This is a genomic window from Spiroplasma sp. ChiS (genome assembly GCF_002968355.1).
In the GTDB taxonomy this organism is placed as follows: Bacteria; Bacillota_I; Bacilli_A; order Mycoplasmatales; family Mycoplasmataceae; genus Spiroplasma; species Spiroplasma citri.
This window is the reverse complement of the sequence record NZ_PUUH01000291.1, coordinates 1-43,315: the sequence shown is the minus strand read 5'-3', so window position 1 is coordinate 43,315 and position 43,315 is coordinate 1. Positions and strand designations below refer to the sequence as shown.

Genomic DNA, 43,315 nt, shown 5'->3' with positions numbered 1-43,315 from the left:
ATTAAACAATAAATAAACTATAGATAAACAATATATAAACATTAAATAAACAATAGATAAACATTAAATATAACAATGTTTATTAAACAATAAATAAACAATAGATAAACATTAAATATAACAATGTTTATTACAAATTTTAAGGAGTGTGATTAATTATGTTAGGAATTTGAATATTTTTTAATAAACTTTATTATTATCTTTAATATTGGGATAATTTTAAGGTTGATAAATCTATATTGTTTATTATTCATAATAGACTCAATATTATGAATAATAAACAATATAGATTTATCAACCTTAAAATTATCCCAATATTAAAGATAATAATAAAGTTTATTAAAAAATAAATTTGTAAACAGTGTATAGTGTAAAAATAAACAATAAAATTATTTAATTAAATCACATATAAAAACTATTGTGCCACAGTTAAAATACATTATTCTTTAAGTGCTTCATTTTCTTCTTGTAGTTTGTCAAATTTAATTGATTCTGTTATATTCATTTTTTTTTCCTCAATAACAGTTAATTTGTCTAATTGTTCTTTTGTGATTTTAATATCTGTTAAATTAGGCCAACGTAAATCAGCACAAGATAAATCAGCATCTTTTAATTTAGCACAAGATAAATCAGTATCTTCTAAATCTAATGGTTCATTTTCTAAATAATCATTTATTTTTTGTTCTTCAACAATAATATCTGTTAAATCTTTAATTAAATCTTGTAATGTTTTCATTTTATAATTCCTCCAAATTCTTTTTAAGTGTTCGTATTTTACTATTAAGTGCTTCATTTTCTTCTTTAAATATAAATACTAAAATCCTTTAACCATAACACGGAAAAAGTTTAAGATTTTAATAATACAAAATATAGCAAATGGAATTAATATAATTCACGCTTCACCTAAGAAAACCATTATCTCAGGTAAAATATTTGTTATACCTTCTTTAACTTTTCATAATGCACTAGTCAAACCAGTTCAAATACCAGTCATACCCTCAGTCATAGTTTTAGGTGTAGGTGCTGTTAAAAAATTAAACGCTGTTGTTAAATACATACCTAACATTATTTATTACTCTCCTTTCTTTCAATTTCTTTTTTTCTTTTTTTCTTTCCTCGAATTTGTTTAATTTTTTGATAAATTGATAAACCAAAATAAAGAAAAATTGTTAATACAATAACAACACTAAATATTGTCGTTAATCAAGTTGGCATATTACATCTCCTCTCTAAAAATATTGCGGCACGCTTCGCGTGTTCGCTACGCTCAAAATAAACTATATTGAATAAATTACCGCTAATAAATTACGCGGATAATTTATTCATTTTCTTTTACATTATTAATTACTATCTTATTTACAGTATTAATAACAATATCTTTTCCATATTTAGTTACTAGGGACCGCAAAATAAAATAATGTTTCTTTTCAATAAAAAATCAACTCCTTTCAAAGTTGATTTGTTGCACTTCGATTACACAATGCCTATCCAAATACTAATTTACCACTTGCATCTAATGTTGGACGAAAACCAACTGTTAAAAAATTTGTTAGTGGATTAGTAATATTAATCCCTAAATAATTAACATGATTAGCATTACCAACAACTAGCATTGGAATTACACTGCTTACAAAAACTGGAGAATAAATTGCTGCAGTCATTGCCCCTAAGACACCACTGCCTCCTCAAACTTCACAAGTTCGTCATCCAACAATAATTATAAAAGCATTTTTTCAAATTTCTAGAATTAAATTTAATGCCTTAAATCAAGATACGGCAGCTGCTGGAGCATGACTAGTGTTTATTGTTCCACCATATGCAGATTGCATAATCCCAGCAATCCCGGATAAAATCCCCGCCCCAATGAAACCAATAATCATTGGGAAAAAGATTTTTGAGAATTTAGTAAAAAAAATGTACTCTATTTTGTTTTCCTTTCATTTCGCCTTTTACAGCTTGGGCTGCTTGTGCAGCACTAACAAATTCATCCGTACCACCATTTTCATTATACGCAGTTTTATCAACATTAACTAATTTTCCAAAAGCTTGTGTGACATTTGCAACAAAGCCTGGTCCCAACACAATTTGTAATTCTGTTGGTGATGGTCTTAAAACACCCATTACATTTGGTGTTGCTTTTAATTTTTCCAAATCTATCTCTGCTGTTGGTTTTAAATTAAGACGCAGTCTCGTTAAACAATTGATATATGATACAACATTATCCGCTTTGACAATTTCAACAATATCTTTTGCTGTCTGTTTCGGATCTTTTGCCATTTCATTTTCCTCACTTTCAATAAACATATATCTATTTTTTGCTACCTATGTATATGATAAAAGAAAGTGCAATAATTACAAGGTAAAATATTTAATCTGTAATTTCATCTCAAAATTTGGAAATTTTAAAATTTTGGTACTAATGTTTTTTCTAACATAACGCGATAATACTCTAAATTAGTTGCTAACAAAGAAAAATAAATTATATCTAACTCAAATAATAATGCAAAGCGACTAGTTGTTAAAATTAAACGTTCAATTGATTCATTACTACTAATTTTAATTTCATAATCTGCTAGATTAGATAAAGTATTATTTGATTGTCGACAAACAATTGCAATAGGAGTATGATTTTGATGACAAATTTTTGCTAATTTAATTAAATCTAATGTTTCACCTGAATACGAAACAAAAAAGACTAAATCACCTTCATTTAATTGTTGTGATAAAAAATACCCCGTTATGAAAATCATTAATTGCAAGAATATTAAACCCAATTCGTAATAATTTTTTTTGAAAATCCTTCGCAACATTATAAGTTCCTCCAATTGCAAAAGCAACAATCCGACGTGCTGCTTTAAAATGTTTAATTAATAACATTATCAATAATACCCTTCTGATTTAATGTTAACCGAAATGTATCATGTAAACTACGAATAATATTATTATATGTATTGAACATTAAACTATTATTAGTTTCACCAACCATAATACTTTCTTCACCAGCAAGGTTATGGTTAAAATATTTAATAATATGAATTAATTCTTTATATCCGTCTAAATTTAAATATTTAGTAAAACGATTAATAGTAGCAATTGATGTATAAGTACATTCAGCCATTTCCTTAATAGTAATTTCAGGAACAATCATTAAATTTTGTAAAATATATTTTGCAATAAAAGAAAAGCGGTGATCAGTATATATACTAATCTCTTTAATTTTACGAATAATTTCATTTTCAGTCATATTACATCAACTCCTTATTTTTTTCTTATTATGTTGCTCCATAACAAGTCACATAATCATTATCACAAAAAAGTCCAGACCAGCAATTGATAATAAAACAATTGCAGGAATTAACAATTTTAAAAAATAACATAATAAACCAATTAAAGCTAATAAAGTCATTCCTAATAAACTACCATTAATTATTCACTTTTGTTTTGTTATAAAATTAAACATTTCAAACCCTCGTTAAAAAGAAAACATCTTATTTAAAATAAGTTCTTTCTATTAACTATACGCTATTTTTACTGTTTTTAAAACCTATTAATGGATTAAAATAAAACTATGGTTTAAAACCATAGTTTTTTTAAATAATGTTAACTTTCCATCATAACAATTTCCTGAATATTTAATTGATTAATTTTTTTCATTGAAATAAAGTATGAGATAACATATAAAATAATAATTCCTCCCAAGATAATTGGTAATGTAATTAGTCCCGTTTCAATTGGAACATAGAAATTAAAGAACATTAAAATTCTTTGAGTAATTGTTCATGCCAAACCTCAAGTGATAAAATATCCAAGTAATCAACCAACAACGGCAAAGGCAATAAAAATTCCTAAAGTTAAATTATTAATTTCTCAGCGACTATAACCTTGTACTTTCATTGTTGCAATAATTTTAATAAATTTTTTAATAAAGAGGTCAATTGCAAAATATATTGTAATAACTGAAACCATAATGATAATAACAATAAAAATTAAAGCAACTGATAAAGCAACGATAATAACCCGACTCATAATTTTGGCTTTAATCCCAACATAATCAGCTGTTAAAACAGATGAACTATAAGAAGTCGTAAAATTATTTAATGATAAATCACCATTTGTTGATGATAACGCATAACGATTAATTTGATCAGATGGTTGGAATTCTGTTGTATATTTTCCATTGTATCATTGCATTATATTTAAGTTACCATCAATGTTATTTGTTGGAAATGAACTAATTTGATTAGCATTATTGATACTAATAAAAAGGCGTGGTGTATCATAAGTTGCAACACTTTTAGCAATTTTAACTTTAACTGGTTTTTGGGTTAAAGATGGCGCAACTTTAATAAAGTTGTTATCAACAGCAGCTTGATATCATGTTGTTGGAATTCTATCAACAAAATCACCACTATATGCTCCACCAAAACTAAAATCATATGGTTTAATAACTCAGTATTCTTTATCATCAATTTGTTCTTTTCGAATAATTTTATTTTTTCCAACTGTTGATTCTTTTAATAAAGTCCGTTGGACACCATTACTCAATGTAATTGTTTTTTTACTTCAAATTGCTTCCATCGCCGAATTCCTTGGAATTCATAATTCAACATTATTTAAATTATGATATTCACTCTTTCGATCAGCAGTAACATAATATTTCGTTTGTGAACTTGTATTATAAGTAAAATAACTTTTATCTAATGAATACAAACTTTGATAATTATTTAGATCTCATCCAGCAGAATTACCATTTAAATTATATTTTCAGTTTTGATATTTTAAATCTGTATTATTGTTAGTAAATTCTGTTCATTCATTCTGACCAGTATTGTATTGTAATGTTGTTACTTTAGGTGTTAATTCAATTTCTTGCCCAACATTAAGATTTAATTGATGTAATGCGGTAACATTAGCAATTGCGTTAATTACTTTGCTATCATTATTTGCTAAAATAGTACGCTCAGTGGATGATAATTTTAGCATTTTTGTATTTGGATTAATTCCATAAACAGGAAATTGATTATCATTATACTTCCCATCAAAACTAGTAAAAACATCATCAGTTACTGGATTATAACTCATTGTTTCAAATCCCAATGCAAAATGATTTGCTCGATCAGGATTTTTATTTCAATCTTCTTTAACTGCAGCTGGGATAATACCATTTGTTGCTTTACTAAAACATGTTCTTCATAATGAAGGATAATCTTCCTGGTCAGTAAATGGTGGATATGGAATTGCTCCAATTCCCAATGCTTTTGGTAATACGGTACATAAAATTTCTGATACTAAAGCTCGAACACTATCACCAGTCGGAGAATTTTTTACTAAGTTATTTAAATAATTAAAAATTCCCAATGATAAATTAGTTCCTGATAAAGTAACAAAATTATAAGATAACATATCTTTTAAGATGCCAGCTACAGTTGCTTCTTGTTTTACCGCTTTTAATGGTTTAATTGTTGCTCCCCCATCAATACTATAGTAATTTGCTAATGGCGTCATACCACCAATTGGATATAAATCTTGTTCAATCGGATCAGCTGTCTTAGGTACATTATCAATTCCATTTCATGCATAAGTTTTATAATAAGAAAATGGATTATTACTTATGACATTACTATATTTAACTTCACTACCATATTTAATGTTTTTATAATAATTTGTATTAAAATTTTTTGCATAGACTGGCGCTAATAATGAGACAGTCAAAGTAAATGTAACTAAGCCAAAAATTCCTAAATAAGTAAATGCTTGTTTTAATGACGTTGATAAAACAACCATCCGGAAACGTCCAACAAAGGTTTTAAAATGAAAACTACGGACAGTGTGGGCTAAACTATTATCAACTTTTAACTCACGCATTGGATGAATTAAACTTAAAACTTCTGTTTTATTAATCGAAAAATAACAAGTAATAAAAGTAATAAATGATAAGAAAATAACGAAGAATCCAATTAAGAAAAGCAAAATCATTCAGTTTCAAGTAAAACTTCAATTTATTATAAAAAACATATTAAATAATTTCACTACAAATAATTGGACGGTAATTCCAACTAATCAACCGGTTGGTACAGCAATTAAAATACTAACCATTAAAATACTTCAATATGAGAGAACAATTTCACGTAGATAATAACCAGCAGCTTTTAACATTCCAATTTGTGGTGACTCACGTTTAATCATTTCTTTAATAATAATATATGAAACAGCAAATAGTGTTATGGCAAAAATAATAATGAAGAATAAACCAATATAAATATAAACATTAATTGTTTTTGCTAGTAAATCATAGCGCCGTGTTAATGAACTTGTTGCTTCTTTTGACTCAAAAACACCAATTGAAGGATCATTTCCATGGGCCTTTGAACTTTTGGTTAACATTTGAGTATAAAAATCTAATTGATTGGGATTATTTGCATAATATTTTTTAAAAATTGCTAAATTTGCGACTGGGTTATTTGTTAAACTTTTTAAAAATACTCGTGAATTATCCTTTAAACTAATTAAACCTTTATTATTATCTTCTGCTAATAAAGACATTCCATAAGACGATAGATAAATAAGAACATCCGTTTTAAAATCAGAAATAAAATCAGTTTCATAAATAGTTGGATAAATATTTAAGGTATCACCACCAGTTGCTCCAATTGTAAATGTTCGTTCACCAATTTGGATGTTATCATGCAAATTTTTATGATGTGCTTTTAGATAATTAGGGCTAACAAAAGCATAATAATTACTAATTGTTGATTCATTCAATGATGGTCCTGCCCACTCATTAACCTTATCAAAAAGATTTAATTGTTTTTCTTTTAATAAATCATGCCATCCAATTACTTTATATTTTAAATTATTAGTAATATCCCAAGTTGTAACTTCTTGTCGCATTGCAACATCAAAATTGCTAACAACTCCTAACATTGTGTAATAAGTTTGAACAAAATTAAGAAAAGAACTTCGTTCACTATAATTACCAAAAAAAGGAACTTTATTGAATAAATTACCAATAACCATTCGTGCTTCATTAATTCCAGTTTGATTTTGTTTATCAATATATTGCCATAGTGATTGTGCTAAATATTGAATTCGTGTTTCCTTGTTTCCACTTGCATCAGTTACATTAAAACGAGTAGCAACCCCAAAACTACCTCGAAGTCCTTCTTCAAATAAAGTATTTTGTGAAATATTTGTTACCACTGTTTTATTGTCTTGTTTCCCCAATGTTAAACTAATATCCGGAATATTAAATTTAGTAAAATCATTATCAACTGTTTTTAAATTTCAATCTCAGCGTTCAATTGCTTGCTGGTTGGCATCTGCTTTACCATTAATAAAATTAGCAATTTTTGCTTTAATTTCTTCAATCGTTGCATTAGTCTGTTTTTTAAAAAAACTAGTATTAATATAGTCAGTAACAATTCCTAAAAAGTTTTTATATATTTGCGTTGTATAAAATAGTTTAAAATATTGGTCAGCTAAAGCATTATAATCCATTGCTCGTAATTTTGCTATTAATGAGTTTTGATAATTTGGAGCAGTTGTTCGTAATGTTAAATTTAATGTTAAATTAGTAATTGTACCATTATTTAATTCAAAATTAATATCAGATGGTGATAATGCAGTAAAAACATCTGTTGCTGCTGCACCAATTGTAATTTTTGGATATGTCAATTTATTATCATTGTTTTCTACTAAAACATATTCTGTATCAAAAGCAAAACTCGGAGTAATTGTTTGCATATTTGAATTTTCAAAATCCATCGCTGAATAATGAAATGAATAATCATAATCAAAGCTACCATAACCCATTTGTCGATTTGCTGATTGTAAACTAGTGACCGTTGTAAATAGACAAGAAGTAATAATTGAACAAATGAAAATCAAAAGGAGCAATGAAATAAATTGCCCTTTTGCTCTAATTATTCCTAAAATTCCTTGCTTCATTAACAATGTTTTTTTCATGTTTAGCCCTTATATTCTCATTTTAATCATTTTCAATTGCATCATAATAACGTTTTCATTGCCCGCTACTATCTTTTGCAAATCATTGAATATTAGAAATTACTCAATATTGATGACTATCATCACCAGGATTAATGTTCATTCAAGTTACTTTATATTTATAGTGCACTTTTTGATAATTATTTCCTAGACCATCATATTTCATAAATCAATCCAAATCCCGATTACCTAATGCATTTAAATAAACTGCATTTAAATCTTGATAAGTCTTAATTTCTGATTTTGGAATATATCAGTTTTGATGTAAATCTAAATTAGCAGCAACATCAGCATCACCTGTACCTTTATATTCAATGTCATAAGATAATTTATTTTCTTCTAATTGACCATTGCTAATATTTCAATTTGCTCCTAATAATAAATTATTTGAATATTCATATAAAGCATTATTAATTGCTAATAAATCTTTCCGTGTTTCTGAATCTGGATCAAAATATAATTTGTTTAATAATGCTCTTACTGGTTGCGTACTATCATTAAATCATGTGAATGCTAAATCCATAAATGAATCTTTTGCTGGTGTAGATGGATCATCACTACCTGTTAATAATTGTGTAATTTTTGTTTGATTTTGTTCTTGGTCAGTTGCTTCTGATCATGGTAACTTACTAACTTCTGTTAATGCATTGGCACTTTGCAAAATTCCTTTTGATAAGGTAACAACAAAACGATTAATATCATTAACACTTAAAGTTCCTAAACCACCTTCTGATTTTGATAACATCATTTTTGACATTGACTGTAATACTACTTTAAACCCAGGAGTAACTACATTAGCAGCAAGTTTTAAAAAACTACTAATTGAATTATTTGCTTCTTCTTGGCGTTCAACATCTGCTTTAGTATATAAATCATCAAGATATTCACCAAAATCAGTAAATAATTCAGCTAACGATTTTGTTGAAGCATCTTTTTTAAACAATAAGTCAACTAATCGTAAGTTTGGTGTTTTACCATTTCACATTGCATCACGATTTTTATATTGACCTTCTGGTTTATTTAAGTCCAATCCCGGTTGCATTGGTCTTACTGCCAATAAATCACTAAAGACTTGTGATTGCGCATCAAAAAAAACATCAATTTTCTGCTTAATTGCTTGTCTTTCGGTACTATCTTTCCGTAAAAGTTGCAACGCCTTTGTCACTCCAAATTTTGCAAAAGTATAATTTGAATTTTTTTTCGTTGGATCATTTGGTAATTTAGAAGAAGCAAAAATCTGATAATAAATAGCTCCTAAAATACTTCCCATAAAAGTTCCATCACTATCTCCTGATAATGCTAAAAATTTATTCAACTGATTAATATATGCTTTTGATTGTGAACGGTCTGTAAACATATCAGCCATTGAAATTAACTGTAAAATTATCGCTAATTTATCTTGTTCTTCTGATTTTTGTGCTGTTTTAAATGGTCCTCCCGCCGCAAATTTTTGATTATTAATAATGAAGTTTTGATTTGTGTCAGTATCAAATTTAATATCTTTTGTCGCCATTGGATTATAATCCATATTAAAATTATAAAAATATGTTGTTCGTGGCATCTCAAATATTGCTTTATTACATGCATCAACAATGTTTTGATTAATTCTTTTATCATCACACTTAGTTGGCAAAATTTCCTTTACAATTGAATAATTTGACAATGGTCCTCCATCATATCAATAGTTTAACATATTACTATTTTTTGCTAAATTAGGAATTGATGGTAAAGGATCTTTATAAGAATAGTCAGAAATTTTTTTCTTAGTTTGTTTTTCCGTATTATATAATTCATTATCCAATAAATTCATATAATCATAATTTGATGATAAAGTTGTTAATGGCATCCCATTGTTTTTATTTAAATATTTGCCACGATAATAATCAATATCAACAATATTACCATCTTTATCTTTATATGAATCAGGTAGGCTCATTAACATTTGTAACATTGAAGGTGTATATGTATTTAAGTTTTCATGTCGATTTGCAATTGTTGCTTTTGTAAATAAAGTTGTTTGTAAAATTTTTGATTTTAATGGACCATTAGGTAAATTTTCAACTGATGAATCTTTATATTTATCTTCCGCTGATTTTGCTTTAGTTTTACAACTAGCAGTAAGAGCTGGTGTTGCTGCTAAAGTTGCCGCTGCTAAAATATTAAGTAACTTTCGCATTATTATTCCCTCTTTTCTTTTTAATTAATAAATAATTTTAAATTATTGAGTTAGTGAAATAAATTAATTCTTATTTTATTCTTGAAGAATCCTTCTTCAACCATTAATTTCATTTCTTAAGAATTTATTTGGTAAATTTTCTAAAGCATTTTTTTCACTAATATTAAAAAAACGAATATTATTTAACAATAATAAAAGTGCAACAAGATCAATTGAATTATCATCATTAATTTGTCATAAATTTTTCATTGTTTTTTTAACAGTTTTTATTAAAAAAAATAAATCTAATAAACATAAAACTTTAATTATTTTTAAAATAATTTTAAAAAACAATGAACGATCTAAAATTTTTAAATCGGCAGACCCATTTTCAAAATTATTAATTAAAATTAAAAAAGTTAAAATTCGGAAAGCAAAATCATGTAAAAATGTTGTTTTTAAATCAAATAAATAAATAAATGTGATAATAAAAATAATTGAAATATTTTTTATTAACCATAATACTAAAATATGATTATTATTAACATAATAAATTCAGTTTCATAATTGTTTTGTTATTAAAAATGAAAACAACAATGAAAACAAAACTGACATAACTAATTTTAAAATATAGTTTAAAAATTGTTTGTTTATTAAAATAATAATTGTAATAAAAAATTGTAAAACTAAAACAGTACTAAGATAAATACTAGTATCTGTTTTACTTGCATAAATTTGTAAAAGAATAATTTGTAAAATTAAAAGCACAATAAACTCACTAACAGCAAAAGTCGCCATAAAGAAATATCTTGTTGCTAAAAATTTTGTTTCATTCTTTCTAGTGTGAATAGCAAAAAAATATTTTACAATCTTTAAAACAAGATAGCATAAAACAAAATTAGTAAGAAAAATTATTGCAATACGTTCTAATAACGGATTAAAGAAAAATGAAGTTGAATTTACGATCTTAAAATTTGATCATTCGTGTAATAAATTCATTTTTCTCTCCTCACAAATTTCAATATAATCCGATATTGCTTATTAATTATATTAAAGCAAAAAGATAGAAAAAACAAGATACTAACTCTTGTTTTTAAAAAAATAAGTTGCTGTTATTTAAACAAAAAGACTATTATTATAAAAATTTAAAATATCTTGATAAATCTCTTTTTTAATTGGTTCATTCAAAATCTCATGACGAGCATTTGGATATAATTTAACTTTAACTTTTTTTCCTGCCTTTTTATATAAATCAACAGTTTTCATAACCATCTTCCCATATTTTCCAACCGGATCATCAGCACCCGCAATAAATCGTAATGGCAAGTTATCTGGTGTATTTTTAATATTTTTCTTATTTGTAATAAACAACAATCCTGTAAACATATCTTTAAAAGCACTTGTTGAAAAACTTGTCCTGTTAACGGGTCATTTGCAAAAGCTTCTTGAACTGTTTTATCTGTTGATAATCACTCAGTTCCTAAATTACCTTCTTTTTTATAGCGAGAATTTAATGGTGCATAAGAAAATTTATAAATAAAATTATCCTTTGATTTTGGTCCTTTCATTTTTTGCCCAATTTTAGCCATTTTAACTGAAAATTTTAATAATCGTTTTGAGTAATGAGCTGTTTCACAAATAACTAATGCTGCAATATTTGTGCCATATTTTATTGCATAATGACGTACCATAAAAGACCCCATTGAATGACCAAACATTACAATTGGTTGGTTCGGATAACTTTTTTTAATATAAGTTGTTACTTCATATAAGTTATCAATAATTTTTTCTCAACCTTCTTCTTCAACAAAAAATCCAAGATCCTCTGAAGACAGCGCTGTTTTCCCATGTCCGCGATGATCGTCTGCAATTACAACATAATTGTTTGCTACTAAAAATTTGGCAAAATCATCATAATGAAAAGCATGTTCTACACTACCATGAACTAGTTGAACTATTCCCTTAATATTTTTATCATCATCAGGTTTTCATTCATACATATGTAATTCAATGCCATCCCGTAAGGTATGTTTTTATTCTCTAAATTTCATTTTCATCATCCCATCAATTTAATGTAAAAGCAATTTTTTACCCTTACAATATTATCCTTCCTAATTAATGTATAGATAAATTATACAATAAATTTCCATAAACATTAGAATAACTCAATTCTCATCCTAAAAATATAAGTTAAATTTATTATTTGCAAATAAAAAAGTGTTAAAATTGAACATCTATAATAAAGTAAACTCTTAAAAAGAGTGTAATATTTTATTAGGAGATGTTCTTTTATTATGGGAAAATGATACACAAAAGAAGAAAAAAAAATTATTAGATATTATCATAAAAATGGGTATATGAATACAATAAAAAATTTACTATTGCAAAAAAACTTTAAGCAGATGAATTAAAATCACAAATGAAGATAATTTAATTCCTGGAAAGGGTCCTCAGTCAAAGGAAATTCACAGACTAGGGCGACATAAAACTATTGATTTTAATAGTATGAGTAAAGAGGAACTAATTAAATATATAGAAATGATACAAGATATAAAAAAGTATTTAACCAAATCCAAGAAAATGAAATTTTGAGCGGTTTGGTCCTTGAAGAAAAAATACACGATTAAATATTTAACTCATATTTTAAATATTTCTAAATCAGGATATTTATAAGTGATTTAACAATGGTATGCAAAAATTTAATAAGTGAGATTCAAAATTAGCTAAATTAATTAAAATATCATTTTTGAAATTTAATAAAATTTATGGTTATAAAATGTTAACTTTAATAATTAATAAAATCTATAATTTTTCTTTAAAAGCTCATATAGTATATAGATAGTAATCCATATGATAATGCCCATACTGAATCATGATTTGGTACAATGAAAAGTGAATTTTTAAATCAAATTTCAAGAAAAAAGAGAACTACAAAATGAATTATAAGTAATTTACCTAAGTATATTTATTTTTATAATAATTTTAGACCACAATCAAAATTAAAAGGTCTAAGTCCTGTTGAATACAAGAACCTAAACCTTTAGTCATTTTTTATTAGTCTACTTTTCTTGACTAATTCAATAAACACTTTTTTATTTGCCCTGGTTACCAGCACGATGAAGGTCACGGAATGGACCATCAATCGCAATTAACTCATCGTACTTACCATTTTGAATAATTCCTTGCCCTTTTCCTAAGACAAAAATTTGATCAACATTTTTAATTGTACTTAATCTGTGCGCAATTGAAATCGTTGTTTTACCAACCATAATTTTTTCTAATTCAGCTTGAATTTCTTTTTCCACAATATTATCTAAAGCACTTGTTGCTTCATCTAAAATTAAAACTTGTGGATTTTTTAAAATCATTCGGGCAATAACTAGCCGTTGTTTTTGACCACCTGATAGCATAAACCCTCGTTCTCCTAAAATAGTATTATAACCATCTTTTCAACCCATTACTAAATCATGTAAGTTCGCTTTTTTACAAGCTTCAACTACTTCTTCATCTGTTGCATTAAACATTCCATATTTTACATTATAAATAACATCCCCAAATAAAATTTTTGGTTCTTGCTCAACATAACCAACATGTGTTAAATAACTTGCTAAGTTTAATTTTTTTAAATTAGTGTTATTAACAATAACTTCCCCACTAGTTGGATCATAGAAACGTAATAATAATTTTGAAATTGTTGATTTACCACTTCCAGTTTCTCCAACAAAGGCATAACTTTTTCCTTTTTCAAAAGTCACTGTTGTTTTAGGAAAAATAATAACACCTGGTTTTTCAGGATATTCAAAAACAATATCTTTTAAAATAATATCTCCTTTAACTTCTTTTACCTCTGGAGCATTACGGTTTGGTTCAATTGTTGTATCAACACGAATTAATTGAATAATTCGTTTTGTTGAAGTTGTTGCACGTGCTAATCCTGGAACTAATCCAGTTAATGTTCAAATTGGAAATGCCAAAGTATTAACACCTGTAATAAAGGCTGGTAAAATTTTCATAATACGATTAGTATGTTCTGCGCCTTTATTACCATATAAAATGATACTTGCTAAGACAACAATCACTGTTAAACTTAATGCACATAAAATAATAATTGTTGTCATTCATGCTTGAATACGATTTAAACGACGATTAACACGGTAATATTCTTTGTGAATTTGTTCAAAACGAACACGTTCATATTCTTCTGTTCCGGTTGCTTTAATTAGGGCGATTGATGCAATTCGATCGGTCACATCTCCATTAACATCTGTAATTTTTGCACGAACATTTTCTGTTTCTAATGCTTGTGAACGGAAAGTTACTGCAACAGCAACCATAAATAATGATGTTGAGCCTAAACAAATCAATGCTAATTTTCAATCAATATTTAATAATGAAACTGCACTACCAATAAATATAATTGGAATACTAATTAAGTTAGCTGGGGTTAACTGTGATTCATCCCCAATAACTTGTGTATCATTAATTAATTTAGTCATTGTTTCTCCAATTTTTTTATCAGAATAATAACCTATGTTTAAATTAACTAAGTTATTTAATACCGCATTACGGACATCGATTTCAATATTCCGCCCTAGCATGCCACCTACTCGTTCACGAATATTTGTTGTAATTACGGCAATTAATAAGTCCACACCAATGATAATTAATCATATATATCATCGTAATCCTGTTGTTACTGAAGTTGGATCATCACCAAATTCATATAAAATTTCACTCATTAATTGGTTAATTAAAAAAGTCATTATGACAATTGAAGTCGAACTTAATACTAACGCTCATAAAATTGTAAACGAACGTAATAAATAACGACGGTAATAAATTGCAACTAACTTAAAAAAACCAATTCGAGGTGCCTTGATTCTTTTCATCATTTCTAATGGCGTTTCTTGCTTACGAGCTTGATTTTTTTCATGTAATTCATTGTAATCTAAATTCTTTTCAATTTTATTAATATCAATTAATTCTTTAATTTTCCCCATAACCTCACCTCATTTCTTAAAAAATGCGAGCCTAATTATTTGCTCTCTTATTAATGTATTATATCAAAAAAAAAAAAAATAAAACTTTTTTAAAATTTTAAAAAAGTTTTTTATACATATATTCCATATCGATCAACTAATTGTCTTGTCCGTTGCTCTAGTAACAAAAATAAAGTCGCATTTACAATATACTTAGCAGTAAAAATTCCAAAGAAAATTCCGATAAAAATTAAAGTATGTTGTCATGACTCAAAAATAGATGCCATACCACTATTATCGTGGTCATGATCATGCCCAGCATGCGCAACAGTAATTTGGTTAGATCAATCAATTTGATTACTTGTTATATTCTCTGTCGGAACTAACACATTCAAACTATCGTGTAGAACATGCGCATGGTCAACATCAGGATGCGTATGACCCATATTTACTAAAATTTTTGCAACAATTAAAAATGAAATTGCTTCAATTAAAGCACATATTGGTACTATAATAACAAATGCCAAGATTTTTTTTCCTCATTTAATATTAGCAATTTTATGATGATGATCATGTGCTTTTTTAACATGATGATATTCATGAATAGTATGGTCTTCGACATTTTCTGGAACCGTAATTTTATGACAAGCATTAAATAAAATATAATAAACAAATCAAGTTACAAACACAACTAAGATATTAAAAATCATAAAGAATGCCATTTCAAGTCAAGTATGATGCCCATCAATTAAATTATGAATTCAGGGTAATGCAATTCCTTCTAATAAAGCAAATCCTAATCCAACAATTGCAATTGAATAAATAATTACTAAAGTATCAAAAAATCGTAAACCAAACGTTGCCCCTCAAGGAGTCGAAACACTAAAAACCTCTAGTAAACTTAATCCAACAGCCATAGCTAAAAAAATCGCAGAAGCAGCAATTTTAAACGTAATTGATCTTTGATTATATAATTCCTTATGAAAAACTGATTTTTTAATCCGAGTTCAAATCTTATCATTTTGTACTGTTAAAACATCGGTAGTATTTTTTTTCATTATCTTTTTCCTTTCTTATTTATAAAAATAAATTATAACTATCTAAACAAAAATAAAAATAGATTAATATCTATTTTTATTAGTAAAGTTACAACATCATAACCCACGTTCTGTTTTTATTTTTTAAAATAAAATACTAGTTATTTATCTATCAATTATTAAATTGATCCCCTTGTTTTTTCTACTTCAAAACAAGAAGTTCCCTTACCAAAATTTAGGTTTCTCGCTTGTGGGGTTTACCCGTTCCATTTTTTAAATTTCTTTAAAAACTCGTTTCTGTGGCACTTTTATAGAAAAAAATCCATATTATTTAATAATAACGTAGGATTTTTTTCAGCCGTCATAAGTAACCTTATGCCTAATTTTATGAATTAAATTAGCACAAACACTACAATCATCACAGATTGTGCGAGCGTGGAGTTTCCTCTATTAACAAAAAGTTAATAGCAACTAGTTCTGTTATAACTCATATCTATTATACTATATCTTAGAGATTAATTAAATAAATCTAATCGTTATTTATTTTTCCTTCTAAGTTATGAATCCGTTTTATTAAATCCGCTTTTGAAAATCCTTCTTCTTCTAAACGAGCTTTTTGGGCTTTTGTTTCATCAAGTTGAGCTCTTAAAACATCATTTTTATCTTGCAAATCATTTAATTGTTGACGCAAATACTTAATTTCTTTATTAAAGTCATTAGTAATTCCTTCAAAAACGCGATAATCTGTCGCAACCATATCTAAGAATGTATCAACTTCATTTGGATCATAACCTTGATAATCAACTTGGAATTCCTTATTAATAATATCCGTTGCTCGTAATTTAATTGTTTTCATTTTTTACACCTCATTTACAAGGAACAAAGTTCCTTTTTTGATAATTAATTATTAAAGGAGGAAACAAAATGTATCTACCCAATAATCGTGGCATGTTTTTAGAATTTTTACTTAATTATACTATTCAAAAATATTTTGATAATAATACTAGTCTTTTTTTAAACGGCCAGTAAATATTATTCCACTTGAAAAATACCAGCATTTAATCACAAAAAGTTATTTTAAAACAAAAACTGGATGTGATTATTATGGACTTTATCAAGGTCATTATATTGAATTTGAAGCAAAAGAAATCAATCAACAAAAATTTAATTTAAACAATATTAAGACACATCAATTACAACAATTAGCATTAGTTCATAATCATCATGACATTAGTTTTATTATTATTTACTTTCATCCCTATAATCGTTATTTTATTTTATCATATCAAAAATTAACAGAATGAATAAAATTAATGCCAACAAAACAAATACCACTTTCATATTTTATTGAAAATGGCCATAAGCTTTTTTTAGTTTTTCCTAATTTCCTTGATTTTGAACCAATTCTTAATCAATTAATCAATTATATTTAGTTAATGATTTTGGTTTATTTTTAAGATAATTATCAATAAACTTCAGCAATTCTTTAAAAGTTAGTTTTGCATTTTGATGATTATTAATAATTAAGGTTAATTGAAAATCAGAAATTTTATTTTCTAAATAAGTATTTAAAGTTGCTTTTTCGTGTTCATTTAAAGGTTGATGTAAAATTTGATTCACTTGTTCAAATAAAATCTTTTTTTCAACATTTAATTCTAAGTTTTCAATTGCAATAATAATCTTATTAAAAATTGGTGATAAATCCATTTCTAAAACATCTTTTTTCATTTTAATATCAATAAAGCCAGCTTGCTTCAAGTGATCTAACATCTTTTTTGCTTGGGCTTCACTAAAGTTAGAATGATTTGCAATTTCTAATGGCGTGATAAACCTTCTATCAGAAGAAGAACAGTTCATAATCAACATAATTAATACTAACTGTTCTTCTGACAAATTTATTAATTTATAATGACTTAACAAAAAAGACCACTTATTAATACTTCCTTTGTTAAATAAACTATTTAACATAACAATTAAATCTTTCGTAATTGTTAATTATTGTTTAAATCAGTTTTTAATTGTTTACCTGCTTTAAATTTAGCTGATTTAGAAGCTGGAATTTTAATTGTTTCTCCTGTTGACGGATTTCTTCCATCTCTTGCTGCTCTTTCGGTTACAGCAAATTTCCCAAATCCTGCAATTGAGACTTCTTTTCCAGCAACTAAAGCTTTTTTAATATGATCAAAAACAAAATTTGTAATTTCTTCTGCATGTGTTTTTGATAACACATCAGTAAATTTTTCGGCAATTTGCGCTGCTAGTTCTTTTTTTGACATAATTACACCTCTTCTAATAAACCTTGTATAAATTTAGGTTTATATTATCTTACCTAATTTTTATAAAAATGTATACCTTTTTTAAACAAAAACATTACTTTCATAAAGTTTTCTGCTTTGATAAATCACTTTTAAAATAATCAATGCTACAATATTATAGTAGTAATGCAGGATATTAAATTACTACAAAAACTAAAAAACAAGGAGAAATAATTATCAATGATTTTAAAAATAAAATTAGCTTGAAAGCAAATTTATAAACTATTTTTTGGAATTGTTGGCCTTGTTATTTTAGGATGAGCATTTATTAATGGGATTTTAAATCAAAATAATATTATAAACCATTATAATGGCGATTACACCCTATACGCATTAGATTTTTTTACAACTTTTACATGCTTATCAAATCTAGGAATCTTATTCTGATTCTTAATTAGTGGAATTCGCCATCATCAAGAAAATAAAAATAAAATTCAATCATACCCAGTTGCATTAGCAGCAGCTTGTTATATTACAATTACTTTTATTATTTACAATTGTTTATTATTGCCAACACAACCTTTACCAGGCAGTCCAATAGGATGGATTACAACAGTTATTGACCATATGACAAATCCGATTGCATTTGTTATTTACATCTTATTTTTTATGGAAAATAAACAAGAAATTAACTTAAAACAATTTTTTAGAAAAAACTTTTGAAAATATTTACTTGTCCTATTAGGATATTGCGCATATGCAATGATTAGAGGAGAATTACGTCGTCTTTCTGGTAATCATTTTACTTGACCAGGGAATGAACCAGGAATTATTGAAAATCGATGATATCCTTATTTCTTTTTAAATATCCATACTCCTTTTTTATGGATTCCCGGATATCTTTGATTCTTCATTGCTTTTTTTGCCATTTTAGGAATCCTAATTGGTAGTATGTATTTATATAATTATTGTAATAAATTAAAACAAAATTTTACCAAACATTGCAAGAAATAACTATTAATAAAAACTATCATAATAAAAATTATTATGATGATGAACTATAAACATAGTTTATAGTTTTTTCTTTGTATTTTATTTTGTAACATTTTTTAAATCGTTAATTGTTTTTTATTTATAATTGATTTTCAGAAACTATAATCTTAAAATAAAATGTTGCTTGAGTTTTAACTCAGCAAAAAAAATCTGGATTTGTTACAATAGCTTTAGCTGTAAATTTTGCTTTAATAGTATTATTAGAATATGTTAAATTTAAAATTAACTTTAAATTTGCTACTTCAGATTCAGCTATAATGTAACCATACTCATAATAAGTTTCTGCTATTTTAGTTTCAAATTGAGTATTATTTATTAATAAAATATTGGTTTTGTCTTTTATTAAAGGTGAATTAATATGATAATATTTAGAACTATTGTGTCCTTCAACTCAGCTTTGACGACGGTTTTTAAACTCTATAATACTAAAATATTTATAATTTGTTTCTATTGGTAATGTTTTTGTTCAAGTAAATGTATTTTCATCAGAATTTCATCAATAAAAAGCTGTTACTTTAGTAATTGGTGTTTTTAATTCAAATTCTTCTGTAATATTATTTAATTTTGCAGCAATTGTTAATGGTGCACTAGCAACGATAAAATTAATAATTCCTAAAAATCCTAAAATTTTTTTCATCTTTGGCCTTTTTTCCTTTCCTTAAGATTCATTAATATATGGATTTTTCATAGTTAATTCTTGGTTATAATATATCATATTTTAAAGTATAGTATAAATTAATAAATGGTTATCTTTCTGTTTAGAACTTACCTAAAACAGACAAAAAAATCATTTGTCAAATTTTTACGAGATAATATTTTTGGTGTTCACAGCATTATTATTTAAACTACTTGTTAAATAACTTTTTATGAAAAGCAAAAATCTGCTGTGTTTTTGTTTACCATATGTTACCATAATACAAACCTTAAATTATTCAAAACTATAAAATACTTGTTAAATAATAATGTGGCACCTATTCATTTTTATGATGCTAAGGAATGAAGAAAAAATGGTTAGTACTTTAGTTAACAAAATTAATACTGCTGAAATTATAAAACTAATACATAAGAATGAAAAACCTCTTACAATAAGAATCTAAGATTATATGGAACAGCTTAATATCCTCTTTAGACACCAAGCAACTCCCCCTGCTAACTTATTGTATTTTTTACATAATATTCATTTTTTTTGATGAAAACCTCTTACTTGTTAAGAGCTTTTATTTTTTAAATTCTACTTCTAAACAATATATTTTTGTTTGTTGTGATTGTAACTTATTAATTCATGGTTTTTGGTCAAAAGGAATTGTTTGATAATTAATGTCATCTTGATGACCATCTCATGGTTCAACACAAATATATTTTGCATCATTTTGACATTTTTAAATTAATACATTTGGATAACCTTTTGTCGTTAAACTAATTTCTCGGGATGAATCAACAATTAAACTTTGTTTGTTGTTTGTTTTAGTAATGCATAGCATTGGCCAGTTGTAAAATCATATTGATTTATTAAAAACTGTGAGTTTGTTTCTGTTTTCATTTCTGAACCCAAAAAAGCACCGCCAGGAATATGCGTAATTACTTGTGGACAATCAAAAATAACTTTTCTGGAATAATCATTACAAATAAAGGCTGGATGTCAGCCAAAATTATATGGTAATGGTTTTTGGTAAAGATTAATAATTTTAATCTTATTAACTAATTTTTTTGCTACTAATTGATATGTTATTTCTAATTTAAATAAGAATGGATACTGATTATAAAAATATTTTGTTGCTATATATTCAACGACCAATGTATATGTTGTATAAGTAAGAACTTTTCAAGCAGTAATTGCACGAAAAAATCCGTGTCCCATCATCATATAAGTCTTATCTGCTAATTGATATTGATTATTAATTAACTTTCCTGTGATTGGAAAACAAATTGGTCATGATTTTTTTCATGTACTATCTTGTTGATAAATATATTCTTTGCCCGCGTTTTTTAACGAAATTAATTCAAATGGATGAGAACTAAGAGTTGCTTCTAAATTTTTATTTTCCTTTGTTATTTTATGATAATTAATAACCTATTCGATGTGGTTTATTTTCCATAATATTAACCCCACCATTTGTTCCAATCAGCGTTGCCCCTGCTGTAATCATTGCTAAAACATCAGCTTTAGTACGAACTCCCCCATTTGCCTTAACTTGCATATCCTTACCAACTGTTGTTTTCATTAGTTTAACATTGGCAATAGTTGCACCTGCTTTACTAAAACCTGTTGAAGTTTTAACAAAATCAAGGTCTGCTGCTTTTGCTAACTGACACGCTTTAATAATTTCTGTTTCAGATAATAAGCATGTTTCTAAAATTACTTTTACAATATGCTGTCCATCTGCTTTTTTACATGCTGCCATATCTCCACGCACTAAATCATAATTATTTGATTTAAATTGACTAATATTCATTACCATATCAATTTCTGTTGCCCCATCAGCTAATGCTGTTGTAATTTCTGTCACTTTTGTTATAGTAGCATTTGCACCTAATGGAAAACCAACCACCGCACAAACATTAACTGTACTATCTTGTAATAAATTATGAGATAATTGAACATAAGTTGGATTAATACAAACCGATGCAAAATCATATTCTTTTGCTTCAGCACATAATTTTTTAATCTCTATTATAGTTGCATCTGGCTTCAATAAAGTATGATCAATATATTTATTTAATTTCATTTAATAATTCTTCCTGTTGTTCTTGATTAATTTGAACTGCTTCTAAAATACGAATCGCCGCAATTGAGTAATCTAATAACCGCTTCATTTCCGAATAGTTCTCAGTATTTATTATATTAATAAAACACTGTAATTCATAGTACATTTTATTATTATGTTTTGACCTTAATGGCAAAACTATTGTTTGATTTGTAAGACGATTATATTTTGTAATTGCTTCTAATTTTGTTAAATTAGTAACATTAATTGTTGTATCATAACTTAAAATTTTACTAGGACTAATGCCTGTCGATGCTTTTGAACAAACAATACTAGTTAAAATATTATTACTATGTTGTAAAAGAACAACATTATTAATATCAACGCCATTCTTTAACTTATGACTCATTGCCTTAACATCTTTGACTGGTCCAAATAAAGCAACTGCTAATTCAACGGGATAAATTAACATATCATATAAAGAACCTTTCCCTAAGGTTTCATCAAAAACAGAATTATATTGGTCTAATAAGACTTCTTTCATTCGGCTTGAATACTGATTACAATGAAAACAAGCTAAAAAAGGTTTAATTTTATTTACATTTGTTTGCAAAATTTGATAAGCTGGTAAATGTAAGGGCTTGAAAGCTTCCATCAAAAAAAGATTATTAATTTCTGCTATTTGTTTTAATTCAATTAATTCATGCGCAAAAAAAGTTGCCGGTTTTTCAACTAAAACATGCTTCTGTTGTTGCAAAAAAATACTTTGCTTGTTGATAATGTAAACCATTTGGTGAAGCAATATAAATAATATCGATATAATCTAACATATCTTCAAAATTATCTACAATATGGACTAATAAATTATTTTTTGAAGCAAAAAATTTAGCTTTTTCTAAACTACGTGAATAAAGGGAAGTAATTTTAACTCCTTGTACATCACAACAAGCATCAATAAATTCACTAACAATATTGCCTGTACCAATGGTTCTAATCTTTAACATAAAAGCACCTCACTATGTACCTTTCATTTTTTTAATTGTTGGTAAATTAGTTATTCATATCAACATTAAAAATAATTTCACTTGCTTGAAAAAAGTTACTTTTACCGCTTATAACTGAAACTATATAACGTTTTTGTTGTGCATCATATGTTCCTTCTAAGCCAAGGCCATTCGAATTAGTTTGTTTAAAAACAGGACCACCTAAAACATTAGTAGCCGCAGCGTCTAATTCATTTTGATTTTTAACGGTTAATTTTGGGGATGTTGATGATAATCAATTTTTTAAAGTTGGTCGAAGATCAACATAAGATTTTGTTTCTAAATTACCTCACATTACTGAACCTTTTACTGATTTTGCATTTGGTTTCGCTTCCATTTTCACATAAACTTGATTAAAAGTAAGTGTGTCATTTAAATATTTAACCGTAATATTAACTTCATCCCAAGGTAAATATACTGAGGATAAATCTTGAATGCCTTTTGTAATTGCTGAAGTTAATTTAACTTCAGCAATTACAAAAGGCATTCAAGATTTATCTTCCGTTATTAATTACTCTTTTTTTAATTATAAACTAATTACTATTTTTATCATCATCAAAGAAAGGATTTCCGCTCTTTTTTGTTTGTTGCTCATTTGTTAAAACAGCATTATTTTTTTCCTGTTCTTTTGCTCATTGTTCTGAATCTTGTCAATTTTTTTTAACAATAAAAATTCGTTCTTCAACGCAAACAATTGATTCTAATACTGAACAAGCAATTGTTCCAACAAAGACCATTGGAAACGATACATATCAAAAAATACAAATTTGGGCTGGATTTAAAACCTTAGTATTAGCTAAAATTAAAAAAAATAAACTAATTGCAAAAATTAAATATTGACCGATATAAAAAAACTGCATAAAAATAATATGTTTTCTCAATAATTGAAATGGTGTCTTTTTTAACTCATGAATACGAACTAAATGATAAATAATAAAAATAATAATAGCAAAGCCAATTAAAACATAACCAATTTTGTACCCTGTTACTGCTGAAATGTCTCATTTTTGTAATCCTAAAATTAAAAAAATTAATACTAAAGCTGTATATAATATTATATTTGCAACACTAACTAGTGCTTTAATCGATACTACTTTTGTCATCTTTGCATTCTCCTATAATTCCTTTTCATACATAATCATTGCTAAAAGTGCAATTGATGCGGTTTCGGCCCGTAAAATTCGTTGTCCTAATGAAACAGGATAATAATGATATGAAGATAAAACCGCAATTTCATTTGGAGTAAATCCACCTTCAGGGCCAATTACAATTGTAATTGTTTTAAAATCTTGTTGTAAAAACTGTTTTATTGATAATGTTTCTACAACTTTTTCATAACAAACAAGATTAACATCACTTTGATATTTTTGTAAAACTTTTAAATCACTTTCAACATCATGCACCAATGGTACTTGATTACGATAAGATTGTTCCGTTGCTTCCTTACAAATTTTTGTTCAACGTTCAATCTTTTTAAAATTATTTTCACCTTTTAATTGTACCACACAACGACTAAACTGAAAGGGAATGATTTCATTAACTCCTAATTCTGTTGCTTTTTGTAATAAGTAGTCTCATTTTGTATTTCGAATTAGTCCTGCAATTAATCGTACTGTAATTGGGCTTTCATGATTTTGTTCTAATTTTTTAATTAATTTAAATGCGTACTTTTGTGGTGATTGTACTTCTAATGTTGTTAAATAATGTTCACCATTATAAATACAAATAATTTGGGTTTGATTTCTTAACCGTAAAACTTGTTTAATTTGTTTAACATCATCTTCAACTAAAATAAAGTAATTTTCTTCTAATTGGTTGGCAACAAAACGATGCATTATTGATCATCTCCTAATATTTCTTCCATTATTTTATCTAATTTTTGATATAGTTCTGGCAGTGATTTGTTAGTAATTATTTTATAATCAGGTTTTATCTGTTTAAAAAAAGTTTCTTGAATTTTTAAAAGCTGTTCTGTTTGGTCTGATTGTTGTTGATCACGAGCATTAATTCGTGCAATAATGTTTTCTTTACTAGCAGTAATAAATATTTTTGCAGTAAAAGAAAGCGCTAATGTGCTTAAACCAATTGCTTCAACTAAAAAATTTTGGTTTGGGTTATTATTAATAATTGTGATAATTTGTTGATTAACTTTTGGCCATAAATAATTATTCAACTTATTATTAGCAACAGGATTAGTAAAAATAATTGTTCGTAAACAATCACGGTTAAGAACACCATCAATAATTATCCCCGGAAAAGTTTGCTCTAAAAAACACAAAACAGTTGGATCTTGCATAATTTCTTTTGCAATTTTATCTGCGTTTAAATAAGTGAAATGATATTTATTTTGTAAGTATTCACAGGCACTTGTTTTTCCTGCTCCAATATAACCATAAACACCAATTATCATTTATGTTTGATTCCTTTCTAACAATTGCTTGTTACTAAAATTAATTTAAGTTTAATAAATTTTCTGCAACAATAACATCAAAAATAGCTTGTGCAACAGCCATTGTTTCCATTGATGTATAGTGAATACCATCATATTTACTTTGATCTTCAGGATATGGATTTGCTGCTAATTGTAAATTAACAACAGGAATATTTAACTTTGCAAAATATTTTTGATAAGCATCTGGTAATGATGTCAACAACTCACCATCATGTAAAGTTAATACTTTTGGTGGACACACCACTAAAACTTGATAATTAACTTTTTCCTTATTATCTTTATGCAACGATTCCATTTTATTAACCAATTCCCCTAATGAATCAACAATCTTTGTTTTAATTGGATAATCTGGAATTTCTTTTAATTTTGCATAAGCATCATAACCAAAATAATCATTTGTTCCTAAAAAATCATAAACAAATCAATTGGATGTGCTTTTTGATATAAAACTGATAAATTATCCATTCCATTATCTTGGGAAAACCAAAATCAATTAATGGTTTAATAATTGTTCGTCCTGGCTGAGCATCAGTTTGAATTTCAATTTCTCTTGTTTGGTAATATTTTGTTAATAAATTTTCTAATTTTACTGGTCAATTATCTGCATCTGCCATTTTGCCAGTTCCCATAGGTAAGTAACTAAAAGTTAGTGAATCTCCTAAAATTGCAATGTTCTTTTTCATCCATCTCATCCTCTCTGTTATACCATTATTTTATCTWACTTCATTATAATTAAGATTTTTTTTTTAAAACTGTATGGAAAAATAAAATGATTCATGCTAACCCAAATAAACCACGTAATGCATTAGGCAATGTTTGATAAACACGTAAGTATTGTGCTAAAGAATAAAATAAAAATAAAAATGCAATAATAAATGAACAAAAAATTCATAACAAAATAATTACAATAATATTTAGTCATTCATTATCATTATTTTGCAATTGCGCGGTAAATTCAGTTGATGAACGAAAGCGAGTAAAAAAATAAGCTAATGGTCACAATAATAAATATAAAAAATATAAAATTGGAGATAATAACAAAAATAAAATAACTTTTATAAAAATAAGGCCCGTTGATTGTTTCACTGTTTTTTCGCTTCTTTCTTTTTTAATTTTATAATTTTCTATTAAATAATGAAATTCAAATTGAATGTGCAATCAATATATTAACTATTATTATAAAGTTTTTTTAATGCCTATGCAACAGGGGGAAAAATAGCAACAGCTAGCAACATTTCTGGTAAATAATTAGTTGCTAAAATAATTCAAGTAAAAGTGTGAAAAAAACGTTGTTGATCTGGGTTAGTATAAATTAAAGGACCAATAAAATACATAAAAACTAAAACAAAAATAGTATTTAAAGTAGCTGCAGTAAAAGCAATGATAATATTATAAATTTTTAAATAATGTCGTTGGTATCAAGTCAATTCTATAATTTGATTAGTATAAATTTTTGCTTCAAGTTTAACAGAAGTTTTTGTTAAAAAATAAGCTAAAATACCAACACAAAGTCCCATTAAAACACGTGGCACAACAGAAAACAATGGATTAAGAAAAATAAAACTAGTTGGACCTGGTGAAATTAGTCTTTGAATTAATGAAGATAAACCAAAAATAAGACCATAAATTAAACCCGCTCAAATTAAATTTAAATTCATTGTAATATATAAAGCATACATTCCAATTAAAAACAAAATATGCATTAAGGTTAAACTAACTAGGCCAACAGTAATATATCCTAATGATGGAACTAACGCAAACAATAAAAAAATTGCAATAATAATACTATTAATTGTAATCATTCTTGTCGTTACTTTTTTCATTTATTCCTCCAATGATAACTAAAATCATTTAATTGTGTATTACTTCTTTATATCTAATTTTCATGTTGCTAATTTTTCCTGATCAGCAATCGCAATATATGGCAAATTGCGTAAACGTTTTTGATAATCTAAACCAAAGTCAATTAAAAAAAGCAGGTGGAACATCAAACCCATATCAATCAGCAACTAAATCGACTTTACGACCAGCTTTTTTATCTAATAAAGTAACAACTTTCACACTACGTGCTCCTTTTAGATATAAATAGTCTTTAATCATTTTAATTGTTTTACCACTATCAATAATATCTTCGACTAATAAAATATCTCGATTTGTTATTGGCATTGGTAAATCAAGTAAAATTTGGGGAGTATCTTTACTCTTAACACCACCAAAATAAGATGAAACAACCATATATTCAGTTTCACATTCAACACCAACTAAATGAGCAATAAATTTTGCCATAAAAGGAATACATCCTTTTAATAATCCTAAGCATAAAATTGTATTATCTTTTGCTGGATATTCATTAAGATAATAATGACTAATTTGTTGTCCTAATTCAAAAAATTTTTCATCAATTTCTTCGGTAGTAATTAAAATTTCTTTTACAAGGGGATGTATCTTCATTTTTCTGCCTCACTAAATATTAATAATTTATTTTAATAATATAATTTATAGTATATTGTAATATAATTAATGTTTAATTAAAAGATACTTAATTTTAAAAAATAATGCGAAAATCTAAAATTAAATATAACTTATTTTATTAACTTTGGTAAATATAATGTTAAAAATTCATGTCATAATTCCCATGCTTTTATTTTCAGAGCATCACTTGCTAAAAACCAATATACAAACCCTTCTGAAACAAAATCACCAAGATTATTAAAAGAGTAGCTACTTAAATGAAATAAATTTAAAATTTGTTCTGGGGTTAAGTCTTGTCCATTTTCAATTTTATTTGCTAAAAAAACTTTAATTTCTTTAATAACATTAACTTGACGACTAAAATTAATATCAACGGTATGCCCTAATTCATGAAAAATAACATTAAAAATTTCACCAGAACTTCATCAACCATTTCGTCAAGAGTTAACGTTTACTTTATGACTACAAAGCAAAATGTTTTGTTCAAGAGCAATAGCTTGTTTAAACCCTTCTCGATATGTAGAACCAACAACTGGACCACCATTATTATTAATTCTTAATATTTTAACAAATTCTTTAACAATATCTTTTGATCAAATATTACTAATAAAATTATAAAATTTTACTAATAGTGTTTTTAATTCTGCTTGATAATCTGGGCAAAAAGTATTAATAACTTGTTGTCATCCTTGTCTTGTTTCAGCATATCAAAAATTTGATAATTCTTCATACGAATTAAAAACTTCTTGCTCATAAAATGGCAAATCAACATCTTGTGCTTGCATCAAAAATTCATTTGTTAGATTTTTTTCAAGATATGTTGCTTGATGCTTATTAATTCATAATCCATTATAATCACGTTGATAAAATTGTAGAAACCACATACATTTTGTATTTTTGGTTTTTATAGTTTTGAAAAGTAAATTTTTTTAATATTTTTAATTAAGGAGTTGATTTTTTCTTTAAAATAAACATTATTTTATTTTGCGGTCCCTAGTAACTAAGTATGGAAAAGATATTGTTATTAATACTGTAAATAAGATAGTAATTAATAATGTAAAAAAAATGAATTATGGCTGTATAAATTATTTTGGGGTATTTACTATATTTTAAGAAATTATGGAATAAATAATCCACATACTTAACTTAAATATACCATGTTTAATTTTATTGTCAACAAATTTTTATATTTTTTTAAATTTAATCACAACAAAAAATGCATTTTTATTAAAATTATTTAACTTAAAAATAAAATTAATAAAGATGTAAGTTTTGTTGTTCAGTTTTATTAAAATTATTATATAAAATACTATTGTGGGAATGAGTTAATACTCATGTTCTTATGGAAGCACTTAGTTATTTAAAATAACCGTCCCACTCTGCATTAAGTTTTATCTTTTAGGAGTTGTTTTATTTCAAATAAAAAAACAACCTTTTAACAAGAGTTGCTTTTTTACGGGTTCATCGTACACGATGCCTTTTATAAAAAAATGCAATTATTTTTTTTTTTTTTTTTACAACACTTGCATTTTTTTATTAATAACATTAACAATTTTTTCAACATTAAAACTAAAATATTCTAAAACATCTTGAAATGGCCCTGATTGACCAAAGGTATTAATTCCAAAGTTTAACCCACTATTTGAAGTATAACGTTCTCAGCCAAAGGTTGTCCCTAATTCAATTGAAGCAATTAAAGCCAACGGTTCTAACAATCTTTGTTTATATTTAGCATCTTGTTGCTCAAATAATTCTCAACAAGGCATTGATACTACTTTTACTTTAATTTTTTTATCATGCTCTAATTTTTTTGCAACAGCAATTGCCATACTTACTTCACTACCTGTTGCTAACAACACAACATGATTATTATCTTCTTGTCCATAAACTTGATAAGCTCCTTTTTTAACCAGCTCAACATTTGAATGTTCTAATTTTGGTAAATCTTGACGTGTAATTAAAATAACACTTGGAGTATGTTTTGATTGTAAAGCCATATGATAAGCTCCTAATGTTTCATTAAAATCAGCTGGGCGAAAAACATTTAAGTTTGGTTGACTACGTAACATGGCTAATTGTTCAATTGGCTGATGTGTTGGACCATCTTCACCAACAGCAATTGAATCATGCGATAAAATATAAATAACTGGAATTTCCATTAATGAACTCAACCGAATAGCTGGCTTCATATAATCAGCAAAAACAAAGAAACCACTTGCAACAGGAATTAATCCTCGGTGTAAACAAATTCCATTATTAATGGCAGCCATTGCAAATTCTCGTACCCCATATGCTAAATTACGACCTAACCGATTTTCAGCACTATAAACACCATCAGCTCCTTTTGCTTTTGTACTACCACTTAAATCAGCACTACCACCAATTAAACCTGGAATAATATTAGAAAGACGATCAAGTATTGCACCACTACTAATCCGTGTTGCTTGTGGTTTAATTGGTTTTAAATCACGAAAATCTTGTGGATTAAAATTAAAATTCCCATAAACTGCATCATCAAGTTCTTTTGCTAAAGCAGGATTTTCTTTGCAAAGACCTTGATACATTTTTAACCATTGTTGATATTTTTTAATTCCCCGTTGTTTAACATTGACTTCAAAATCCTTATAAACTTCACTAGGAACTTCAAATGGTTTATAATTTCATTCTAACATTTTACGAACTGTCTCAATATCACTTCCCAACGGAGCACCATGTACTGCTGGTGTTCCTTGTTTAGTTGCCCCATCACCAATTATTGTTTTTACTTCAATTAAGGTTGGTTTATTACTTTTTTTTGCTTTTATAATAGCTTGATCAATTGCCTCAATATCATTCCCATCTTTGACAAAAAGATAATTTCAATTTGCTGCTTTAAAGCGATCAGCAATGTTTTCACTTTGTGCAACATTAACCATATTATCCAATTGCACATCATTTGAATCAAACAATACAATTAATTTATTTAGTTTTCAATGTCCTGCTAAAGAAATTGCTTCTTGTGTAACTCCTTCTTGTAAATCACCATCACCACATAAAACATAAGTATAATGATCATAAAGCGGATATTTTTTGGTATTGTATCTTGCTGCTAAATGAGTTTCTGCCAACGCTAAACCAACTGCTGCTGCAAGTCCTTGTCCAAGAGGACCTGTCGTAACATCAACTCCTGGAGTTAAATGTGATTCGGGGTGACCAGGCGTAATTGAATCAACTTGACGAAAATTTCGTAAATCATCAATATTCAGATCAAATCCTGATAAATGCAATAACGAATATAATAAAGCACTACCATGTCCTGCTGCTAAAACAAATCGATCACGATTTGTTCATTTGTCCACTTGGGGGTTAACAACTAAGTGTCTTGTAAATAAAGTATATGCCATTGGCGCAGCACCAAGAACAATTCCCGGATGGCCTGAATTTGCTTTATTAATTGCTTCAATTCCCAACATTTTGATTGTATCAATTGATTTTTTCATTCTATTTGCCTCCTTTTTATACATTAATTAATACTCATAATATCATTGTACAACGAATTAAAAGAAAGAACTTAAATAATTTGAAAAATATTCCATTAATTCTTACTTTTTTTGGATTATTCATTTATAATTAGAAAAAGTCTGAATGAAAATAAATAGAAAAAGAGTGGTCCCTTTAATGGTTAAATATTTATTTAAAAGTCGTGATAACGTCCTCTAACTTTTTAAAACAAGGAAATTAAAAAATAAAAGATTTTTATTAAACCCCGCACTAAAAAGTAATAATATGATAAATAACATAAAGTAAAGGATGTGATAACAAAAATGACAAATAAATTACGAAATTGAAAAGTGATAATGATTATTCAAGGAATTTTGATGGGAGCACTATTTTCATTTATTCCATTTGCAATTTTTGATAAATTTGGTTTAACAAAAATTTGATTCTTCTTATTAATTCCAATTGCAATGTTCTTTTTTACCCCACTATGGGCTAAAGTTAAAAAAAAGAGTAATACCTTTATTCTTCAAATTAATAGTTTTTTTCTTTTTATTTTTCTTTCGTTATTAATGACTGTTAATTTTTTTGATAATAATTTAATTATTTATTTTTATCCCCTATTTCTTTTTTGTACTGGAATGTTTGTTGCTGGTATGGTTCCTTTCTCAATGGAAATTATCCGTAGTTATGCTCGTGAACATCAATTAAAAACAAACCCTAGTATTTATTTTATTGTAGGAAGTGTTGTTACAATTATAATTCCTTTTTTACTACAATACTTTTTAACAGAATTAACAACTAAAATTTCCTTACAAGGATACTTTAGTTTATTAGCATTAATTAACTTTAGTTTAATTTTTTTTAACCATGATATTCAAACTGAAGAAATTACTTTTAAAATTAATCCTAGTAGTTGAAAAATACTTAAAAAAAACAAACAATTTTGAAGTTATTTATATTCATCAAGTTTTTTATATAGTATTAATGAAGTATTTGGATACATTCTTCCTATTTTAATTTTTAATAATACAGCAATTATGATTATAGTCATAGGTAGTTTATATGTTATTCGAAAAATAAGTTATTTATTTGGATATTTACTGAAAATAAACAGTAATAATATTAAACACCAAATTATTTGGAATACAATTATTACTATAATTGCTATCGGATTATTATTAGGATTAACAATTGTCTTTTTTCCCTTCCAAACTCAATTATCGCATATTTTATATTTAACCATTGGCTTGGGTGGTAGTCAAATCTTAATTGGATGTTTTCTTGGGCATTTAAGCCGGATTCAAAAAAATAATATAATTAGTTTAGTTGGTACTGACCATTTAACCTTAGGTCTAATGATTGAACATGTCTTCGGCCATGCTATCTTTAGTTTATTATTAGGTGTAATTATCATTCCAATAATAATTAATTTTTATACAAATATATTAACTTATATAATTATTTATAGTATTATCATTGGAATGTTATTATTAAGTTTTAGTTTTATCAAACTACCAGTAAAAAAATAAAAACTTAGTTTTTGATATATAAGTCATAATTAAAATATAAAAAATCAACTCAGAAATGCACATCTAAAATAAAGTAGACATAAATAAGGAGATGTTCAAAAAAGAGTTGATTTTTTAATGATAAATAATATTATTTAAAACAAATAATTGATTTGCATTAAGATAAGTATGACCATATCTATTTTTGATTTATTATATTGTCATATTTATTACTACAATGAAGATGTATCACATGCTCCTCACCTATTTTTTGAATAAAATCACTTTTCTTAACAATTTTAAACAATTTTAAATTCAATTGTCTGTAAAAACACATAACCTGTTTTATTATCTACGGGAACAGGATTAACAAATAAACCATATGAAAATGAATTATAAGCAAAAATTAAAACGAGTTGTGGATAACAATTGTGAGCATCTGGTCTTCAGAAGAAATTAAAAACAAATGAATTTGAATAATTTGTTAAATTCATTCAACCATTACTAGTTATTGAATTTAAAAGTAATTTTAAATCATGTTTTTCAGAAAGATAACGAAAAATAGCACCTATATTATCAAAAAAAGAAGCACTTGGTTGAAAATTACTAATTTTTTCAGATAACATAATAAAATCCGTTTTGGTTACATTAAATATAATTTTATTATTATAAGTTTCAATTTTATAATAATTTCAAAAATCCATTATTTTTTTAGCAAAATCAAATAATTGATTATTAATATAATTTTATTATGCTAAAACTTTAATTGGATTTTTTAATGTTACTGCGCTAGTTTTATTATTAAATGGTAAATTTTCGATCATGAAATCATTTGGAATAAAAGATGTTATATTTGCGCGAACATAATAATCATTTTCAGATGGAACTTTATTTTTAATATATTTTTGTTACTCAAAAAGAAATTAATAAAGTTATGAAAATTATTAATGAAAAACCACGACCGAGTTTAGGTTGATTATCCTCCAAAGAGGTATTTTTACAAAATATTAATATTTAATTTTTTTAAATATAAATTATATATTTGTAGCAAACTTTTCTTTTTGTCGTGCTTAAAAATATTAACTCATATTTAAAAAAATTATTTTTTTTTAAAAAAATATTGCATTTTTTGATAAAAGGTATATTATCAAATTAATAAGGGTTGATTGACCTAATTGCATCTTTACAATACAAAAGAATAGATTTTTATATTTATCTAAAAAATATAAAAATCTTAAGTTTTTACATCATAATTTATTGTTGGAATTATAACATAAATTTAATTCTTCTTTCTTGTTATAAAATTTAATAATTTGACACAAATTAAAAATGAGACCAACTGTACAATTACAAGTTTAACATTTAATAAAAATAGTAACATATAATCTAATTTATTAAAAACAATTCATCTCGAATTGTTTTTAATTTATTTTATCGAATCGTAAATAATTGTTAAATATTGTTTGTTTTTAACATCTTAATTGCTTAGTAAAAAATATTTTTAAATTATTCTCTCATAAGAGATTTAATTGTTCCATCTTCTGTTGATTTTAAAGTTAATTCATACATTACAGTATCATTTTGTTGATGAGGAACAACTAAGATAATTTCATACTCAATTGCATTATCAATAATTCGATCGCCAACTTGATAAATAGACTTAATTTCAAGAGAATTATTGTGTTCATCAGCTGTATAATCAAAATTATTTAAATTAAATCCAACCTTTTCATGAAATGTTTGATTTTCTATTATCGTTGGATCATTAAATTGTAACGAAAAAGTATTAATTTCTTCATTATTAATTTGCTCTTCAACTTCAATTTTATCTTGTTCTAATTCGGTTTGAATTTTTTTTCGATCAAAAATTGCACTTAATGAAAGCTTCTTTTCTTTTTTTGACTCAGATAACATTTCTGTTGATAAAAATTGTTGCGTTGGAAAATTATTAACAAAATTTTCATCACGTTTTGGCATAATATATTTTGTTGGATTAACTAAACTTTTCGGACGTTCAATTCCACTATTTGTTTGTTCTAATTCATCTTGATTAATAATTTTTGAATTTTGTTGCCGTGATGTTTGCTTTGCTTGAATAAGATCCAAATCTTGGCTTTGATAATCAACTGAGTTATCATTAACTTGAGTTGAATTTGGTATAACTGATTTTGAAGTAATTATTCCATTATTTTTTTTTAATGTTTTAACATCTTTATGCAATTTAATTAAATATTCTTGAATTTGATTCATATTTGTTTTTAAATCATCCAATAACTGTTCATCATTATTATCTGATGAATTTTCTGATTTTAATGTTGGGTTTTTTTGTTTTAATAAAAAAAATAAAATACTAATAAAAAAACCTAAGGCACAAATTGGAATCATTATTACTAAGAAAAAATAACCAATTTGATATAAAAGAATAACATTTGAGGCAAAAACTTCACCAGCAGCATTTTTAATTTGCATTGTAAAAATAAAATTAAAACCATATTCTATGATAAAAAACACATATGGAAAATTTTGAACACCTTTCTCAACACCAAAACCACTAGTACCAACTAAACCTAATTGATGATTATTAGAAAGAATATAATAAATTTCTTTACCAGCAATAATAATTAGTAATAATGATAAGAATAGAAACAAAATCATGAAAATAAAAAAGATAAGAATAAAAATTTGTGTTTTTGTTAATTTTGTTTTCATTAGCTTAAATTAAAATTAATTCACGTTTTGCTTCTGTTAAAAGATGAAACCCATTTTCGGTGACTAAAATATCATCTTCAATTCGAACACCGCCTAAATCAGGAATATAAATCCCTGGTTCAACAGTAATAACCATTCCTGGTTCTAATAAAACATCACAAAATGGTGACACGCGAGGAAATTCATGTATTTCAATGCCAACTCCATGGCCTGTTGAATGTGTGAAATATTTGCCATAACCTTTACTTATAATATAATCACGACAAATTTTATCAATCATTGCTGTCGTAACGCCTGGTTTAATTGCTTGCATTCCTAAACTTTGTGCTTCATAAACAATATCATAAATTTCTAACATTTTAGATGATGGCGTTCCTAACCCAATTGTTCGTGTTGTATCAGAACAATACCCATTATAAATACAACCAAAGTCAATTGTAATTAATTCATTATTCGCAATTATTTTATCAGTTGCACGTCCGTGTGGTAATGCTCCTCGTCACCCAGAAGCAACAATTGTATCAAAACTAGGTTTATCAGCCCCAGCCTCAATAAAACTATTAATAATAATTTGTTCAACTTGACGTTCTGTTATTCCAACTTTAATTTTGTTAATAACATTATTAATGGCAATATCACCAATTGCACATGCTTGTTTTAAAGCCTCAATTTCAGCATTTGTTTTAATTGCTCGTAATTCTGAAAAATCAACTGGTTTTAAAGCGACTGATGATATATTCGTTGTTAAAGTTTGATAAGTCAAATATGTTAAGTAATCACTTTCAAAAGCTAAAGTTTTGACATTGTTTTTAAGCAAATCACTTTGTAACATTCCAAAAAAACTACCCGGATGATTCGTTGCCATTTCAACGACACGTGTAACATTTCTTGCTTGCTTTTTACCAGCAGTAATATAACGTCCATCTAAATACAAGATTGATTCAGTTTTTGTAAATAACAAATATCCTTCGGAAGAAGCAAATTCAGATAATCAAAACCGATTAACGGTTGAATCAAATAAAATTCCATCAACTTGATATTTTTCTAAATACTGCTCTAATTTTACTTTTTTATCTAATTTTACTTTAACATATTCCATTAGTATTATTCTCCTTTTCTTCTCTATAAATTTAACTCTTTTTGTTTGATAATACAAGGATATTTCTTAATTAATTAAGTTTCTTAAAATTTCTTCAAGATTATTTACATCTTTTTTAATTAAACCATTTTCATAACCATAATGTGAAATTGTTGCATTATGATTAATTAAAAAATCAATAATTTTTGCATATAAACCAGTTTCTTTAATAACTTCTTCAAAAATAATAATTTGTTGGTATTTTTCTGTGTTAATTTGCTTTAACATTTCTTTATCAACTGGATTAATAAAACGAGCATTAATAACATTAATTTTTTTTGTATCTAATTTTGTAATAACTGTTTTTGCTTTAATTACATTATTGCCATATGTTATTAATAAAATTCGTGCTTTAGGATTTTTAATAACATATTCTCACTGTCCAACTGAAAACGGTACTGACAAAACTTGTTGAGTAATTCCACCTTTTGGATACCGAATAAAGAAGGGATTTTTTTTATTTATTAAAGCTAACTTTAATAACTGATCAAACTCACTACTAGTTGCAGGTTGGCTAATAATTGGTAAATCACCCATACTATTTAAAAAACCAATATCATAAATTCCATGGTGACTATCGCCATCCGCAAGTGCTAAACTAGCTCGGTCAATTAAAAAAACAACTGGTAAATGGTTACGAACAACATCATGTAAAATTTGATCATAAGTTCGCTGTAAAAAACTAGCATACATATTCACAATTACTTTTTGATGGTCTAAGGCAAACCCAGCAGCTAATGTAACAGCATGTTCTTCCGCTAACCCAACATCAAAAAAATATTGCAGATTTTGCAACATAAATTCTTCTAAATGAACTGATGCTTGCATTGCAGCAGAAATAAAATAAAATTTTTCTGTTGATGTTTGAAATATTTTTTCAATAGTTTTTGCAACATAATAACTTCATTCATTATGTTTATTATCAGTTAAACTATACGAATGATATTTCTCTTGTTCTGCTTGGCTTAATCCATAACCATAGCCTTTTTTTGTTTTAAGATGAAGAACTACACTTGTATTTCGTTTTTTTGCTTGGCGAAGACTTTTTGCTAATTTACGAAAATTATGACCATCAACTGCCCCAATATAATCTAAATTAAAACCAGCAAATAACCCTGGAATTGCAAAACTACGAATAATTTTCTCAATTAATAAATGCCCCAACCATAATAATGTTAATGGTGGAATATATCGTAAAACTTTTGCAACTTTACTAACACTACGATATAGTCATCCAGTTCGGACTTTACTAACTGTTGTATGTAAAACATTAACATTTTTGGAAATACTCATGCCATTATCATTTAAAATAACAATAATTTTATTAGAAATTGTTCCTAAATAAGTTAAAGCCTCTAAAGTTAAACCATTAGTAAATGCTGCATCACCAATGACACAAATAATATTATTATATTTTTGATTATAACTATAAGCAATTGCGGTTGATAACCCCGTTCCCGCATGTCCGTTAGAAAGATGATCATATTTACTTTCGTTAATATGCTGAAAAGCAGTTAAACCATCCGCTAAGCGAATTGTTGAAAAATGTGTTTTACGATCAGTTAAAATTTTATAAGCATAAGTTTGATGACCAGTATCAAAAATAATCAAATCATTATTGTCAATGTCAAAAGTTTTTAATAAACTAATTGTTAATTCAACTGTTCCTAAATTGCTAGCTAAATGCCCCCCATTTTTAGTAACTGTTTCAATAATAAGACAACGAATAAACTCTGCTAATTCAATTAAATCTTTTGTTTTTAAATTTTTTAAATCAGTATGATTCTGATAATCTTGTAATTTCATTTTTTAACCCCACTTAATATTTTTGTAAAAAATAATTAATTTGTTGAACAAAATTATTGAAATATAATGGTGTAATTTTTCCAATCAAATAATGGCAATGGGCTGTTACATCTAATTTTATTTTATAAATTTCCACATTACTGCTATCCTTTAATAACTTTCTCATTACTGTTAAATTAATTAAAAACACAAGATAGTAACCATAATTAAAATATAATTCATGATTTGGCAGGTTAATAAAAGGTTGATAAAAAACATTAGCAATAAAGTTATAAAGTAAATTAAAATTATAATAAATCTTAATTTTTGAATTAGTAATATCAATATCGGCAAAAATTGCTTCCTCATAATTATTACCAAGGTAATTAACAAAAATTTTATTTTTTAATTCCTTAATTACTTTTAAAATTTGTTCTTGTTCACGTTTTACCCCACTATGACGAATATATTGCATATGATAATAAATTAAAACTAATTTAATTAAAATAATACTATCAAAATATTCTTGTTCATCTAAATTATTTAATCGTAATAAATAAATAAAATTTTTAATTAAAATATCTTTTTCATCAAAAGTTTTAAAATCTTTTAAAATTACACGACTTAATTTTAATTCATGCAATTTTTTTCAAATTTTAATATTATTTTTTTTAACTCAGCCACTACGTTCAAAAATTTGTCCTGCCATAAATTATTCTTCATTAACTTTAAAATCAGTTGGATTATTATCCTTAACAATTTTAGTGACTTTATCTTTAATATCTTGTAATTTAGTTTCTGCTAATTTTGTTAATTTAATGCCAGTTTCAAAAGCATCAATTGCTTGATCTAATGGCAATTGATTATTTTCTAAATCATTAACAATTTGCTTTAATTGTTCTAAAATTTGTTCAAATGATTTATTATTTGTCATTTTTTTCACCATCCTTATTAATTGCTTGTACGATTGAATGAATGAATCCATCTTGCACACGTGTTATTATTATATCATTATTCTTAATATCATGTGTTGTTGATATTACATTTTTATTATCATTATAAGTAATACTATAACCACGAGTTAATGTTTTTAAAGGACTTAACAAGTCTAATTTGCTTACTAAATTATTTTTTTCATGTTCAATTGCTAAAATTTGTTGTTTAATTGTTCTTACCAATATTTGATAATAATTTTGAATCATATTTTTATTTGCTATAAAGAATGTTTCTTGTAAAACATTAAACTGCTTTAATAATAATTGATAAGAATGCTCATATTGTGTATATAATGCTTGTGGTCTTGTTAGAACATAACTATTTTTTAATTCGCTTAGTTTATCTCCTATCTTGTCAATTCTGCCTTTAACAAAATTAATTAAATTACGTCGTTGTTGTTGCAAATAATTAATTAATTCTTTTTGATCAGGTGTTGCTAATTCAGCCGCCGCCGTTGGTGTTGGTGCTCGTAAATCACTAACAAAATCAGCTAAGGTAAAATCAATTTCATGCCCAACAGCTGAAATAACTGGGATAGTTGCTTGATAAATTGCCTCAACAACTTCCAGTTCATTAAAAGCTCATAAATCTTCAATACTACCACCACCACGGCCAACAATTAATGTATCAAGGTGTGGAGTAAAGGACTGTGCTGCCTTAATTTTTGCTCGAATATCATGTTTTGCTTCACTTCCTTGCACTAAACTTGGAAATAAATAAATGTTTGCTTGTGGAAAACGGCGATGAATGGTAGAAATAATATCACGAATTGCAGCACCAGTTGGAGCTGTTATTACCCCAATATTATTTGGAAAACGTGGAATTGGTTTTTTTAAAGATTGACCAAACCAACCTTTTTTACTTAATTCTTGCTTTAATGCTTCATATTTTAAAAATAAAGTACCAACCCCTTGTAAAGATAAAGCAACTACTTGTAAACTATATGTTCCTTGCGGTTCATATACCTTAATAGAACCTGTCGCAATAATTTTTAAGCCTTCTTTTAATTTAAATTGCAAGTTTTTTGCATTAAATGCAAACATAATTGCCCGAATTTGTGCTTTTTCATCTTTAATTGTAAAATAAACATGTCCTGATGAATGATTTGTAATATTAGAAATTTCTCCTTGTAAAGAAATATTAATTAAATTTGGTTCTTGTTCAATCATTGTTTTTAAATAATAATTAATTTCACTAACCGTATAAATATTTTTACTCATTTGCCCCCTCCATTATCAATATCTTCCAATTAATAATATCATTGAAACAATAAAATAATTAAAAAAGAAATGTTATTAAAGGAATAACATTTCTTCTTTTTAAAAAAATAAATTAAAGTACTAATTGCTCTTTTACATTTTTTCGATAAATAAAATAATATAAAAATGGTAAGAAAATTCCTCCACTTAAGAAATTTCCAAATAAAGTTGGCAATTGAACATTGTAAGCAAATTTCCCAAAATCTGCTCAACCACCACTTGTACCAAATATTTTTAAAAATGGTTGTAAAAATCATAAATATGAATTAGCAACTACATGCGAAAATCCAGAAATTGCAAAAGCCATAATAATTAAATTTACAACAAAAAATTTGGCAATTGCTGATTTAGTCGTATGTGCAGCATAAATAGATCCAGCAACTAAAAAGTTACATAAAATCGCGCTCCCAAAGTTTTCTCATCATGTGTGCTCTAATTTTCCATCAATGAAAATTACAACATTATTATAAAAATCAGTTACAGAATCAGACGTATGATTTAAAAAACCGCCTCACGCCGTTAAACCAGCCATTACTAAACAGCCAAGGAAATTACCACTTAAAACAATAAATAAATTACTAACAAATCTTCCCACATTTAATTGTTTTTTAAAAACAACAATTAATGCTAAAGAATTCGACGTAAACATCTCTCCCCCAAGAAAAAGAATCATTGTAATCGCAACAGTAAAGACTAGGCCAAAAACTAAATATTTTAATCCAATTGGGATATTATCTCAGTTTCCCTTTGTTGCCGTAATTGCAGCAATATAACCAAACCCAATAAATAAACCAGCAGCTAAACCCATTAAAAATGTTTTATAAAATGGACTATTTCCTTTTTTTAACGCATACTTATAAATATTTACAAAACTATCCTCATTACTATAACTATCTGAATTATCTACTTTTTCTTCTTTTTTTAATTTCGTCACTCATTTTTTCTCCTCTTTTTCACATCTTATTTTTCTATAAATAGTACTTTATTATTTTATCATAAAAAATAAAAACCTAGATTATATTTAGGTTTAAAATAATTAATAACCAGTATTTTTATATTTATTTTAAAATAATTCAACTAGGTTATTATTTCAAATAACAAATTTTTTAATGCCATATATTTGTTGATAATCGTTTTTATCATACAAATATCAAGCAGCAACAAGAATTTTCTCAGTAATAGTTATTGTAATAAACATTAGAACCAGTAATCTTTTCCATCTCTTCAAATTTACTAAATTCTTTTCCGCGATCTGTTATTATTCCTTTAATTTTTTTAACTAAACCATTAATTCTAACTAATTCTTCAAGTTTTTCTAAAACTTCATTAGCAGTATGATTTTCTAATTTCATAGCAAAGTATTTTTTACTTGATTGTTCTACTAAAACTAAACAACTAGATAAATATTCTTTTCCAACAACAGTATCCATTTCTAATCAACCAACATTAGAAACTTTATTTTCAATATCTCAAATTAACCTAAATCTTTCATCTAATTTTCCACGATTATCAGGTCTTTTCTTTGTTCTATTTTTTCTACCACCATTTAATAAATTTTTCTTTAACAAACCCAAAAGACCAATCACTTTCGTTTTAATTGTTCACAAGCATACGCGGTTGTGCCACTTCCCATAAAACAATCTAAAATTAAATCATTTTCTTTACTATATTTACTAATTAATCGATTAAATATATATAATGGTTTTTCTGTTGGGTGTCTTGTTATTTTTTTCCGATTGAATAATTAAAAATTGTTTTTTTACTTTCATAATCATTTTTATAATTTGGAATTCGATGTTTTTTAGAATAAATTATCATACAATATTCTTTATCTTGATAAATATGATTATTAGTTGGCATTGGATTTGTTTTGTTTCAAAGGATAAAATCATAAAACATATCTTTTTTACGAACTCAATCTAAATAATCAATAATTTGTTGTCTATTCATTCAAATTAACATAAATTTATTTTTTGAAATTCGATAAAACTCATCTAAATAAGTATTTATATCAAATGAATTATGTAAATTATTATCATAGATAGCATTAATATATTTATTTATGCTTTTGGTTATATTGCTTTTTTCATTTATTTGTTCGTTTTCTCTTTTTGATAAATTATATAAATAGGGCGGATCAGTTAATATTAAATCAACGCTATCGTTTTCTAATGTCTTTATAAATCGTTTTCTCTTTTTGATAAATTATATAAATAGGGCGGATCAGTTAATATTAAATCAACGCTATCGTTTTCTAATGTCTTTATAAATTCCAAAGCATCTCC

General features: G+C 26.2%; 47 protein-coding genes, 1 other RNA gene and 4 pseudogenes. 6 read left to right on the top strand and 46 right to left on the bottom strand.

The genetic code is table 4. The features are described from left to right. Positions 1–439: 439 nt before the first annotated feature. The 13 genes and pseudogenes from C6B38_RS07745 to C6B38_RS12235 all read right to left on the bottom strand — a co-directional run. A complete protein-coding gene (locus C6B38_RS07745; protein WP_105299192.1) occupies positions 440–736 on the bottom strand; it encodes a pentapeptide repeat-containing protein in 297 nt (98 codons plus the stop codon). Positions 737–814: 78 nt separating this feature from the next. Beyond that, the gene (locus C6B38_RS07740; protein WP_071937632.1) at positions 815–1,066 is read right to left on the bottom strand and encodes a hypothetical protein; all 252 of its coding nucleotides are present in this window, start codon (positions 1,064–1,066) and stop codon (positions 815–817) included. Next, positions 1,066–1,215 carry a hypothetical protein gene (locus tag C6B38_RS07735; protein ID WP_105299191.1) on the bottom strand — a complete coding sequence of 50 codons (150 nt, stop codon included), beginning with the start codon at positions 1,213–1,215 and terminating at the stop codon, positions 1,066–1,068. The genes C6B38_RS07740 and C6B38_RS07735 overlap by 1 nt, the downstream gene beginning before the upstream one ends. Before the next feature lie 103 nt (positions 1,216–1,318). Further along, positions 1,319–1,492 carry a hypothetical protein gene (locus tag C6B38_RS10380; RefSeq protein WP_162475937.1) on the bottom strand — a complete coding sequence of 58 codons (174 nt, stop codon included), beginning with the start codon at positions 1,490–1,492 and terminating at the stop codon, positions 1,319–1,321. Then, complete coding sequence (locus tag C6B38_RS11570) at positions 1,485–1,880, bottom strand: hypothetical protein (RefSeq protein WP_233485681.1); 396 nt, start codon at positions 1,878–1,880, stop codon at positions 1,485–1,487. Before C6B38_RS11570 ends, C6B38_RS10380 begins: the two co-directional genes overlap by 8 nt. Before the next feature lie 22 nt (positions 1,881–1,902). Beyond that, complete coding sequence (locus C6B38_RS11565) at positions 1,903–2,304, bottom strand: PTS transporter subunit EIIB (protein ID WP_233485680.1); 402 nt, start codon at positions 2,302–2,304, stop codon at positions 1,903–1,905. 98 nt (positions 2,305–2,402) lie between these two features. Continuing rightward, positions 2,403–2,750: a MurR/RpiR family transcriptional regulator gene (locus C6B38_RS11560; RefSeq protein WP_233485679.1), complete on the bottom strand. Its 348-nt coding sequence runs from the start codon at positions 2,748–2,750 to the stop codon at positions 2,403–2,405. Between the two features lie 113 nt (positions 2,751–2,863). After that, entirely contained in the window at positions 2,864–3,460 is a 597-nt protein-coding gene (locus C6B38_RS11555; protein WP_233485678.1) for a hypothetical protein, read from the bottom strand. A 140-nt stretch (positions 3,461–3,600) separates the two neighbouring features. Further along, entirely contained in the window at positions 3,601–7,965 is a 4,365-nt protein-coding gene (locus C6B38_RS07715; protein ID WP_105299190.1) for an ABC transporter permease, read from the bottom strand. Between the two features lie 22 nt (positions 7,966–7,987). Next, the gene (locus tag C6B38_RS07710; protein ID WP_105299189.1) at positions 7,988–10,180 is read right to left on the bottom strand and encodes a hypothetical protein; all 2,193 of its coding nucleotides are present in this window, start codon (positions 10,178–10,180) and stop codon (positions 7,988–7,990) included. Between the two features lie 75 nt (positions 10,181–10,255). Then, a complete protein-coding gene (locus C6B38_RS07705) occupies positions 10,256–11,158 on the bottom strand; it encodes a hypothetical protein (protein WP_105299188.1) in 903 nt (300 codons plus the stop codon). A 117-nt stretch (positions 11,159–11,275) separates the two neighbouring features. Then, a complete protein-coding gene (locus tag C6B38_RS12240) occupies positions 11,276–11,545 on the bottom strand; it encodes a serine aminopeptidase domain-containing protein (protein WP_334199050.1) in 270 nt (89 codons plus the stop codon). Between the two features lie 86 nt (positions 11,546–11,631). After that, a pseudogene (locus C6B38_RS12235) lies at positions 11,632–12,159 on the bottom strand (alpha/beta hydrolase); the annotation flags it as partial. Between the two features lie 885 nt (positions 12,160–13,044). On the opposite strand from C6B38_RS12235, the gene C6B38_RS11550 reads away from it, so the two are divergent. Next, the gene (locus C6B38_RS11550; RefSeq protein ID WP_233485677.1) at positions 13,045–13,203 is read left to right on the top strand and encodes an IS3 family transposase; all 159 of its coding nucleotides are present in this window, start codon (positions 13,045–13,047) and stop codon (positions 13,201–13,203) included. A 48-nt stretch (positions 13,204–13,251) separates the two neighbouring features. Here the strand turns inward: C6B38_RS11550 and C6B38_RS07690 are convergent, their stop codons facing one another. From C6B38_RS07690 to C6B38_RS07675, 4 genes are all read right to left on the bottom strand, one after another. After that, positions 13,252–15,159 (bottom strand): ABC transporter ATP-binding protein, encoded by a 1,908-nt coding sequence (locus C6B38_RS07690; protein WP_105299187.1) that lies wholly within the window; start codon positions 15,157–15,159, stop codon positions 13,252–13,254. A gap of 110 nt (positions 15,160–15,269) precedes the next feature. Continuing rightward, positions 15,270–16,196, bottom strand: a complete 927-nt coding sequence (locus tag C6B38_RS07685) for a hypothetical protein (RefSeq protein ID WP_105299186.1) — start codon at positions 16,194–16,196, stop codon at positions 15,270–15,272. A gap of 94 nt (positions 16,197–16,290) precedes the next feature. Then, positions 16,291–16,658: RNase P RNA component class B (gene rnpB, locus C6B38_RS07680), an RNA gene on the bottom strand. 46 nt (positions 16,659–16,704) lie between these two features. After that, a complete protein-coding gene (locus tag C6B38_RS07675) occupies positions 16,705–17,031 on the bottom strand; it encodes a DivIVA domain-containing protein (RefSeq protein ID WP_004027654.1) in 327 nt (108 codons plus the stop codon). 68 nt (positions 17,032–17,099) lie between these two features. Here C6B38_RS07675 and C6B38_RS11545 point away from each other — a divergent pair, with 68 nt between their 5' ends. Then, positions 17,100–17,204, top strand: coding sequence for a Holliday junction resolvase RecU (locus tag C6B38_RS11545; protein ID WP_233485676.1), 105 nt, complete (start codon positions 17,100–17,102; stop codon positions 17,202–17,204). A gap of 2 nt (positions 17,205–17,206) precedes the next feature. Next, on the top strand, positions 17,207–17,608 hold the full coding sequence (locus C6B38_RS07670) for a Holliday junction resolvase RecU (RefSeq protein ID WP_308686806.1): 402 nt from the start codon (positions 17,207–17,209) through the stop codon (positions 17,606–17,608). Here C6B38_RS07670 and C6B38_RS07665 read toward each other — a convergent pair. Further along, entirely contained in the window at positions 17,583–18,143 is a 561-nt protein-coding gene (locus C6B38_RS07665; RefSeq protein ID WP_105299185.1) for a DnaD family protein, read from the bottom strand. The two genes, C6B38_RS07670 and C6B38_RS07665, sit on opposite strands and share 26 nt — an antisense overlap. Positions 18,144–18,166: 23 nt before the next feature. Then, positions 18,167–18,451, bottom strand: coding sequence for an HU family DNA-binding protein (locus C6B38_RS07660; protein WP_004027657.1), 285 nt, complete (start codon positions 18,449–18,451; stop codon positions 18,167–18,169). 219 nt (positions 18,452–18,670) lie between these two features. Here C6B38_RS07660 and C6B38_RS07655 point away from each other — a divergent pair, with 219 nt between their 5' ends. After that, positions 18,671–19,444: a Pr6Pr family membrane protein gene (locus C6B38_RS07655; RefSeq protein ID WP_233485675.1), complete on the top strand. Its 774-nt coding sequence runs from the start codon at positions 18,671–18,673 to the stop codon at positions 19,442–19,444. Between the two features lie 118 nt (positions 19,445–19,562). On the opposite strand, the gene C6B38_RS07650 is transcribed toward C6B38_RS07655, so the two are convergent. From C6B38_RS07650 to tkt, 16 genes and pseudogenes are all read right to left on the bottom strand, one after another. After that, positions 19,563–20,120: a hypothetical protein gene (locus C6B38_RS07650; RefSeq protein WP_105299184.1), complete on the bottom strand. Its 558-nt coding sequence runs from the start codon at positions 20,118–20,120 to the stop codon at positions 19,563–19,565. An 804-nt stretch (positions 20,121–20,924) separates the two neighbouring features. Continuing rightward, the gene (locus C6B38_RS11540; RefSeq protein ID WP_233485674.1) at positions 20,925–21,347 is read right to left on the bottom strand and encodes an aldose epimerase family protein; all 423 of its coding nucleotides are present in this window, start codon (positions 21,345–21,347) and stop codon (positions 20,925–20,927) included. A 199-nt stretch (positions 21,348–21,546) separates the two neighbouring features. Further along, a complete protein-coding gene (gene deoC / locus C6B38_RS07640) occupies positions 21,547–22,209 on the bottom strand; it encodes a deoxyribose-phosphate aldolase (protein ID WP_105299183.1) in 663 nt (220 codons plus the stop codon). Further along, positions 22,196–22,945, bottom strand: a complete 750-nt coding sequence (locus C6B38_RS07635) for a Gfo/Idh/MocA family protein (RefSeq protein WP_233485673.1) — start codon at positions 22,943–22,945, stop codon at positions 22,196–22,198. Before C6B38_RS07635 ends, deoC begins: the two co-directional genes overlap by 14 nt. Then, positions 22,857–23,192, bottom strand: coding sequence for a Gfo/Idh/MocA family oxidoreductase (locus tag C6B38_RS11535; protein WP_233485672.1), 336 nt, complete (start codon positions 23,190–23,192; stop codon positions 22,857–22,859). The genes C6B38_RS07635 and C6B38_RS11535 overlap by 89 nt, the downstream gene beginning before the upstream one ends. A 46-nt stretch (positions 23,193–23,238) precedes the next feature. Continuing rightward, complete coding sequence (locus tag C6B38_RS07630; protein ID WP_233485671.1) at positions 23,239–23,718, bottom strand: hypothetical protein; 480 nt, start codon at positions 23,716–23,718, stop codon at positions 23,239–23,241. Between the two features lie 46 nt (positions 23,719–23,764). Beyond that, on the bottom strand, positions 23,765–24,334 hold the full coding sequence (locus C6B38_RS07625; protein WP_105299182.1) for a hypothetical protein: 570 nt from the start codon (positions 24,332–24,334) through the stop codon (positions 23,765–23,767). Positions 24,335–24,346: 12 nt separating this feature from the next. Further along, positions 24,347–25,066: an RsmE family RNA methyltransferase gene (locus C6B38_RS07620; protein WP_105299181.1), complete on the bottom strand. Its 720-nt coding sequence runs from the start codon at positions 25,064–25,066 to the stop codon at positions 24,347–24,349. Next, positions 25,066–25,641 carry a dephospho-CoA kinase gene (gene coaE, locus C6B38_RS07615; RefSeq protein ID WP_105299180.1) on the bottom strand — a complete coding sequence of 192 codons (576 nt, stop codon included), beginning with the start codon at positions 25,639–25,641 and terminating at the stop codon, positions 25,066–25,068. The genes C6B38_RS07620 and coaE overlap by 1 nt, the downstream gene beginning before the upstream one ends. Positions 25,642–25,681: 40 nt before the next feature. Further along, positions 25,682–25,978 carry a hypothetical protein gene (locus C6B38_RS11530; RefSeq protein ID WP_233485670.1) on the bottom strand — a complete coding sequence of 99 codons (297 nt, stop codon included), beginning with the start codon at positions 25,976–25,978 and terminating at the stop codon, positions 25,682–25,684. Positions 25,979–26,018: 40 nt separating this feature from the next. Beyond that, a complete protein-coding gene (locus C6B38_RS11525) occupies positions 26,019–26,366 on the bottom strand; it encodes a hypothetical protein (RefSeq protein WP_233485669.1) in 348 nt (115 codons plus the stop codon). A 49-nt stretch (positions 26,367–26,415) separates the two neighbouring features. Next, complete coding sequence (locus C6B38_RS07605) at positions 26,416–26,769, bottom strand: hypothetical protein (RefSeq protein ID WP_105299194.1); 354 nt, start codon at positions 26,767–26,769, stop codon at positions 26,416–26,418. A gap of 110 nt (positions 26,770–26,879) precedes the next feature. Continuing rightward, positions 26,880–27,506, bottom strand: coding sequence for an ECF transporter S component (locus C6B38_RS07600; RefSeq protein WP_105299179.1), 627 nt, complete (start codon positions 27,504–27,506; stop codon positions 26,880–26,882). Positions 27,507–27,545: 39 nt separating this feature from the next. Further along, positions 27,546–28,134 (bottom strand): annotated as a pseudogene (gene hpt, locus C6B38_RS07595) (hypoxanthine phosphoribosyltransferase). Positions 28,135–28,265: 131 nt separating this feature from the next. Beyond that, the gene (locus C6B38_RS07590; RefSeq protein ID WP_105299178.1) at positions 28,266–29,039 is read right to left on the bottom strand and encodes a hypothetical protein; all 774 of its coding nucleotides are present in this window, start codon (positions 29,037–29,039) and stop codon (positions 28,266–28,268) included. A 630-nt stretch (positions 29,040–29,669) separates the two neighbouring features. After that, positions 29,670–31,634, bottom strand: a complete 1,965-nt coding sequence (gene tkt / locus C6B38_RS07585; protein WP_105299177.1) for a transketolase — start codon at positions 31,632–31,634, stop codon at positions 29,670–29,672. A 324-nt stretch (positions 31,635–31,958) separates the two neighbouring features. Between tkt and C6B38_RS07580 the strand changes: the two genes are divergently transcribed. Beyond that, the gene (locus C6B38_RS07580; protein ID WP_105299176.1) at positions 31,959–33,164 is read left to right on the top strand and encodes a hypothetical protein; all 1,206 of its coding nucleotides are present in this window, start codon (positions 31,959–31,961) and stop codon (positions 33,162–33,164) included. A gap of 278 nt (positions 33,165–33,442) precedes the next feature. Here the strand turns inward: C6B38_RS07580 and C6B38_RS07575 are convergent, their stop codons facing one another. Further along, a complete protein-coding gene (locus C6B38_RS07575; protein WP_233485667.1) occupies positions 33,443–33,847 on the bottom strand; it encodes a hypothetical protein in 405 nt (134 codons plus the stop codon). 203 nt (positions 33,848–34,050) lie between these two features. Between C6B38_RS07575 and C6B38_RS12440 the strand changes: the two are divergent. Beyond that, positions 34,051–34,161: pseudogene (locus C6B38_RS12440) on the top strand (IS30 family transposase); the annotation flags it as partial. A gap of 488 nt (positions 34,162–34,649) precedes the next feature. On the opposite strand, the gene C6B38_RS07570 reads toward C6B38_RS12440, so the two are convergent. From C6B38_RS07570 to C6B38_RS07525, 10 genes and pseudogenes are all read right to left on the bottom strand, one after another. Then, positions 34,650–35,852: a hypothetical protein gene (locus C6B38_RS07570; RefSeq protein WP_105299175.1), complete on the bottom strand. Its 1,203-nt coding sequence runs from the start codon at positions 35,850–35,852 to the stop codon at positions 34,650–34,652. 4 nt (positions 35,853–35,856) lie between these two features. Then, a complete protein-coding gene (locus C6B38_RS07565) occupies positions 35,857–36,951 on the bottom strand; it encodes an aminopeptidase P family protein (RefSeq protein WP_105299174.1) in 1,095 nt (364 codons plus the stop codon). A gap of 66 nt (positions 36,952–37,017) precedes the next feature. Continuing rightward, on the bottom strand, positions 37,018–38,796 hold the full coding sequence (locus C6B38_RS07560; protein WP_105299173.1) for a 1-deoxy-D-xylulose-5-phosphate synthase: 1,779 nt from the start codon (positions 38,794–38,796) through the stop codon (positions 37,018–37,020). Between the two features lie 13 nt (positions 38,797–38,809). Further along, positions 38,810–39,484 carry a hypothetical protein gene (locus tag C6B38_RS07555; protein WP_105299172.1) on the bottom strand — a complete coding sequence of 225 codons (675 nt, stop codon included), beginning with the start codon at positions 39,482–39,484 and terminating at the stop codon, positions 38,810–38,812. 3 nt (positions 39,485–39,487) lie between these two features. Beyond that, the gene (xseB, locus tag C6B38_RS07550) at positions 39,488–39,709 is read right to left on the bottom strand and encodes an exodeoxyribonuclease VII small subunit (RefSeq protein ID WP_004029028.1); all 222 of its coding nucleotides are present in this window, start codon (positions 39,707–39,709) and stop codon (positions 39,488–39,490) included. Beyond that, complete coding sequence (xseA, locus tag C6B38_RS07545) at positions 39,699–40,991, bottom strand: exodeoxyribonuclease VII large subunit (RefSeq protein WP_105299171.1); 1,293 nt, start codon at positions 40,989–40,991, stop codon at positions 39,699–39,701. Before xseA ends, xseB begins: the two co-directional genes overlap by 11 nt. A gap of 112 nt (positions 40,992–41,103) precedes the next feature. Beyond that, on the bottom strand, positions 41,104–41,964 hold the full coding sequence (locus C6B38_RS07540; protein ID WP_105299170.1) for a formate/nitrite transporter family protein: 861 nt from the start codon (positions 41,962–41,964) through the stop codon (positions 41,104–41,106). Between the two features lie 253 nt (positions 41,965–42,217). Next, positions 42,218–42,616, bottom strand: a pseudogene (locus tag C6B38_RS07535) (IS30 family transposase); the annotation flags it as partial. Continuing rightward, complete coding sequence (locus tag C6B38_RS12435) at positions 42,592–42,708, bottom strand: DNA methyltransferase (protein WP_443028759.1); 117 nt, start codon at positions 42,706–42,708, stop codon at positions 42,592–42,594. The pseudogene C6B38_RS07535 and the gene C6B38_RS12435, both read right to left, overlap by 25 nt. Before the next feature lie 44 nt (positions 42,709–42,752). Continuing rightward, entirely contained in the window at positions 42,753–42,980 is a 228-nt protein-coding gene (locus C6B38_RS07525; RefSeq protein WP_146693361.1) for a hypothetical protein, read from the bottom strand. Between the last annotated feature and the right edge of the window lie 335 nt (positions 42,981–43,315).